Origin of the sequence: Methylomicrobium sp. Wu6, assembly GCF_035916875.1 — a bacterium.
Classification (GTDB): domain Bacteria; phylum Pseudomonadota; class Gammaproteobacteria; order Methylococcales; family Methylomonadaceae; genus Methylomicrobium.
In genome coordinates this window covers 1-53,345 of record NZ_JAXUHN010000059.1, presented here as the reverse complement: position 1 = coordinate 53,345, position 53,345 = coordinate 1, and the positions used below count along the sequence as shown (strand labels likewise).

44 protein-coding genes and 1 CRISPR repeat array are annotated in these 53,345 nt (G+C 54.1%); of the genes, 19 read left to right on the top strand and 25 right to left on the bottom strand.

The genetic code is table 11. The features are described 5' to 3' along the window. Positions 1–345: 345 nt before the first annotated feature. From U2W12_RS06520 to gshA, 3 genes are all read right to left on the bottom strand, one after another. Positions 346–963 carry a hypothetical protein gene (locus tag U2W12_RS06520; protein WP_326499860.1) on the bottom strand — a complete coding sequence of 206 codons (618 nt, stop codon included), beginning with the start codon at positions 961–963 and terminating at the stop codon, positions 346–348. A gap of 427 nt (positions 964–1,390) precedes the next feature. Further along, on the bottom strand, positions 1,391–2,116 hold the full coding sequence (locus U2W12_RS06515) for a phosphoadenylyl-sulfate reductase (RefSeq protein ID WP_326499859.1): 726 nt from the start codon (positions 2,114–2,116) through the stop codon (positions 1,391–1,393). Beyond that, positions 2,113–3,720, bottom strand: a complete 1,608-nt coding sequence (gene gshA, locus U2W12_RS06510; protein ID WP_326499858.1) for a glutamate--cysteine ligase — start codon at positions 3,718–3,720, stop codon at positions 2,113–2,115. The genes U2W12_RS06515 and gshA overlap by 4 nt, the downstream gene beginning before the upstream one ends. A gap of 96 nt (positions 3,721–3,816) precedes the next feature. Between gshA and recQ the strand changes: the two genes are divergently transcribed. After that, positions 3,817–5,937, top strand: a complete 2,121-nt coding sequence (gene recQ / locus U2W12_RS06505) for a DNA helicase RecQ (protein WP_326499857.1) — start codon at positions 3,817–3,819, stop codon at positions 5,935–5,937. Positions 5,938–6,455: 518 nt separating this feature from the next. Here recQ and U2W12_RS06500 read toward each other — a convergent pair. From U2W12_RS06500 to minC, 5 genes are all read right to left on the bottom strand, one after another. Then, complete coding sequence (locus tag U2W12_RS06500) at positions 6,456–7,052, bottom strand: metal-dependent hydrolase (protein WP_326499856.1); 597 nt, start codon at positions 7,050–7,052, stop codon at positions 6,456–6,458. A gap of 154 nt (positions 7,053–7,206) precedes the next feature. Then, on the bottom strand, positions 7,207–7,404 hold the full coding sequence (locus U2W12_RS06495; protein ID WP_326499855.1) for a winged helix-turn-helix domain-containing protein: 198 nt from the start codon (positions 7,402–7,404) through the stop codon (positions 7,207–7,209). A 31-nt stretch (positions 7,405–7,435) separates the two neighbouring features. After that, complete coding sequence (gene minE, locus U2W12_RS06490; protein WP_326499854.1) at positions 7,436–7,702, bottom strand: cell division topological specificity factor MinE; 267 nt, start codon at positions 7,700–7,702, stop codon at positions 7,436–7,438. Next, a complete protein-coding gene (gene minD, locus U2W12_RS06485; protein ID WP_326499853.1) occupies positions 7,702–8,511 on the bottom strand; it encodes a septum site-determining protein MinD in 810 nt (269 codons plus the stop codon). The genes minE and minD overlap by 1 nt, the downstream gene beginning before the upstream one ends. 32 nt (positions 8,512–8,543) lie before the next feature. Continuing rightward, complete coding sequence (gene minC / locus U2W12_RS06480) at positions 8,544–9,278, bottom strand: septum site-determining protein MinC (RefSeq protein WP_326499852.1); 735 nt, start codon at positions 9,276–9,278, stop codon at positions 8,544–8,546. Between the two features lie 263 nt (positions 9,279–9,541). Between minC and U2W12_RS06475 the strand changes: the two genes are divergently transcribed. The 5 genes from U2W12_RS06475 (at position 9,542) to dnaE (ending at position 16,756) form a co-directional block, all read left to right on the top strand. Beyond that, positions 9,542–10,057 carry an aspartate carbamoyltransferase gene (locus U2W12_RS06475; protein WP_326499851.1) on the top strand — a complete coding sequence of 172 codons (516 nt, stop codon included), beginning with the start codon at positions 9,542–9,544 and terminating at the stop codon, positions 10,055–10,057. 149 nt (positions 10,058–10,206) lie between these two features. Continuing rightward, entirely contained in the window at positions 10,207–10,989 is a 783-nt protein-coding gene (gene lgt, locus U2W12_RS06470) for a prolipoprotein diacylglyceryl transferase (RefSeq protein WP_326499850.1), read from the top strand. A gap of 230 nt (positions 10,990–11,219) precedes the next feature. Beyond that, positions 11,220–12,053, top strand: a complete 834-nt coding sequence (gene thyA, locus U2W12_RS06465; protein ID WP_326499849.1) for a thymidylate synthase — start codon at positions 11,220–11,222, stop codon at positions 12,051–12,053. A gap of 522 nt (positions 12,054–12,575) precedes the next feature. Then, positions 12,576–13,202 (top strand): inorganic pyrophosphatase, encoded by a 627-nt coding sequence (locus tag U2W12_RS06460; protein WP_326499848.1) that lies wholly within the window; start codon positions 12,576–12,578, stop codon positions 13,200–13,202. A 71-nt stretch (positions 13,203–13,273) separates the two neighbouring features. After that, the gene (dnaE, locus tag U2W12_RS06455; RefSeq protein ID WP_326499847.1) at positions 13,274–16,756 is read left to right on the top strand and encodes a DNA polymerase III subunit alpha; all 3,483 of its coding nucleotides are present in this window, start codon (positions 13,274–13,276) and stop codon (positions 16,754–16,756) included. Positions 16,757–16,894: 138 nt separating this feature from the next. Here dnaE and U2W12_RS06450 read toward each other — a convergent pair whose 3' ends face one another. From U2W12_RS06450 to U2W12_RS06440, 3 genes are all read right to left on the bottom strand, one after another. Further along, positions 16,895–17,182 (bottom strand): hypothetical protein, encoded by a 288-nt coding sequence (locus tag U2W12_RS06450; RefSeq protein ID WP_326499846.1) that lies wholly within the window; start codon positions 17,180–17,182, stop codon positions 16,895–16,897. 423 nt (positions 17,183–17,605) lie between these two features. Further along, on the bottom strand, positions 17,606–18,568 hold the full coding sequence (locus U2W12_RS06445; RefSeq protein ID WP_326499845.1) for a cytochrome D1 domain-containing protein: 963 nt from the start codon (positions 18,566–18,568) through the stop codon (positions 17,606–17,608). A 2-nt stretch (positions 18,569–18,570) separates the two neighbouring features. Continuing rightward, entirely contained in the window at positions 18,571–19,137 is a 567-nt protein-coding gene (locus U2W12_RS06440; RefSeq protein ID WP_326499844.1) for an SRPBCC family protein, read from the bottom strand. A gap of 286 nt (positions 19,138–19,423) precedes the next feature. On the opposite strand from U2W12_RS06440, the gene U2W12_RS06435 reads away from it, so the two are divergent. The 6 genes from U2W12_RS06435 (at position 19,424) to U2W12_RS06410 (ending at position 28,303) form a co-directional block, all read left to right on the top strand. After that, a complete protein-coding gene (locus U2W12_RS06435) occupies positions 19,424–20,815 on the top strand; it encodes a TolC family protein (protein ID WP_326499843.1) in 1,392 nt (463 codons plus the stop codon). 24 nt (positions 20,816–20,839) lie between these two features. After that, positions 20,840–21,892, top strand: a complete 1,053-nt coding sequence (locus tag U2W12_RS06430; RefSeq protein ID WP_326499842.1) for an efflux RND transporter periplasmic adaptor subunit — start codon at positions 20,840–20,842, stop codon at positions 21,890–21,892. Next, positions 21,889–25,128, top strand: coding sequence for an efflux RND transporter permease subunit (locus U2W12_RS06425; RefSeq protein WP_326499841.1), 3,240 nt, complete (start codon positions 21,889–21,891; stop codon positions 25,126–25,128). The genes U2W12_RS06430 and U2W12_RS06425 overlap by 4 nt, the downstream gene beginning before the upstream one ends. 254 nt (positions 25,129–25,382) lie before the next feature. Next, positions 25,383–26,693: a 30S ribosomal protein S12 methylthiotransferase RimO gene (gene rimO, locus U2W12_RS06420; protein ID WP_326499840.1), complete on the top strand. Its 1,311-nt coding sequence runs from the start codon at positions 25,383–25,385 to the stop codon at positions 26,691–26,693. A 178-nt stretch (positions 26,694–26,871) separates the two neighbouring features. Next, entirely contained in the window at positions 26,872–27,918 is a 1,047-nt protein-coding gene (locus U2W12_RS06415) for a hypothetical protein (protein WP_326499839.1), read from the top strand. Positions 27,919–27,970: 52 nt separating this feature from the next. Continuing rightward, positions 27,971–28,303: a hypothetical protein gene (locus U2W12_RS06410; RefSeq protein WP_326499838.1), complete on the top strand. Its 333-nt coding sequence runs from the start codon at positions 27,971–27,973 to the stop codon at positions 28,301–28,303. 403 nt (positions 28,304–28,706) lie between these two features. Here the strand turns inward: U2W12_RS06410 and U2W12_RS06405 are convergent, their stop codons facing one another. From U2W12_RS06405 to U2W12_RS06395, 3 genes are read right to left on the bottom strand one after another with little or no spacing between them, the layout of a single operon-like run. Continuing rightward, on the bottom strand, positions 28,707–28,916 hold the full coding sequence (locus U2W12_RS06405; RefSeq protein ID WP_326499837.1) for a dodecin: 210 nt from the start codon (positions 28,914–28,916) through the stop codon (positions 28,707–28,709). Next, complete coding sequence (gene murU, locus U2W12_RS06400; protein ID WP_326499836.1) at positions 28,913–29,593, bottom strand: N-acetylmuramate alpha-1-phosphate uridylyltransferase MurU; 681 nt, start codon at positions 29,591–29,593, stop codon at positions 28,913–28,915. Before murU ends, U2W12_RS06405 begins: the two co-directional genes overlap by 4 nt. Then, entirely contained in the window at positions 29,590–30,582 is a 993-nt protein-coding gene (locus tag U2W12_RS06395) for a phosphotransferase (protein ID WP_326499835.1), read from the bottom strand. The genes murU and U2W12_RS06395 overlap by 4 nt, the downstream gene beginning before the upstream one ends. Before the next feature lie 110 nt (positions 30,583–30,692). Here U2W12_RS06395 and lptD point away from each other — a divergent pair, with 110 nt between their 5' ends. From lptD to rnd, 4 genes are all read left to right on the top strand, one after another. Further along, positions 30,693–33,584: an LPS assembly protein LptD gene (lptD, locus tag U2W12_RS06390; RefSeq protein WP_326499834.1), complete on the top strand. Its 2,892-nt coding sequence runs from the start codon at positions 30,693–30,695 to the stop codon at positions 33,582–33,584. Between the two features lie 14 nt (positions 33,585–33,598). Further along, positions 33,599–34,885 (top strand): peptidylprolyl isomerase, encoded by a 1,287-nt coding sequence (locus U2W12_RS06385; protein WP_326499833.1) that lies wholly within the window; start codon positions 33,599–33,601, stop codon positions 34,883–34,885. An 83-nt stretch (positions 34,886–34,968) separates the two neighbouring features. Beyond that, positions 34,969–35,538 carry a DbpA RNA binding domain-containing protein gene (locus U2W12_RS06380; RefSeq protein ID WP_326499832.1) on the top strand — a complete coding sequence of 190 codons (570 nt, stop codon included), beginning with the start codon at positions 34,969–34,971 and terminating at the stop codon, positions 35,536–35,538. Between the two features lie 121 nt (positions 35,539–35,659). After that, a complete protein-coding gene (rnd, locus tag U2W12_RS06375; RefSeq protein WP_326499831.1) occupies positions 35,660–36,814 on the top strand; it encodes a ribonuclease D in 1,155 nt (384 codons plus the stop codon). A 171-nt stretch (positions 36,815–36,985) separates the two neighbouring features. Here rnd and U2W12_RS06370 read toward each other — a convergent pair whose 3' ends face one another. The 5 genes from U2W12_RS06370 to adk all read right to left on the bottom strand — a co-directional run bounded on the left by U2W12_RS06370 (position 36,986) and on the right by adk (position 43,621). Continuing rightward, positions 36,986–39,268 carry a FimV/HubP family polar landmark protein gene (locus U2W12_RS06370; protein ID WP_326499861.1) on the bottom strand — a complete coding sequence of 761 codons (2,283 nt, stop codon included), beginning with the start codon at positions 39,266–39,268 and terminating at the stop codon, positions 36,986–36,988. A 487-nt stretch (positions 39,269–39,755) separates the two neighbouring features. Next, entirely contained in the window at positions 39,756–40,778 is a 1,023-nt protein-coding gene (locus U2W12_RS06365) for an aspartate-semialdehyde dehydrogenase (protein WP_326499830.1), read from the bottom strand. 101 nt (positions 40,779–40,879) lie between these two features. After that, complete coding sequence (gene leuD, locus U2W12_RS06360; RefSeq protein WP_326499829.1) at positions 40,880–41,515, bottom strand: 3-isopropylmalate dehydratase small subunit; 636 nt, start codon at positions 41,513–41,515, stop codon at positions 40,880–40,882. After that, positions 41,512–42,927 carry a 3-isopropylmalate dehydratase large subunit gene (gene leuC, locus U2W12_RS06355; RefSeq protein ID WP_326499828.1) on the bottom strand — a complete coding sequence of 472 codons (1,416 nt, stop codon included), beginning with the start codon at positions 42,925–42,927 and terminating at the stop codon, positions 41,512–41,514. Before leuC ends, leuD begins: the two co-directional genes overlap by 4 nt. Positions 42,928–42,982: 55 nt before the next feature. Further along, a complete protein-coding gene (adk, locus tag U2W12_RS06350) occupies positions 42,983–43,621 on the bottom strand; it encodes an adenylate kinase (protein WP_326499827.1) in 639 nt (212 codons plus the stop codon). Positions 43,622–43,819: 198 nt separating this feature from the next. Here adk and U2W12_RS06345 point away from each other — a divergent pair, with 198 nt between their 5' ends. Next, positions 43,820–45,067: an HlyC/CorC family transporter gene (locus tag U2W12_RS06345; RefSeq protein ID WP_326499826.1), complete on the top strand. Its 1,248-nt coding sequence runs from the start codon at positions 43,820–43,822 to the stop codon at positions 45,065–45,067. Between the two features lie 12 nt (positions 45,068–45,079). Here the strand turns inward: U2W12_RS06345 and U2W12_RS06340 are convergent, their stop codons facing one another. Both U2W12_RS06340 and surE read right to left on the bottom strand, forming a co-directional pair. After that, positions 45,080–45,739: a protein-L-isoaspartate(D-aspartate) O-methyltransferase gene (locus U2W12_RS06340; protein WP_326499825.1), complete on the bottom strand. Its 660-nt coding sequence runs from the start codon at positions 45,737–45,739 to the stop codon at positions 45,080–45,082. Then, complete coding sequence (surE, locus tag U2W12_RS06335; RefSeq protein WP_326499824.1) at positions 45,736–46,494, bottom strand: 5'/3'-nucleotidase SurE; 759 nt, start codon at positions 46,492–46,494, stop codon at positions 45,736–45,738. The genes U2W12_RS06340 and surE overlap by 4 nt, the downstream gene beginning before the upstream one ends. Positions 46,495–46,570: 76 nt before the next feature. Between surE and U2W12_RS06330 the strand changes: the two genes are divergently transcribed. Further along, positions 46,571–47,146: a Smr/MutS family protein gene (locus tag U2W12_RS06330; RefSeq protein WP_326499823.1), complete on the top strand. Its 576-nt coding sequence runs from the start codon at positions 46,571–46,573 to the stop codon at positions 47,144–47,146. Here the strand turns inward: U2W12_RS06330 and truD are convergent. Beyond that, positions 47,143–48,168 carry a tRNA pseudouridine(13) synthase TruD gene (gene truD, locus U2W12_RS06325; RefSeq protein WP_326499822.1) on the bottom strand — a complete coding sequence of 342 codons (1,026 nt, stop codon included), beginning with the start codon at positions 48,166–48,168 and terminating at the stop codon, positions 47,143–47,145. The two genes, U2W12_RS06330 and truD, sit on opposite strands and share 4 nt — an antisense overlap. 182 nt (positions 48,169–48,350) lie before the next feature. On the opposite strand from truD, the gene U2W12_RS06320 reads away from it, so the two are divergent. Continuing rightward, on the top strand, positions 48,351–50,588 hold the full coding sequence (locus U2W12_RS06320; protein ID WP_326499821.1) for a TonB-dependent receptor: 2,238 nt from the start codon (positions 48,351–48,353) through the stop codon (positions 50,586–50,588). Position 50,589: 1 nt separating this feature from the next. Here U2W12_RS06320 and U2W12_RS06315 read toward each other — a convergent pair whose 3' ends face one another. The 3 genes from U2W12_RS06315 to U2W12_RS06305 are packed head-to-tail and all read right to left on the bottom strand — an operon-like array spanning position 50,590 to position 51,902. After that, positions 50,590–51,228 carry a response regulator transcription factor gene (locus U2W12_RS06315; protein WP_326499820.1) on the bottom strand — a complete coding sequence of 213 codons (639 nt, stop codon included), beginning with the start codon at positions 51,226–51,228 and terminating at the stop codon, positions 50,590–50,592. Further along, positions 51,228–51,362 (bottom strand): hypothetical protein, encoded by a 135-nt coding sequence (locus U2W12_RS06310; protein WP_326499819.1) that lies wholly within the window; start codon positions 51,360–51,362, stop codon positions 51,228–51,230. The genes U2W12_RS06315 and U2W12_RS06310 overlap by 1 nt, the downstream gene beginning before the upstream one ends. Positions 51,363–51,401: 39 nt before the next feature. Then, positions 51,402–51,902 (bottom strand): pyruvoyl-dependent arginine decarboxylase, encoded by a 501-nt coding sequence (locus tag U2W12_RS06305; RefSeq protein WP_326499818.1) that lies wholly within the window; start codon positions 51,900–51,902, stop codon positions 51,402–51,404. Positions 51,903–52,036: 134 nt separating this feature from the next. Next, positions 52,037–53,301: direct repeats of the CRISPR family, unit length 37 nt; unit sequence GTTTCAATCCGCTCCCGGCGGTTAGGCCGGGAGATAC. Positions 53,302–53,345 lie beyond the last annotated feature (44 nt).

Genomic DNA, 53,345 nt, shown 5'->3' with positions numbered 1-53,345 from the left:
AACTCTACGCGCTCCTGTTGGCTCAACTTAACCACCTTAGCAATACGCCCCATCGATAACTCCTCTGTAATTTTCAGAGGATTATATATCTATCGTATTTTTATACAATTAGACACTAGCTGCTGACTTCCTGGAAACCTTGGTAGGCGTAAATTCAACGCCGCAATAAACACAAGCTTTGTCTCTTTCCCTGACTTCCGTCTCTAGCCAAGCTGGAATATTCCAATTATTTGCCATTACTCGATCCGAATCGTTTTACGCATAACGTAAAGCTAACCAGGCGTGACCAGGAAGCCAATATATAAACAAAATCGCCTTGCTTCCGCGCTCCGGTTGACCGCCATGTTAGGCATTATTTTCAAAGTACAAAATAGTTCTGCTTTTTATTCTACCTACTTCAATATAATTCCACCCGCCACCTATTAGCCCGCCAATGATTGGGACTGTTTTTGTTATCACTCCTTTTTGAGTTACTTTGATGCCAAAATATTTCAACATTATCTTTTGAAATGCTTTTAGTGTTTCTTTAGACAAGTATTTTCGAATGGCAGCACGAGTTACACCCATTCCTCCTCTAATGCCAAGCTCACGTGCGAATTGACTGCCAACATTCAAACCAAACACTGGAATCAGCAATTCCCACTTTGCATCTTCGTAATCAAAAAACGATTCATCGAAGATTATGGCTGTTCGGGCGGCAGCGTAAACCTCTGTTCTTAAAGTTACAGCCACATCGGTTGTTGCGGCGGGAAGGGCTACCCAGGGATTCGCTGGTAATCCCGTTACAACGCCCGCAGAAGTTGCTTTCCAGCGAGCTTGGGAGAATGCTTTACAGGCCAGTTGTTTATTAGTTAATCCCGGATGTTTATTTCTTTCAGCAGCAACTGAAGCAACAATTGCTGGAGGGTCAATATCCACTACCCACTCCAACGCCTTCATTAGTGCTTTATTTTCATCTGCCATTTGTATTTTTCCTATCGAAGCCTTAAGTGCCCAACGTTCAGTAGACACCTAATCTAGGTGTATATAAATTTCCGCCATCGGTGTATAACGCTACTCTGACAACCTGCCAAACTAAGCGCTACGCTATTCAATCATGGATAGCGACCTTTTTATGCTAACGACAAATACACCGCCAAAACGTCTTGATCAAGTCCGCGACCGGATTCGCGTCCATCACCATTTGCGCATTTTAACATTCATGCCGAGCATGACTCAGTATAGTCTGGATCAAGTACTTTTTTGCATCTCGGAAAAAACTTCCGTGCAAACGGTAGAGAATTAGCCCTGTAGACAGAGCGCGACAGCGCTGGGTTGAGCACGAAACCCGGCATACGGGCACGGATGAGCTGGGTTCCTGCAAAGCTCCAACCCAGCGGGCTTTTACACTTTATTCTTCCTTCACATTCCCCGCATGCAGTCCGCATTCCTTCTTCGCCGCATCTTCCCACCACCAGCGCCCTGCGCGTTCGTGCTGGTTCGGCAGAACCGGTCGCGTGCAAGGCTCACAGCCGATACTGATGTAGCCCTTTTGGTGCAGTTCGTTGAAAGGCACCTGATAGGCTTCGATGTAGTCCCAAACCTGCGCGGAAGTCCAGTTCAATAATGGATTGAATTTGACCAATCGATGTTCCGGTGTCGAAAACGCGGTGTCGATCTGCACTTCGGGAATGTCTTGCCGGGTATCCAGGCTTTGATCCTTGCGCTGGCCGGTGATCCAGGCATCGAGATGCGCGAGTTTGCGTTTGAGCGGCTCGACCTTGCGAATGCCGCAGCATTCGTGGTGGCCGTCTTCGTAGAAACTGAACAGTCCCTTGGTTTTGACCAGGTTGTCCAGCAGTTCCCGGTCCGGCGTCAACACGTCGATCGCAATGCCGTAATGTTTTCTGACTTTTTCGATGAAGCGGTAGGTTTCGGGATGCAGGCGGCCGGTGTCGAGCGAAAAAACCTGAATATCTTTGCGGATGTTAACCGCCATGTCTATCAGCACGACGTCTTCCGCGCCGCTGAACGAAATCGCGATATTGTCGAACAATTCCAGCGCTTTTTTCAAAATCACGCGCGGGTTTTTGTTTTGTAATTCGGTTTGCAGAGTCTGGATATCGAAAGCAGTCATGTTGGCGAGGCTATATCATCACATTGAGCAAAGTAGTTTGCCAGGAAATCATCGAAAGACAGTTGATCGCTGCTTTCGATCTCGGTTTGTTTGTTCAGGGATCGTTCGGCAAGTTCCAGAAACTCCCGGTTGCAGGTATCATCGAGTCTGTGGTTTTTAAAATACCGCGCATGCTCGTTCGATGACTGCAACGCGAAACAGGCAAATGGCTGTTCGTTGCCCGACATCGTATTCAGCATTCTGGCCGATGGGGTCAGATCCGGATTTTGCACCACCTGGCGTTGTTCCTTCAAAGCAGCACTGTAAGGCTTGTCGGCCAGACCTTCGTCGAGAACCGTGCAAACCGGCTCCATCGTGTCGAGAATTTCGCTCGCCCAATCCTGCAACGCAATCGGCTTGCCGCTTTTGTTCAGTTCGAGGCCTGGCTTTCTACCATTGTTTGCGACCGCCAGTTGATTCGCATTGTAGATGGCATAATCTTCGGGCGTATTCGGCGGGCTGTCGTGCAACAAACAATTCAACAACAGCGCTTCGATGAAACGCCCCCGGCTCGCGTCGATCCCGACCGTTTTGAACACGTCAAGATCGAGCGAACGCATTTCGATGTAACGAAGGCCGCGCCGTTTCAGCGCCATCGTCGGCTTTTCGCCGGACATCGCGATTTGCTTCGGACGCATCGTGCTGTAAAACTCGTTTTCGATCTGCAGGAGGTTGCTGTTCAGTTGCTGGTATTCACCGTTCAACTTCACGCCAATCTTTTCATACTCAGGATACGGCGTGGTGATTGCCTTATGTAAGCTGGACACGTATCCCGGCAGGGAGTTGTAATCGATGTTCAGATTCGCCTGGTTTTTGCTTTTATAGCCGATGTCGCTCATTCTGAGCGAGGTCGCGTAAGGATGATACAGCGTGCCCTGATCGAAAGTTTCGAACTGACTCATCAAGGACGGGCGGCTCTTGAAAAAGCTTTTGCAGATGGCCGGGGATGCGCCGAACAGGTACAGAATAATCCAGCCGATGCGCTGAAAGTTGCGGATCAGGCCGAAATAGCCATCCGCAGTGAAGGCATCAAGACTGGCCTCGCTGTTTTCGAGTTGCTTGAGCGCAGGCCATAACCCGGTCGGCGCCGAATAATTGAAATGGATGCCCGCGATCGATTGCATCGTGCGCCCGTAACGATGCCACAAGCCGCGCCGGTAAACATGTTTCATCCGGCCAATATTCGATGATCCGTAGGTCGCGATCGGAATGCTTTCGTCGCCATCGATGCCGCACGGCATGCTCGCGCCGAGCAATATTTCATCGCCGAGGTGATCGTAAACGAACCGATGCAGGTCGGAGAGATAATCTATCGTATCGCCGATCTCCGCGAACGGAGGGGTGATCAGTTCGATCAACGCTTCCGAATAGTCGGTGGTAATGTAGGGATGCGTCAGCGCGGAACCCAAGGCTCTCGGATGTGCGGTCTGCGCGATCATGCCGTCCTTGCCGATACGCAAACTCTCTTTTTCAATCCCTTTCAGTCCTCCACGAAGCAGATGTTGTCGGCCGTTGTGTAAAAGCCGCTCCAGTCGCGGCGAAAGCATCGTATCGGAATGAGTCATGGAAAGGTGGCTGCGTTCTTCTGTCCTGTATAATCGGACTATTATAAATAGGTTGAGACCATTCAAGAAACTTAAATGATGATGCGGAGAACGGCGATGGAAACTCAGCCGCTTGACATTTTGAAGTCGGTATTCGGCTACGACCGCTTCCGGGAGCCGCAGTCCGAGGTAATCGGCCATCTGTTGGCCGGCGGCGATGCGCTGGTATTGATGCCGACCGGCGGCGGCAAATCGTTGTGTTATCAAATCCCTGCCTTGCTGCGCGCCGGCGTCGGCATCGTGATTTCACCGCTGATCGCGCTGATGCAGGATCAGGTGAGCGCGCTGACGCAGCTCGGCATTCGCGCCGCGTTTCTGAATTCGACACTGGCATTGCAGGATGTCCGCCGGATCGAACAGGAACTGCTGAACGGCGAACTCGATCTGCTCTACATCGCTCCTGAACGACTGACCAGCGAACGCACGCTGGATTTGTTTGCAAGGCTCCAAATCGCCCTGTTCGCGATCGACGAGGCGCACTGCGTCTCGCAATGGGGGCATGATTTCCGCGCCGATTATTTGCAGTTATCGCTGCTGCATGAACGCTTTCCGGACATTCCGCGTATCGCGCTGACCGCGACCGCGGATGCGAAAACGCGCGAGGAAATCGTCCGTCGTCTTGGGCTCGGCGAAGCCCGGATGTTTCAACGCGGTTTCGACCGGCCGAACATCCGCTACCGGATCGTGCAAAAACAGAATGCGCGCAAACAATTGCTCGATTTCATCCGCGCCGAACATGACGGCGATGCCGGTATCGTCTATTGCCTGTCGCGCAAAAAGGTAGAGGAAACCGCCGACTGGCTGCAAGCGCAGGGACTGAATGCACTACCCTATCATGCCGGAATGAACGCATCGGAACGCCAACGCCATCAGCACCGTTTTTTGATGGAAGAGGGCCTGATCATCGTCGCGACGATCGCGTTCGGGATGGGCATCGACAAACCGAACGTGCGCTTCGTCGCGCATCTGGATCTACCCAAAAGCGTCGAGGCCTATTATCAGGAAACCGGCCGCGCCGGGCGCGACGGCCTGCCCGCCGACGCCTGGATGGCGTATGGATTGCAGGACGTGCTATTGCTCCGGCGCATGCTGGCCGATTCGAATGCCGATGACGCGCACAAGCGGCTCGAACTGCATAAGCTCGACGCAATGCTGGCGCTTTGCGAACAGGTGCATTGCCGGCGGCAGGCGCTGCTCGCTTATTTCGGCGATCAACTGGACCAACCCTGCGGCAATTGCGACACCTGCCTGGAACCGGTCAAAACCTGGGACGGCACCCTGGCCGCACAGCAGGCTTTATCCTGCATCTACCGAACCGGCCAGCGCTTCGGCGTCGCGCATCTGATCGACGTGCTGCTCGGCAAAGCTACCGAGAAAGTACAGAAAAATGGGCATGACCACGTTTCGACCTTCGGCATCGGCAAGCATTTGGAGGAACAGCAGTGGCATTCGTTGTACCGGCAGTTGATCGCACGCGGTCTGGTCGCCATCGATTTCGAGAGCATGGGCACCCTGAGGCTGAACGACGCGAGCCGGCCGGTGCTGCGCGGCGAGCAAACCTTGATGCTGCGCGAGGACATCAAACCTGAAAAAACCAAACGCACGACCGCGAAAACCGGCGCTGTCGCCGGCACGCCGCTATGGGAAGCCTTACGCGCCAAACGCAAGGAAATCGCCGAGGCGCAGGACGTGCCGCCTTATGTGATTTTCCATGATGCGACATTGATGGAGATGATCGCCTCCCGTCCAAAGAATCTGAAACAAATGGCCGCGATATCGGGCATCGGCGCGCGCAAGCTCGAACTTTACGGTGAGCAGTTTTTGGAGGTGATCGCGGCGCATTCCACACAATCCGATACGGGGTCTTCGGAGACGGCCGGCGCCTCGATCGAACTGTTCCGGCTCGGCTATAACGTCGAACAGATTGCCGCGCAGCGCGAGTTGAAGACGACCACGATCTACCGCCATCTGGCCGAAGGCATCGAGCAAGGGCTGGTCACGTTGCAGGAGGTCGTCGAATTGCCGGAACGCGATATCGGACTGATCCAGGACGTGATGTTGAATCTTCCCGACGAGCAGAAGCGGGCGTTGAAGCCGGTCTATGAGCAGTTCGGCGGGATTTATTCGTATGAGATATTGCGGTGTGTAAAGGCCGGTTTGGAAAGGGTTACCGGATGACGAATTGTAGATTGGGTTGGGTTGGCTGAGCCACCCAACCTACACCGCTTTTGCCCGGCCGTTGTCAACTATCCACCATTTTAGCAAAACTATCTAACTCGGATATTTAATCAAGAATGAACCAGAACAACCTAGCCCCCCTATAAAATCCAGGGGTTAACTTAATTTTTGAAGGAAGTGCGATGATATAAGTTCTACTGTAGACTCAGTAAATTTGGCAACCTGGGACGACATGGGATCGAGACAAATTTTCAGGATGGCGCTATCAGCTCTGATGGTGGCCGAGCGTTATTACGGCAAGTTGACCACCATAGGGTTGTCCAAAACCGTCACTCATATATTACTTGATCCGCGCTGTTACTCGGACCGTAGGATATGCTGAACGCAGCGAAGCGCATCGTTAGCGATCGATGCGCCTCCTTACGTCGGCACATCCTACGCTTTATCATGAGGAATGATTTCGCCCCGACATTCCTTTTAACCCCTGGAAAGCGGAACCAGTTTACGAGGGGTGTTCATCAGGTTTTAAACTGCCGAATGAGCTGTCTGGGTGTAACTTTAGTACCCGTATCGTCCGAAAAACTCTTCAATTGACTCTGACACAAGGCGATAAGCTTCGTCGTGTTAGCACCATTAAACAGCAGACCATCAGCCAACCCGGCGCATAGCCCCCACGATAGGACAACTACCACGAACTCAAGATTTCCGCTGCGCCACATGGATAGCGAATGGCGTCGGAAAATCCATGGCACACCCATCGGGTTGGGCCAATCGGTAAGCAGGTGCATCAGTCCACCTGCCGCAAATCCGAATCCCACAGGTGCCCACCATACCGAATTGAGGCTGACATACGAATACCACAGCAGCATTACCCAGGGAATGCCCCAGTGGGTTAATGTGCGATGCGCAATCCATAAACGGCGTTTCCCGCGATATTTCTTTCGCCACCACGCTATTTCCAGCCAGTCCGGCGCCGTCCCTCCCCAGGCGCCGGCTAATAACGCCAGCATCGCCAGCAATTGGCATGGACCGCCCGCACCTTCATACACCACAATCACAGACGCAAGCATTCCTGCAGCGATGCCGGAAGCGTGGTGAGCTTTTTTCGACGCCATGATTTCCTTTATGCAAAACCGATAATTTTACAAAATATCGTCTTCGGCAGGCGTAAAAAAACGCCGAAGAACACGATGATCCTTCGGCGTTGTAAGTTTACCCGGCAGGCTCGAAATCGACCGAACCCTGCCGAGAGAAATTAGCTGCTTGCGCTTATTTCAATGACAAGGTTTCCGCGCGGCCTACCAGTTCGATATTCAGCTTATCTTCCTTCAGAAGCCAGCCGATTGCGCGCTGGATGTCATTTTTGTTTTCACCGGTTTCAACGGTGATTTTGTTCACGCTGGATGGTCCGTTATCACTTAGATAAGTCCAGATCTTGCCAGCCACTTCACCAATGCTATCAGCCATAAAAGTCTCCTGTTGTGTTGATTGAGAAAAGTTAAGATTTCTTGGGCGGTTGATCGGGCAACACGATATTCAACTCGAGCGTTTCTTGATTGCCGTCCTGTTCAAAGCTGAACGAGATCGCATCCTGACCGACGTTGACGTGCCGGCGTATGACTTCCAACAATTCTTTTTGCAATTGCGGAAGATAGGAAGGCTGGTTGCGCGACAGTCTTTCGTGCGCCACCAGAATTTGCAGCCTTTCCTTGGCGACGGATGCAGAACTCGGCCGCGAAGTTCTAAAATAATCCAGCAAACTCATTATCCTCTCCCAAAGAGTTTCCCGAAGAGTCCTTTCTTCTCATCGATGAACCGGTGGGGCTTGTCTTCCCCCAAATAACGCGCGACGATGTCCGCATAAGCCTGGCCCGCATCGCTTTTATCATCCAGAATCACCGGCACACCGGCATTCGAGGCATTCAGCACCGATTTCGAATCGGGAATCACACCGAGCAAATGCAGTGACAAAATTTCCTGTACGTCTTCAACGCTGAGCATTTCGCCAAGTTTCACGCGTTCCGGCGAATAACGGGTCAACAGCAGATATTCCTTGATCGGCTCCTGATTTTGTTCGGCGCGGCGCGACTTGCTCGCCAAAATGCCTAACATACGATCGGAGTCCCTTACCGAAGACACTTCCGGATTGGTCACCACGAATGCATCGTCGGCGTAATACATCGCCAGATGCGCACCTTTTTCGATACCCGCCGGCGAGTCGCAGACAATGTATTTGAAATCTTTCGACAACTCGTCCAGAATCTTGCCGATGCCTTCCTGAGTCAGCGAATCTTTGTCGCGCGTTTGCGAAGCCGGCAGAATATAAAGGTTGTTGCAGTGCTTATCTTTGATCAAGGCCTGATTCAGCGACGCTTCGCCGCTGATCACGTTGATCAAATCATAAACGACGCGACGCTCGCAGCCCATAATCAAATCCAGGTTGCGCAGGCCCACATCAAAATCGATCACGGCGGTTTTATGGCCTCGTTTCGCAAGTCCCATCGAAATGGCGGCGCTGGTGGTGGTTTTGCCGACTCCGCCTTTACCTGATGTAACGACAATGATTCTGGCCAATGGTGTTTCCTCCAAATAGAGAGCGGTTTAAATTAAATTTCCTTGATGATCAGCGAATGATCCTTAAGAAAAATCTGCACCGGTTTGTGCTTGAATTCTTCAGACAGATCCTCGCTGATCTTGTAAATGCCCGCGATCGAGATCAGTTCCGCCTGTAGATCGGAACAAAAAATCCGCGCTTTTTCATCGCCTTGCACGCCAGCCAGAGCTCGTCCGCGCAAAGAACCATAGACATGGATATTGCCTTCGGCCATGATCTCGGTACCGGAACTGACCGGCGCCAAGACAATCAGGTCGCCATGTGCATAAATACGCTGACCCGACCGCACCGGCTGAGTAATCATCATCGTAGAAGGTCCTTCGCTTTGTAAAGACTCTTCGGGCGCAGCCGTGATCGTTTTGATTTTTGTGATTTCCGGAGCCGTTCCGCCATGCAGTACATGCACGGGAATGCCCAATGCCAATGCTTGCCGATTTTGCGCCGCGTTACCGCCGCGTATTCCGATTGGCAATAAATTCAGTTCCCTGACCGATTTGACCAAATCCGCCACGGCGATGTCCAGACCGCGCTTATTCACTTCCTGAAAATCAAGCAGGATCGGAGAGTTTTTAAAAAACTCCGGCGCCAGGGCAATCTTTTCTTGCAGTTGTTGTTCGATGTTCCGGAGGCTATCGCTGAATAAAACTAAAACGGGCACCGAAAATGTACTGCTTTTAAATTCCAGCGCGAGGTGGCTATGAGACGTTTTGTTGGAGTCTGTCGGCATCCGTCAATCTGCTAAATTCACTTGTGGCTGTGATTTTATCATTACTATTTAAAAAATCATACATTATCAGCGCATTATCGTTGAACGAATCATGGAACCCGATATACGACAAGCCTGTCTTCAGAATATATCGGCAAGGGATATATGAGCATGGGAGGTTGCCGATAGGCAGTATCCGGCGAGCGGAAAAATCTTCCGGCATAATCAGCCACGGACAAGGTGCGCATTACACACTCAAATCAGGACTAACGAGGAGAACGATCATGAAACAGATAGCTTTAATTTCGATGGGATTTTTATTTTTTGCAACATCAACGATCGCGGAAGAACTTGCCAGCCCGCAGCGTATGGAGAACGTGGAGCATCGACGTGAGGAGTTAGTGCCTTATGCCGCCGATAAGACTCTGGAAACATTTTCGAAAACCGTGCATGGGGGAGTGATGCATGTGATCGCCAAAACCGCGGACGACAGCAAACAAGTCCAATTGATACAGAACTATCTACGGCAAATAGCCGATGCGTTTGGCAAAGGCGACTTTTCCAGCTCCGAAAAGATGCACGGCGCGAATATGCCGGGGCTTCAGCAGTTGAAAACCGCCAAAACCGACGATATCCGCTTTGAATACAAAGGATTGCCGAACGGCGCCCAGATTCACTTTTCAACCGAATACCCGCAATATGTGCAGGCGCTGCATGAATGGCTGGATGCGCAAATCAAGGATCACGGCAATGCGCCGACGCCCGGGCACATGAAACACCATTCAGGGATGGCGGAATAAAATCGCGAGATAAGGTTGTATTCGGCTACCTGACCCTTCGTATCGATAGTGGATTGGCCATTACACATGCAGCGTCGATTACAGCATGGTAGGGCTGTGTTGTACGGCAAGGTATAATGTGGCCTTTTTAGTTTTGACTCTTCCTAACCATGCTGACTTATCCATCTATCGATCCGATCGCCGTCACTATCGGCCCGCTCAAAATTCATTGGTACGGCCTAATGTATCTGGTCGGCTTTGCCGGCGTTTGGATATTGGGAAAGAAACGTGCTCAGCAGTCCTGGTCACCGGTCCAGCCCGAGGCGATTGAAGATTTGGTCACCTACGGCGCGTTGGGTGTTATTCTCGGTGGACGCATCGGCTACACGCTGTTTTACAATTTACCCGAGTTTTTACACAACCCGCTGGTGCTTTTTGAGATTTGGAAAGGCGGCATGTCGTTTCACGGCGGCATGCTCGGCGTGTTTGTCGCTATGTGGTTTTTCGGCAAGCAGCAAAACTGTACGATGATGCAGTTGACCGACATCATCTCGCCACTGGCGCCGATCGGTCTTGGCGCGGGTCGGCTGGGCAACTTCATCAATTCCGAACTCTGGGGCCGTCCAACCGATGTACCCTGGGGCATGGTGTTTCCGAATGGCGGTCCGCTGCCGCGCCATCCGTCCCAACTTTACGAAGCCTTCCTGGAAGGCTTCGTACTTTTCATTATACTGTGGATTTATACTTCCAAGCCCCGGCCGACGATGGCGCCGACCGGCATGGCATTGATGGCGTACGGTTGCTTCCGCTTCTTTGTCGAATTTTTCCGCATGCCCGACGCACAGATCGGCTATCTGGCGCTGAATTGGCTCACGATGGGGCAAATCCTGTCAACGCCGATGATCATTATCGGCGCCGCGATGATTTATATCGCTTATAAAAAGGCAGATTGATGCCATGCATAAAATTTGCGCTTTGAATATGGCACATAATTCCTATGTGCTTTACGAAACGCTGCCGGATGAAGTGCAATACGTTTTTCTATAAGAATATTAGAAAATCAATCTGATAAACTAGGGCCCCTTGTTTTATATCCGGCGTGCAAAGAAATGATAGACGGAACAAAAGTCTCCATACCCTGCTGCATTGAAGATAGACAACTGAAAACATTTTGTTAATTCGCATGCAGCACTATTTAAACTTACTGGACAAGATTCTTCACGAAGGCGTCGAAAAAGGCGACAGAACCGGCAGCGGCACGCGGTCGATCTTCGGGCATCAATTGCGTTTTCCTTTGGCCGAAGGCTTTCCTTTGGTGACCACGAAAAAAATTCATCTAAAGTCGATCATTCACGAACTGCTCTGGTTTTTGCAGGGCGATACAAACCTGGCTTATCTGCATGAGCACAAGGTCAGCATTTGGGACGAATGGGCCGACACGAACGGCGATTTGGGCCCGGTTTACGGCCGGCAATGGCGTTCCTGGCCTACGCCTGACGGCCGCACGATCGATCAATTGCAACAGGTGATGGAACAACTTAAAACCACGCCGAACAGCCGCCGGATGATCGTTTCGGCCTGGAATGTCGCCGATTTGCCCGACGAAACGATCAGCCCGCAGGCGAATGTCGCGCAGGGCAAGATGGCGCTGGCGCCCTGCCATGCGCTGTTTCAGTTTTATGTCGCGGACGGGCGCCTGTCCTGTCAGCTTTATCAGCGCAGTTGCGACACGTTTCTGGGCGTGCCGTTCAACATCGCGAGCTACGCATTGCTGACGCACATGGCCGCGCAGCAGGCCGATCTCGACGTCGGCGATTTTATCTGGACCGGCGGTGATGTACACTTGTATTTAAATCATCTGGAACAGGCCAGATTGCAGTTGAGCCGTGAACCTTATCCTTTGCCAAGATTGATATTCAAACGCAAGCCGGATTCGTTGTTCGATTATCGGTATGAGGATTTCGAAATCGAGGGTTATCAGGCCCATGAGCCGATCAAGGCGCCGATTTCGATTTGATGCAGGTAGTTCGGTTGTTTTCACAATCCAGCTACCCTGATCTTGTTTGAATAGCCTTGAGCGGCCTAAGCCCTCGATTCCGTTACATAGCATGGAGGCTACAGCTTATGTGTTCGGTTCATCGCTCCCGCACGGAGCGTCGCTGCCGTTAGATTTAAGGAACAAAGTCCATTCTCCCTCCGGGAGAAGGCTAGAATGAAGATATAAATAATGCATTTTTCCTTTATTTATGCCTCCTTGCCCCGCCCCTCGCCTTTATGCCCTTTGGGTACGAAAGGAGAAGGCATAACCTTATACATAGGCTATGTACCCATTAATAGTTGAAAACGCTTTCCGGATTCCTAACGCATCTGGTATCTGTCTGATTCGCGATGCATTGACTTTGAAGTCTGCCGCCAGGAAACTTCACGCGAATTAACTGTTTACAAATTTCAACGTTTAACGCAGACATGGCCTAACTGAATGGCAGTGGCGCGGAGCGTGTCAATGAACCAAGATCGCCTATTTAACGACCCAAAATATATGAACAACTACCATTATAAAGCCCACCCCTGGCACGGCATCAGCGCGGGCGAAAATACGCCTTCCGTGGTCAATGCGTTTATCGAAATCGTGCCGAGCGATACGGTCAAATACGAAATCGACAAGCAGAGCGGTTACCTGAAAATCGACCGCCCACAAAAGTTTTCGAACATGGTACCGACCTTGTATGGTTTTGTCCCGCGCACCTATTGCGGCAACAAGGTCGCCGAATTCGCCGCGTTGAAATCGGGCAGAATGGGTATCAAGGGCGACGGCGACCCGCTCGACATCTGCGTGTTGAGCGAACGCAGCGTGTCGCATGGCGACATCATCCTGCAGGCGATCCCGGTCGGCGGCTTCCGCCTGCTCGACAACGGAGAGGCGGACGACAAGATCATCGCGGTAATGAAAGGCGATGAATTTTACCGGCAGTGGACCGATGTGTCGGACTGTCCGAGTTCGTATATCAACCGACTGATGCACTATTTTCTGACCTATAAAAATCTGCCCGGCGAGAAGGCCACCTGCGAGATCACCGATGTTTACGGCCGTGCCGAGGCGCATGAGGTGATTGTGCGCGCAATGCAGGATTACATGAGCCTGTTCAACGGCATCGAAGATTTGTAAAGACACTGCAAATAAATCATCAGCCTTATCCGCCCTACCTTTTCTGATCCTAAGCGACAAAAATACCCCTCATGCAGCCCAAATTCATCCATCTGAGACTGCACAGCGAATTCTCGCTAGTCGACGGCATCGTCAAGATCAAGCCGTTGGTCAAGCGCCTGGCCGAATTGCAGATGCCGGCCGCGGCGGTGACCGATCACGTGAACCTATTCGCGCTGGTCAAGTTTTACAAGACCGCGATGGGCCAGGGCGTCAAGCCGATCGCCGGCGCCGACGTGCTGATCTTCAATCCGGACGAACCGGCCAATCCGTTCCGTCTGACCCTGTTGGTCAAAAATCAGCCGGGCTATATCGCGCTGACCGAACTGATCTCCAAGGCCTATCAGGAAGGCCAGCACCAGGGCGTACCGATGTTGCGATACGAATGGATCGAGGCGAATGCGAACGGTCTGATCGCCTTGTCCGGCGCGATGGCCGGCGACATCGGCCGGGCGCTGATGGCCGAACGCGAGGAGGACGCCAAACGCCTGGCGCTGTATTGGGCCGATCTGTTCCCGGACAGCTTTTATCTGGAATTGCAGCGCGTCGGCAAGCCGGGCGAAGAGCTCTATATTGCGGCCGCGCTGGAACTTGCCGCGGCAGTCGATTTGCCGGTGGTAGCGACCAATGACGTACGTTTCCTGCATCAAAAGGATTTCCCGGCGCACGAGGTCCGCGTCTGCATCAACCAGGGCCGCGTGCTCGACGACAGCCGCCGGCCGAAGGATTATACCGACCAACAGTATCTGCGCAGTGCCGAGGAAATGCTCGAATTGTTCGCGGACATTCCGGAGGCGCTCGAAAACACGGTCGAGATCGCCAAGCGCTGCAATATCACGCTGACGCTCGGCAAAAACTTCCTTCCCGACTACCCGGTCCCCGAAGGCATGACGATCGGCGACGTGATGGCCGAGGAATCCCGCAAAGGCCTCGAAGAACGCTTGCGCCAGCATCCGCCGGTCGGCAGCGGCACCGAGGAGGAAAACCGCAAGGTCTATTACGACCGGCTCGAGATCGAACTCAGCGTGATCACGCAGATGGGTTTTCCAGGCTATTTCATGATCGTCGCGGACTTCATCCAGTGGGCGAAAAACCATCAGATCCCGGTCGGGCCGGGGCGGGGCTCGGGTGCGGGCTCGCTGGTCGCGTATGTGTTGAAGATCACCGACCTCGACCCGATCGAATTCGACCTCTTGTTCGAGCGCTTCCTGAATCCCGAACGGGTGTCGATGCCCGACTTCGACGTCGATTTCTGCATGGACCGGCGCGACGAGGTGATCGACTACGTCGCCGACCATTACGGCCGCGACCAGGTCGCGCAAATCATCACCTACGGTTCGATGGCTGCTAAGGCGGTGACCCGCGACGTCGGCCGGGTGCTGGGTTTCGCTTATGGCTTTGTCGATCAGCTCGCCAAACTGATCCCGTTCGAAATCGGCATGACGCTCGACAAGGCGCTGCAAGACAGCCCCGACCTGAGACAGCGCTACGAGAACGAGGAAGAAGTCCGGTCGCTGATCGACATGGCGCTCTCGCTCGAAGGGATGGCACGGAACGCGGGCAAACACGCGGGCGGCGTGGTGATCTCGCCGACCAAACTGACCGATTTCACGCCGCTATACTGCGAACAGGGCGGCGGCAACCTGGTCACCCAGTTCGACAAGGACGACGTCGAAGCGGTCGGCCTGGTCAAGTTCGACTTTCTGGGCCTGCGCACGCTGACAATCATCGACTGGGCGCTGCAAACGATCAACCGCAAAAAACAGGCACTCGGCGAACCGTTGATCGATATTGCCGCGATTCCGCGCGACGACAAGGCCTCCTACGACCTCTTAAAGAATGCCCAAACCACCGCGGTGTTCCAGCTCGAATCGCGCGGCATGAAGGAGCTGATCAAGAAGCTGAAGCCGGACTGCTTCGACGACATCATCGCGCTGGTCGCGCTGTTCCGGCCGGGTCCGCTCGAATCGGGCATGGTCGACGACTACATCAACGTCAAGCACGGCGCCAAGGCCGAATATGCGCACCCACTTCTGGTGCCGATCCTGAAGCCGACCAACGGCGTCATCCTGTATCAGGAACAGGTGATGCAGATCGCCCGCGAAATGGGCGGCTACACGCTCGGCGGCGCGGATATGCTGCGCCGCGCGATGGGCAAGAAAAAGCCCGAGGAAATGGCCAAGCAGCGCGAGGTCTTCACCGAGGGCGCCATCGCGAACAACATCGACGAAAGCATCGCGACTTACATCTTCGACCTGATGGAGAAGTTCGCCGGTTACGGTTTCAACAAATCGCACTCGGCCGCCTATGCGCTGGTCGCCTATCAGACTGCCTGGCTGAAGGCGCATTATCCGGCAGAATTCATGGCCGCGGTACTGTCGGCCGATATGGACAACACCGACAAGGTCGTCGTGCTGATCGAGGAATGCCGGCGCATGAAACTGCCGATCGCGCCGCCGTCGATCAACGACTCGAACTTCCGCTTCACGGTCAACCAGGCAGGCAAGGTCGTGTACGGCCTCGGCGCGCTCAAGGGCGTCGGCGAGAACGCGATCGAGGACATGATCCTGGAACGGGAGAAGAACGGCGCTTACCGCGACCTGTACGATTTATGCAAACGCGTCGATCTGCGCAAGTTCAACCGGCGCGTGCTCGAAGCCTTGATCCGCGCCGGCGCCTTCGACACCTTCGATCCGAACCGGGCCGCGCATCTGGCCGAACTGCCGACCGTGCTGAAAGTCGCCGAACAGCACGGCAAGATGGCCGCGACCGGCCAAAACGATCTGTTCGGCCTGCAGGAAGCCAGCGCCGAGGAAGACGCGATCGCCGCCTATTCGACCTATGTCGAACCCTGGCCCGAACAAGAGCGCCTGAATGCCGAAAAACAAACCCTCGGCCTGTTCCTGACCGGCCATCCGATCGCCCAGTACGAGGCTGAAATCGGCCAGTTCACGCACGGCAGCCTCAACAAGCTGAAGTCGGACATGGAACGCAGCAAGGGCAAGATGGAAGCCCGCGTCGCGGGACTGGTCGTCGAAATCCGCACCCGCCAGTCCAAAAACGGCAAGACGATGGGCTTCGCGCTGTTGGATGACCGCACCGACCGGCTCGAAGTTGCGGTGTACCCGGAAATCTACGAACGGCACCGGGACATCGTCACTCGCGACGTGCTGCTGGTCGCCGAAGGTGCGCTCGCGATGGACGACTTCACCGGCACTCCGCGCCTGACCGCCGAAAAGCTCTACAGCATCGACCAGGCCCGCAATGCCTTCGCGCGCGGTTTGCAGTTGACCTGGCATGCCGGTATCAACGGCGACTCATTGGCCGAAAAACTAAGTCCGGCACTGGAACCGTTCAAAGGCGGCACGTGTCCGGTGCTGATTCAATACCGCTCGGCAGAGGCTCAGGCCACCGTGCGGCTTGGGGATGAATGGCGGGTCTTTGCGACCGACGAGTTGTTGTTGCGGTTGAAGCGGCAGCTTGGAAACGAGGCGGTTGAGGTTAAATACCGTTAATTGTGTCGGACAACAGCTTCATCATGCTGCTTGCGATTTATTGCAAAAATATCATGATTGCAACTCGCCCTTCGCCTTGAGCCAAAATCGGATGCCCTATATCAGATTAAAAACAGTGATTCGGCAAATTGAAGAACACTACTCTTCGCCCAACCAAGCTTCCAAAGTATCGATAATACTCTTCGCCTGCTCCCTGCTGGAGATATTGAATTTGGATTTCTGGCGGTATTCGCCGTTTTGTTTCTGATAGCGGCGAATCGAATATTTGTCAGGGCCGTATTCTTCCTTCGCGCGGTTCCATTCCTGATAGCGATACATCACCGTCGCCCAGGCACCCTTGCTCAGAACTTTTTTGTCGAGTTCCTTGACGGTCTCTACGCCGTCGTCTTCATAAGCGATGGTCAATTCTTCTACGTTTTCTGCCATGTTGTCCCCTAAAATATCAAGCAGGTACGCATTTATGCCCCAGAGGGTATTGTGTACCATTTCCAGATTGTTGGTGAATAAATACCCGAAGTAGGTCACTCAATGTCGTTAGGTTAAGCCATCATACCCACAGAGTATAAGTGGGTTGCCGGTACCTCACGGCAAGGTGTGTTTAAAGTTGGCTTTGTACCCGTTAATAGTTGAAAACGCATTCCGAATACCTAATGCATCTGGTATCCGTCTGATTCGCACTGCATTGGCTTTGATATCTTCCTCCAGAAAACCTAAAGAGAATCAACTGTTTACAAATTTCAACGTTTAACCCAGACATAGCCTTAAAGTTTCCATCCCTGGCACATGGATTCCGGCATTCCCTGCCGGAATGACGTGGTCTTTCTTAACTCAATGAGTGATGTGTACCTTTTAATTTCCTATAAATCGGCCAAACGCGCGGCTGCCTTCGCCGGTTTTGATCGTATCGACGACCCGCAGGGCTTTCGCATCGAGCACCGACACGGTGCCGTCGAACCAGTTGGCGACATAAACGTGGCGGTCGTCGGAATGCGTGCCGATGCCTTCCGGTTTGCCGCCGACTTCGATCACATCAAGTTCTTTCAAGGTCTCGGTGTCGATCACCGATACCGAATCATCGTCCTGATTGGTCACCAACAGCCGGCTGTCGTTCTGCGCCAAAGCCCCCGCGTAAGGGCGGGCGCGCACCTTGACGGTAGCGATCGCCTTCATTTGCAGGGCATCGACCACGGTCACATCGTTGCTTTCGACATTGGCGGTATAGAGCCGCTTGCCTTCGTTATCCAGCACCAGACCGAAGGGATGTGCGCCGACCGCGACCGAGCCGGTTACCTTAAGAGTTTCGAGATCGATCTTCGAGACCGAATCGCTGAGCCGGTTCGCGACATACAACCAGCGATTGTCGGGACTGACCGTCAAACCGGACGGCGACCGGCCGACCGTGACCGCCTTGACGGCCTGCAGATTGTCCACTTCCAGCACCGTCACGATGTTCTTGTACCAGTCGGCCACGAACAGGCGCTTCCCCGTCCCGTCGGTCGCGATGCCCAGCGCCCCGCTGCTGACTTTAGGATGCGCAATCAATTGGCGGCTTTCGGCGTCGATCACCGCGACGCTGCCGTTATCCGGGGTGCTGACATACACTCGCTTGCCGTCGGGCGCGGCAGCGACGCCCGCCGGCTTGCCTGGCACCGGAAGGGTCTCGACGACTTTGCCCGTTTGCATATCGACGATCGCAACCGTATCCGCCAACTGATTGCTGATATACGCAAAAGGCGCGGCAGCGACCGCAAACGGCAACAAAGACGCCGCGCCGAAGAGCGCCGCAAGGGAACGGAAGCGAAACCGCTGCATCTTTATTTTTCAGCCAAGGCTTTCAGATTGGTCAGACCGGTTTTCAGCACGTTATCTACGGCCTTATTAGCGACTTCTTCGTTCATTTCCGCTGGTGGATCATTGTTCATGTATGCGCGGTAATAGGCCGCCTTCCAGAAAACCCTCGCCTTGTCGGCGCCTTGCGCTTCGACGCCGATGGTGGCTGCATAGTCATGAACCGGCAATACCGGCACGTGTTCTTCCGCGCCAGCATGAGTGATTGTCTGCGCGGTGCTCATCTCGGTGATCTTATAGGAATAAGACATCTTCGCTTCGTCGTATTTTTTCAGCTCTTCGCTGATCGTGCCGCCGCTGACCAGGGTCAATACGCGAACCGCGCCTTTCTTGTTGCCTTCCTGATTGGCTACACTGCTGATGCCGGGATGCCAGGACATGTCACCGTAGTCCTTGATGATGCCCCAAACCTTTTCGGCCGGCGCATTGATCACGATTTCTTCATCGGTTTTTTGACGGACCGGGCCGTGCGCAAAGGCAAATGACGACATAAAGAACATCGCGGCCGGAATGCTGAACAACATTTTCTTCATGATAACTCCTGAGTGGGACGTTAATAAATAAACACTGCATTATATGATAATCCATCGTAGCAAGCACCCGTTTAAAATGACGGCGGATGCGCTACGCTTATCCACACCATCTCGAAATCAAGTTTCACGGTAATGACACACCCGGAGCGCAGGAACGATGAATCAGAATTATGGCAAGTTATTTTCAGCCAAATCCTGAGTAAGTCCGTAGTACAAGACTTTACCGATGGCCCTATCGCGATTATGCTTTAGCCAATTTGCATTGATAACCCCCATAGAACGGTCCATGCCGCCGCCAAAATCCAACTTAGCCTGCATCCTGCTGCCGCTTGCGCTTTGCGCGGCCGCTGCAGCAATGGCGAACACACTTCAGGCGGCAGCATCGCAAACGGCTGTCGATGCCGACGTTTCGGCGCGCCAGGGGCCGTTCACACTGGAGAGCGCAATCAATCTGGCGATCGAGCGGAATCCCGATCTGCACATCGCCAATGAGCGCATCGCCCAGGCCGAAGCCGCGATCGGCGAAAGTCTCGCCGCGTTTTATCCTCAAGTCAAGGCGCGCTTGAGTTACCGCTATTCCGATAATCCGGCGCAGGCATTCGGCATGATCGTCGCGCAGAGGCGTTTTTCTTTCACCCAGGACATCAACAATCCGGGCGGCGTGACCGATTTTCGTCCCGAAGTCGAGGCGACCTGGTCTTTATACCGAGGCGGACAGGATTATCAGCGCAGCAAAGTGGCCAATTTGAGCAAGGAAATTACCGAACTGGAGCTGTCGTCAGTCCGCAATAATTTGATTCTCGGCGTCACCGAAGGCTTTTATACTCTGCTGGTCGCCAAGGAAAATCAAACGATAGCGCATCGCGCGATCGACGCGGTGCAAAGTGAACTCACGGAAACCCGAAAGCGCCATGCCGCCGGCACGGCGTTGAAATCCGATGTGCTGTCGCTGGAGGTCCGCCTGGCCGCCGCCCGCGAAGTCGACATCCGTGCGCAAAATGCGATCGAGATGGCGCGCACGGTACTGAGGACACTGCTTGATCTTCCCGAAGACGACCCGCTCGAGCCTCGCATCGAGGCGGAACGCGAGCTGCCGGCTTTGCCGGCGTCGTTTGATGGCCTGCAAGCCCAGGCGCTGAATAACCGCCCGGAAACGCAAGTCGCGCAAAGACAACTTGAAACCCGGCAACTCGAACTCAAAATCGCCCAGGGCGAGCATTTGCCGCGCGTCGATGCCTATGTTAATTATGGTTTGAATGAGCGCTCGCCGGAGTTTTCGACCGCGCATCAAAATATCGGCTCCGGCATCATGGTCGAGATGGATTTATTTTCCGGCCTTGCAACGAATGCGCGCATCAGCAAGGCGGAAAGGCGGCTGGCCGAAGCGAATGCACAAATCCATAAAATCCAATTGCAAGTCAAACAGGATATAAAAACCGCCTACCTGGCACTGCAAGAAGCGCTACTGCAGGCCAAAGTCTCGCAAACCGCTGTCGCCGCTGCCGACGAAGCGTTTCGACTGGTCACCCTGCAACACCGGGCCGGAACCGTGACGGTAACCCGTTTCATCGAAAGCGAAGTCGCGCGCGATCAGGCGCAAACACAATGGCTAACCGCGCGCTATGACACGTTTCGCGCTGACGCGGCCTTGCAACGCGCACTCGGCGCTTGGCGTTAACCGAACCACAGGCAACCATCATTCATGCAAAAAAAATGGCTATGCTCGGCCGGCGCGCTGTTCGCCCTGCTTCTGCTAATAGTGTGGATGCTCGGCCTGATAGGCGGCGACAAAACCGAACCCGGCAACACTCCCCTGCCCGCGCAAGCCGCCACTACAAAAGAGACCGCGCGCGTCGAACGGCGAACGATCAAGGATGCGCAGCCCTGGCCCGGCACGGTCAGGGCGCTCAGCGAAGCGCGGATAGCACCGAAAATCAACGCCCGCATCCTGACCGTCGCCGTGCATGAAGGCGACCGGGTCAAACAAGGCGCCGTCCTAGCCCGACTCGATGCGGAACAGAATCGGGCGCTCGAACACGAAGCGGAGTCGCGCGCCGCCGCCGCGAGAGCCGAAGCAGCACGCGCGGCAACCGACCTGCTTCGGACACACGGCCTTTTCGAACAGGAAGCCGCAACCCGTGAAGCCTATGAGCGCGCCGAAACCAATGCACGCAAGGCGCAGGCCAGCGCCCAGGCTGCTGAGTACAGCGTGCGCGAAGCCGCGATACAACGCGGAGAAACCGTTTTACGCGCCCCCTTCGACGGCGTGATCGCCAAGCGTCTGCATGAACCGGGCGACATGGGGCTCTCGGGCGAACCGATCGTCATCTTGCAGAAAGAATCAGGGCTGCGTCTGGAAGCCTCGGTGCCGGCATCCTGCGCCAATCGTATCAAAATCGGCGATGCAGCCACCGTGCGCATCGACGCCTTGAAGACTTCGCTCAGTGCCCGGATCAACGAAATCGTGCCGGCCGCCGATCCCGACACCGGCACGGTTCTGATCAAGGCCGGCCTGCCAGAAATTCAGGGCTTACAGCCAGGCCTGTTTGGCTGGCTCGAACAGGCCTGCGGTATCGAGCATACGGCCCTGCTGATTCCGGCGGCGACACTACGGCGGATCGGCCAGATCGAGGTCGTGACCGTGCAGGACGGCGCAAAACTGAGCACTCGCCATGTGCGCTCAGGCTTTAGCCAGGGCGACCGTGTCGAAATTCTCTCCGGGGTGGATGAAGGCGAAACCGTAGTCATACAATGACAGCTCAGCAGAAACGCGGACTGAGCGCCGCGATCGTCCGAATCTTCACCGTCTCGCAGCTGTCGCCGATGCTGCTGATCGCGGCACTGATCGCGGGCGTTACCGCGCTGCAATTAACCCCGCGCGAGGAGGACCCGCAAATCGTGGTGCCAGTGATGGATGTAATGGTCGACTATCCCGGCGCTTCCGCCGAGGAAGTCGAAAAACTCGCCGCGACGCCGCTCGAAACGCTGCTGAAGCAGATCGAAGGCGTCGAGCATGTGTTCTCTGCGTCCCAGCCCGGCAAAGCGGTGGTTACGGTCGGCTATGAAGTCGGCGAGGACCCCGAGGACAGCCTGGTCAAAACCTGGAGCAAAGTGATGTCGCATCAGGACGAACTGCCGCCAGGCGTGCGAGGCTGGAGCATCAAGCCGGTCGATATCGACGACGTACCGATGCTGATGCTGACGCTATCCTCGCCGACCGGAAAGACCGACGCAATGGCGCTGCGCCGGATCGCGGACGAACTCCTGGCCAGTCTGCGCGGCGTCGATAATATAGCGAAGACCGAAGTGGTCGGCGGCGCGCGCCGGCAGGTAACCATTACTCCCGACACCGCCAAGATGACCGGCTACGATATAACGCTGCCGGACATTATCAAGGCACTCGCAGGCGCGAATATCCATATCCAGGCCGGACGCTACACAAACGGCAACCGCGAAACGATCCTCGAGGCAGGAACCTATTTCGAATCGGCAAGCGAGGTGGTCCAGACCGTGATCAAAACCGCCGGCGCCCGCCCCGTCTATCTCCGGGATATTGCCCGCATCACGGACGGAGAAGAGGACCGCGAGCACTACAGCCGGATCGGTTTCGGTCCGGCCGTCGCCAAGATGCGCACGGTCGGCCAAGCCGAAGGCCCGCGGGCAAAGCCCGGCGACGAACGCGAAATGGTCACGATCGCGCTGGCCAAGCGCAAGGGCAGCAATGCGGTACAGGTTTCTCACGACATTCTGGCGCGGGTCGCATCTCAACGGAGTCAATTGATCCTCGCCGACGTCGACATCACCGTCAGCCGCGATTACGGCGCCACCGCCGACCACAAGGTCAATGAATTGGTCAAACATCTCGGACTGGCGATTGCGATCATTTTGGTATTGCTCGCGCTGACGCTGGGCCCGAAGGAATCGATCATCGTCTGCATCGCGGTGCCGGTCACTTTCGCGATCACCCTGCTCTGCGACCTGATCTTCGGTTACACGATCAACCGCGTCACGCTGTTTGCGCTGATTCTGTCGCTGGGCCTGTTGGTCGATGATCCGATCGTCGATGTCGAAAACATCTTCCGCCATTTCAAACTGAAACGGGAAGCCCCGCTAGAAGCGTTGCTGTCTGCGGTCGATGAGGTCCGCCCGCCGACGATCGTGGCGACGTTGGCGGTAATGCTTGCGTTCATTCCGATGTTTTTTATCACCGGCATGATCGGCCCCTACCTCGCGCCGTTGGCGTTCAATATTCCGGTCGCGATGCTCATCTCATTGATCGTCGCGTTCACGATCACGCCGTGGGCGAGCTATCTGCTGCTGCGTGGCGAATACGGCAAGGACGAAGTCCCGTTCGACCTGAAAGCCTCGGCCGGCTACCGCTTTTACCGTAGCCTGCTGCAACCGTTGATCGCCTCGCCGAAGCGCAGCCGCCGGTTTCTGATCGCGGTCGGCATCGCCTTTCTGCTGGCGTCGCTACTCGCGGTCACGCGCGCGGTGCCGCTGAAACTGCTGCCTTTCGACAACAAAAACGAATTACAGATCGTGATCGACATGCCCGCCGGCAGCACGCTCGAAAACACCGATGCGGTCCTGCGCGCCCTGGGCCAATATCTCGCGACGGTCAATGAAGTAACAGATTATCAAAGCTATGCCGGCCTGGCCTCGCCGATCGATTTCAACGGCATGATCCGGCACTATTATCTGCGCGCCGGCAGCCATCAGGGCGATATCCGAATCAACCTGCTGCCGAAGGACGAGAGAGTGCAGCAGTCGCATCAGATCGCGATGCGCATCCGCGCCGACGTCGAACGCATCGGCCGGCACTATGGCGCGAAACTGAAGATCGTCGAATTGCCGCCAGGCCCACCGGTGCTATCGACCTTGGCTGCGGAAGTGTACGGTCCCGCCGATGCGAGTTACGACCAACTCGTCAAGATATCATGGGAAGTCAAACAGCGCTTTACCAAAATCGCCGGCGTCGTCGACATCGATGACCTGTCCGTGGCGCAGGGGCCAATCGCGCTGTTTCGGATCGACAAGCAAAAAGCCGAGCTGCTCGGCGTCAGTCCCGCCGCGATCGCGGAAACGCTCGGCGTGGCGTTGAGCGGCGGGGTCGCAGGCACCTTGCATGCGCCCGGCGAGCGGCTGGCGCTGGACATTCGTCTGCGTCTGCCGCGCGCCGAACGCTCGTCCTTGCCGGAACTGTTAAATACCAAGGTCAGAAGCAGCCAGGGCGCCTTGATTGCGCTGAACGAACTCGGCTCAGTCACCCCCGAATCCGGCGATCCGGTCATCCATCACAAGGATCTGCAACGCGTCGCCTATGTGATCGGAGACAGCGTCGGCCGCAGTCCGGTCGAGGCAATCATCGACCTATACGCGGGCTTCGGCGAACAGCCGTTACCTGACGGCTACCGCGCCGAATTGAGCGGCGAAGGCGAATGGAAGATTACGGCCCTTATCTTCCGCGATCTCGGCATTTCGTTCGGCGCCTCGCTGATCATGATCTATGTGCTGCTGGTCGTGCAGACCGGCTCGTTGAGTCTTCCCGCCATCATGATGATCGCGATCCCGCTGACGATTATCGGCATCATGCCGGGCTTCTGGCTGTTGAATATCCTATTCGCCGAAAATATCGCCGGCTTCACTGATTCGATCTATTTCACCGCGACCGCGATGGTCGGCATGATCGCGCTGGCCGGCATCGTGGTCAGAAACGGCATCATCCTGATCGATTTCATCGAACGGACGCGCGCGGGTAGCGACTCACCCAGCCTCGAAGACGCCCTGATCGAAGCTGGCGCCACCCGTATGCGGCCGATTTTCCTGACCGCCGGCGCCGCGATGTTCGGTTCGGTCGTGATCATCCTCGACCCGATTTTCTCAGGATTGGCATGGAGTTTCATCTTCGGCATCTTCGCCTCGACCGGATTTTCTCTATTCGTGATCCCGGTCGTTTACTTTCTACTTTACCGGCCCAAACCATTATAGGGTACGCATTAATGTCCTTCAGGGTACCACGTATCATTCTCACGCCGGACGGGGCATGTTGCCCCGTCCGTAACGTTTACCGAGCGTTTCCAAGTTTCAACATCGGCAAAACTTTGGGGACGGGGTTGAAAACCCCGTCCCGCTCAGGTACGCGATGCGTACTCTACAAAAACTTTGAACAAAACAAGCATTTAAATTTTTCATCGCGCCCGCTCTCATATAAACTAGGCAGGTTTTACACTCATGAGAAAAGAATGACCGCTCCAAATATTGGATTTATCAGTTTGGGTTGCCCGAAAGCGCTGGTCGACAGCGAGCGGATTTTAACCAAGCTGCGATCCGAAGGCTATACGATTTCGCCCACTTATAAAGACGCCGACCTGGTGGTCGTGAATACCTGCGGTTTTATCGACGCCGCGGTCGAAGAATCGCTGGACAGTATCGGCGAGGCACTCGCCGAAAACGGCCGGGTAATCGTGACCGGCTGCCTTGGTGCCCGCGAAGGCGAAATCCGCGCGAGACACCCCGAAGTCTTGAAAGTGACCGGCGCGCATGCGCTGGAAGAAGTGATCGCCTCGGTGCACGAATATCTGCCGCCGCCGCACGACCCCTTCACCAGCCTGGTGCCTCCGCAAGGCATCAAACTGACGCCGCGGCATTATGCCTATCTGAAGATCTCGGAAGGCTGCAATCACCGCTGCACCTTCTGCATCATCCCATCAATGCGCGGCGATCTGGTCAGCCGGCCGGTCGATGACGTGCTGCGCGAAGCCGAACGCCTGGCGCTGGCCGGTGTGAAGGAATTGCTGATCGTCTCGCAGGATACCAGTGCCTACGGCCTGGATTTGAAATATCAGGAATTCGACTGGAAAGGCCGCCAAGTGCGCACCCGCTTCTACGAGTTGGCTGAGGCGCTCAGCGAACTCGGCATATGGATACGGATGCACTATGTCTATCCTTATCCGCATGTCGATGAAGTAATTCCGTTGATGGCCGAAGGCAAAATCCTGCCTTACCTGGACATTCCGTTCCAGCATGCGAACAGCCGGATTCTGAAACTGATGAAACGCCCGGCGGCCACCCAGAACAATTTGGAACGCATCAAGGCCTGGCGCGCGATCTGCCCGGACATCACCTTGCGCAGCACCTTCATCGTCGGCTTTCCGGGCGAAACCGAGGAAGAGTTCGAGGAACTTCTGCAATTTTTGACCGAAGCGCAACTCGACCGCGTCGGCTGTTTCGCTTACTCGCCGGTCAAGGGCGCGGCCGCGAACGACTTGCCGAATGCGGTGCCGGAAGCGGTCAAGGAAGATCGTCTGGCCCGTTTCATGTCGCATCAGGCCGGGATTAGCGCCGCCCGCCTACAGCAACGGATCGGCAGGATCGAAACCGTCTTGATTGACGAAGTGGTCGAGGAAGGCGCGGTCGCGCGCAGCAAGGCCGATGCGCCGGAGATCGACGGCCAGGTCTTTATCGACGGCGCCACACACCTGAAGGTCGGCGATTGGGTGCAAGTCGAGCTGGAAGAAGCCGATGAATACGATTTATGGGGCCGTTTGGTATAACATACGCTGCGGAATCAGCGTTTGATCATGAGTTGAGGCTGCGATCGGCGGAGCCCTCCGATTCCGATCGGATCCAAACCGAGCCGCTCGCACCCTACTTTACATTTGCGTGAATTTACACGCTTCATGCCCAAGGAATTCATACACCATCATGTAAATCAATGCGGGATCGTTTTTTATGTCTGCTCAAATCATTTCATCACAAGATTTTTCAACGCCAGCCCGGATGGCCGTTTCCTTCCGCCTGATCCTGGCGCTGTATCTGATCATTCCGGTCTGCATCCTGCTCCAGTTGTTCGACGGCTGGTTCTGGCAGTATTTTCTGAAAGAAAATATGCCCAGCAACACCGGGCATTTCTTGCTATATCAAATTTTGTTCGGCACCCCGCACATCGTCGCCAGCGCGATTTTGTTATGCAGCAACGGCGATTATTTGAAGCTTTATAAACCCCGCATCTTCCGGATGACGCTCGCCCTCGCGGCCGTCTTCGGCATCGGCAGTCTGTTTCTGCCTTATTATGTGTTTTACGTCGCGGTCGCCGCCTGGACCGTCCTGCATGTGCTGAAACAGCAGCACGGCCTGGCGCGCGGGCTGTGCAAACTGCCGTCTCCGCATTTCTATGGCTTGCTTGGACTCAGCGTCGGTGCGGGATTGCTCATTTATCTCGGCATCTTTCTGCAAGCGAAACTGACGCCGGAACAAGTTGAATGGATCAAGCTCATTGCCGGCAATTTGTGCGTGCTGCTCGCGCTCGGCACCGTGTATTGCCAACGCCTGGTAGCGACCGCATTCGGCAAATGGTTTTTGTGGTCCAATACCCTGCTGGTATTGAGCAGTTATTATCTGTTCATTCAGCAATACTATTTTTTGGCGATCCTCGGCCCCCGGCTGGTGCATGATGCGACCGCCTATTTCTTTTACGTGACGCACGATTACAACCGCCACCATCAGCAGCCACAAAACTGGCTCTACCGTCAGGCCAAAAGCTGGCATGTGCACTGTTTCATCGTGCTGCCGGTGCTGTCTTTCGGCCTCGCTTTCATATTGCAAGCCTATGGCGACCAAGTGGTCAACTTTATTACCAACTACTGGTTCGGCATCGAGATTCGCAAGGCGGTCACCCTGGGCCTGTTGGGCTATCTGGGCCTGATGCACTACTACACCGAATCTTTCACCTGGAAACAGGACTCGCCGTACCGGCGTTACATTACATTCAGCAAATAAACGCTAAGCGAATACAATTTCTCCATGATAATAATCGACAATAAGGAATGAAATGAATAAGAAAATTTTAGTGTTTATAGCGGCATTATGTGTCGATTTGTCAGCATGCAGCGGAGAGAATAGTGATACCTACAAGGTTAAGCCTGTTTTCGTTAATAGTTGCATAAAACAGGAGAGCGCCACACGCTCTACAGAACAGGCGAGCGCTTACTGTAATTGCGTCGCCGATGCGGTTTTTGGCAATGGCGATATTTCCGATGAAACCAAAAATCTTATGCCTACCATGAACGATAAGGACAGTAAGCTCTACAAACAAAATGATGCCCCAGCTGTTAGGGGCGCGCTGATGTCTTGTTACACCACGAATTTTTATAAAAAGAAATAAGAGTGTTGAAGCGAGCTTACGACTACGAAAAAGCGGTGATTTTAAACATCTTGAAACAATTGCGGCGCAGTCGAGCGGCGTTTTTCAAGATAGTTACCGCAAGAATTACGCGGCTGTCTTCAAATTTTCTCGCATTGCCTTGTCGGAGTTGAGGGCAACAGCGCCGACCGGATTCCAGTTGCGTATGTCTTTTGACCAGCACTCCGGGTATTTGGCTTTGGCGGCAGCATAGATCCCGGCCCGTATAGCCAGGATGGACTTGTCCTGGCCACGGTGGCGGTGTGCCGGGCGCGATACGAAGCCTTCAGTTCTGCGGGCACGCCAGCAAAATCAAAGCCGCTTAATTGCGCGAAATGGCAACGCGTTATCGGAGGCCGTTGATTCCGGCAACGCATCTCCGACTTTATTCGTTCAGCGCAAAGCCGACCTTGATCGTGACCTGCCAGTGCGCGATCTTGCCGTTTTCGATTTGGCCGCGCGTTTCGACCACTTCGAACCAGCGCATGTTCTGAATCGTTTTCGAGGCGCGCGCAACCGCGTTCTCGATCGCGTCCTGCAAGCCGACGGTCGAAGAGCCGGTCAGCTCGATTTTCTTGTAGATATGATCGCTCATGAGGTTGCTCCTGTTTGTGAGTAATAAAGATCAAGAGTCGCTAAACGCTCGGGAGTTCCAATATCCATCCAGAACCCGTCATATTTCTGACCCGACACCCGCTGAAGGCCGATAGCCCGGCGCAGCAACGGACCGAGCTTGCTGACGCCCGCCGGCGTATCGGCGAATAGGGCCGGATCGTATATCCCGATGCCGCTGAAGGTAAAGGTCTCCTTGCCGTTTTCGATCACCCCGCCCTCGTCGTCCAGCCCGAAATCGCCCTGGGTATGATGCTCCGGATTATCGACCAGGATCAGATGCGCCAGATCGACCGGCACTCGATGCAAGGTTTCAAACGGAAAATCGGTCGCAATATCGCCGTTCACGACCAGGAACGGATCATCGCCCAATAACGGCAATGCATTGATGATGCCGCCGGCGGTTTCGAGCGCCTGTGCGCCTTCGGATGAATACTGGATGCGCGCGCCGTAGCGCTCGCCTACGCCGAGCGCGGCTTCGATCTGCGCGCCGAGGTGCGCGTGATTGATCACGATCTCGGTAAAGCCCGCGCCGACCAACTGGGCGATCGTATGTTCGATCAGCGCCTTGCCGGCCACCTTTAACAGCGGCTTTGGCGTGTGATCGGTCAACGGGCGCATTCTTTCGCCGCGACCCGCCGCGAGGATCATCGCTTTCATGCGGCGACCTCTTGCAACGGCAATACCTTCTCACGCAAAAACTCGCCGAATTCGGCAAATTCGGGGTAGGCATTGACCTGCGCGAGCACGTAGTTCAAGGTGCGTGGAATGTCTTTCAGATAGCCGGGCTTGCCGTCGCGCAGGTTCAAGCGCGCAAAGATGCCGATCGCTTTCAGATGGCGCTGCATGCCCATCCAGTCGAACCAGCGCCGGAACTGCTCCAGACTGCAATCGATCATTTGCGCGGCGAGCAGACGCCGGTAATAGCCGCTCATCCAGCCTTCGATCTGCTGCTCGGGCCAGGCGATGTAACAGTCCCTAAGCAGCGACACCAGATCATAGGTGACCGGGCCGATCACCGCGTCCTGAAAATCGAGCACGCCGGGCGAATTTGCCTCCAGCGCCATCAGATTGCGCGAATGATAATCCCGATGCACGCAGAACCGCGGCTGTTCCAGCGCGGAAGCGATCAGGCGCTCGTGCAGCGCAGCGCGAATGTCGGACGGCATCTCGATATCGAGCCGCTGCCCCAGGAACCACTCATCGAAAATGCCCAGTTCCCGGGTCAACAGCGCGTGATCGTAACTTGGCAAACCGCAGCTTGCGATCGATGTCCGGGTCTGTAAGCGGAACAGGCTATCCAGCGCGTCTCGGTACATCGCTCCGGCATTATCCGCCGTCACCCGGTCCAGAAAATCCACACTGCCGAAGTCTTCGAGCAGCAAATAGCCCTCCTCAAGATTTTGTGCAAAAATCTCGGGCACATGCACGGTGGCCGCCTTCAGAAAGTGGTTGACCTTAATGAAGGCCGCCACATTTTCTTTCTCGGGCGGCGCGTCCATCACGACAAACCGGCCTCCCGGTCCCTCGACCCTGAAATAGCGCCGGAAACTGGCGTCGCTGGAGGCCGGTTCGCAACGCGTTATCGTCATCAACAAGTCATGCCGAAGCCAGTCGAGCAGGCCCATGATGCGCAAATCTTCAATCATGATGATCCAGTTTAGATTAGTTTAATATGGTCAGAAAAATTAAGGTAAAATGTGAATCTGGCATTTTAGTCTATTTACGAAACGTTTCGCCACTGATACCCCAAAACTGCATGCATTTTTGCTTCTTCCTGTTTTTTTTCGCATTCCTGCTGACTCCGGGTTTTGCGGATGACACCGTCTGGAACTGCCATCAAGACAAAAACAGCAAGGAATGGGTTTGCACCGGCGAAAAAGCTTCTCCCGCCGACACCGGCGGCGAGCCGTTAGCGCAGCAACCCAAATCCATACCCCCCGCGCCGGCCGAGGTAAAGGAAACCGCAGTCAGCGAATCGGCGCCGGCGCCGATTCCGGAAATTAGAGCCGAAACCAAGGCTCAACCCAAGCCGGTTGCCGAAAAGCAAATCGTGGTCAAGCCGACCGTGCGCAAAGCCATCGCCGTCAAAGAAAATCTGCGCCAGGAAGACAACCGGCAAGCCGGCTGGCGCTGTAAAGCTGCGGAAGGCGGCGAGGACTGGAATTGCAACCTAACCGGCCCCGATCCGAAAGGGCGAACGCGCGTCGTCGCTGCCGAGGAAAACGGCTTCAGCCTACTTGAGCCGGCATTCGACTCGAATCAGGAACAAATCTTTGCCAATTTGGCGTCAAATCTTAAATACGATCCATGGTATCGCTGCAGCATCGAACCGACTGCAGCCCCCGCCTTTACGCCCGGCCGGTATCTGCGCGACGTATCGCCACTGGATGTAAATGCCGATTACGGCGAAGTCTTCGAAAATGAAATCAGCAGTTATAAAGGCAATGTCGAAATTACCCGCGCCGACCAGCACTCGATTTCAAACACCGCACAGTATGACAGCGTTTCGCAAACACTGGATCTGCAAGGCGAGGTGTATTATAACGAGGACAATTTGTCTATATACAGTAATTCCGCAAATCTGAAACTGGCGCAGGACCAGGCGGTTTTGAGAAACGTGCAGTTCATCAATCCGTCCGCCCCCCTCAGAGGCAGCGCCACCGCCGCTTACCGCGAAAGTCAAACGCTATTGCGCTACAAGGGCGTCGCCTACACCACTTGCCCTCCGGGCAACACGGATTGGGTCGTGCATGCGTCCGACCTAAAAGTGAATGACGCCACCGGCAAAGGCTCCGCCAAAAACGCCTGGGTCGAATTCAAAGGCGCACCGGTCTTTTACTCGCCATATTTGTCTTTTCCTACCGATGCCAGGCGCTTATCGGGCTTCCTGTCGCCTAATTACGGTAACACGCAACGCGGTGGCTTCAACATTTCGGTACCTTATTACTGGAACATTGCGCCGAACTATGATGCCCTCTTTAAACCTCGCTATTTGACCAAGCGCGGCTTACTATTGGGCAGCGAACTCAGGCTACTAACCCCCTACTCGAATAGCAAAGTCGACTTCGAGGTTATGCCTAACGACCAGCTTCTCAATAAAGCGCGTTTTTTGGGGTCGATCAAAAACACCAGCCAATTCGGTTCGTATATCCACTCAAATGTGGATCTGAATTATGTGTCGGACAAGCAATATTTCGGAGATCTCGGCAACGCGCTGAGCTTTCCGAATTTCAGTTTCGTCAAAAGCTCGGCCGATCTAGGCTACACCGATAAAAGCAAAGGCATCTCGTTGACAGGTCTTGTCGAGAACTATCAAACAATCGATCAAACCTTGACTAGCAATAGCCAACCTTATCGACGCCTGCCTCAAATCAAGCTCGATCTGGATCATGCTTTCAATTTTATGCCCCTTAATGCGGCTCTGGATGGCGAATACACCTATTTTCAACATCAAAGTCTTGTCAACGGCCAGCGTGTAAATATCAAACCTTCAATCAGCTCGCCTCTGCATTCGGAATGGGGTTTTTTAACACCCAAGGCTTCCCTCCAGTACACCGGTTATCAGCTCTCTGAAAAATCCACGACTGATCCATCGCAAAGCTGGCCTAGCACGGTTAGCCGAACCTTGCCGATTCTTTCTTTAGACAGCGGCATGACTTTCGAAAGAGATCTGGGCAATGCGGACTCGTCCCTGAAGCATACGATCGAACCACGCTTGTTTTATTTATACATACCTAGAAAGGACCAAACAGATATTCCCTTATTCGATACCTCTCGCTACGATTTATGGTTCAGCAATCTGTTCCGAGAAAACAGCTTCAGCGGTACCGACCGGCTCCAGGACGCCAATCAAATCACCGCAGCGCTGACGACCCGACTGATCGATCCTGCAAGCGGCCGTGAAAAATTGAAATTCAATATCGGGGAGATTATTTATTTCCAAAACCGCGAAGTAACCGCGCCAATCAGGATTCACTATCTGCCTAATTTCGTAACGGAACCCGCGGAAGGATTTCAAACTCCTGCCGAAACAGGCAGTTTTTCACCGCTGGTTGCCGAACTCAGCAGCGAATTTACCGACCACTGGTCCGGAGAAAGCGGCGTCCAATGGAACCCGCAGACCAATGAAATCGTCAGAAGCAAGGCAGTGCTGCATTTCGTAAATGAAACCGAGAAGATTCTGAACGTTGGCTTCAATTACCGGAAAGATAATCTGGTTGAACAAACCCTGATAAAAAACCGAGATATTTGGTTCGAATCCGCAAGGCAAAATAACTATAATCCGCTGACCGATCAGGCGGTAATCCACGGAAGAGACTTGGTGCAAAGCGATTTGAGTTTTCGCTGGCCGCTCCTCAAAAGCTGGTATGCGATCGGCCGCTGGCAATATTCCTGGCTTTATAATAATTCGCAGGAAACCTTTCTCGGTTTGGAAAAAGAAAATTGCTGCTGGCGTTTCCGGGTGATTGGACGCCGCTGGATTAATGGCGCCAATACGATTAATAGCCCGAATCAGCAGCTTGCCGAAGGCGTCAGCCAAACAGGCGTTTTCTTCCAGGTAGAACTCAAAGGTCTGACCGGGCTGGGTGAAAACCTTGACAAATTCTTTGAACAAAGCATTTACGGTTACCAAAGACCGGAAAAATGATCCACCGAACACTAATGAAACAATTCTTTATTGCTTTTTTTCTGCTGCATTTTCTGACGGGTACCACTGCCGCCCATGCCGAGATGCTCGATAATATCGTTGCCATAGTCGAGGATGACGTAGTATTGGAGCATGAACTGGAACAAGAGACTCACATGATCGCGCAGCGAATGCAGTCATCCAATGTCGTGATGCCGCCGGCCTCAACACTGCGCCATCAGGTGCTAGAAAAATTGATTGTCGACAAACTGCAAAAGCAGCTGGCCGAAAAAGCCGGCATCACGGTCAGCGATGAAATGCTGAACAGTTCGGTCGCCGAAATCGCTCATAATAACAATATGAGCCCTGATGAATTCAGAAACGAATTGATCAGCCAGGGCATGGCCTATAAAAGCTTTCTGGATAATCTGCGCAATGAAATCATGATCAATCAGTTGCGCGCACGCGAGATTGGCGCCCGCATCAAAGTGACCGACCGGGAAGTCGAACACTATCTCGAAACCCAGGGAAAAATCGGCGCCGATTCGGTACAATATCATTTGGGCCATATTCTGATCGCTCTCAAGGAGGGCGCTTCCGCCCCACAAATTCAAGCCGCCAAAAGCAAAGCCGACGACATCGTCGCCAAGCTGCGCAAAGGCCAGGATTTTACGCATACTGCGGTCAGCAATTCGGATGACGACAACGCACTGTCGGGAGGCGATTTGGGCTGGCGCAAACTTAACGACATCCCGACCATTTTTGTCGACGTCGCCGGCAAAATGAGTGCGGGTGAAGTGTCCGATCCGATACGCAGTCCCAGCGGCTTTCACATCATCAAAATGCTTGAGACGAAAGGCGCTGACAATCACATGGTCACCAAAACCGAAGTCCGGCACATTTTGATCAAGACCAACGAATTGATCGACGATAACGAAGCCAAAAAACGCTTGCTGGCGCTGAAGGAGCGCATAGCTGACGGCGACGACTTTGCCGCCCTCGCGCGCGCTCACTCGGATGATAAAGGTTCTGCCTTGAAAGGCGGTTCCTTGGGCAAGGTGAATCCCGGCGATCTCGTCAAAGAGTTTGAAGTCGCGATGAATGGGCTTGCAATCAAACAAATCAGCGACCCGGTGCAGACTCAATTCGGTTGGCACTTGATTCAGGTGCTGGATCGCGAAACCAAGGACAATAGCAGCGAGCACCAAAAAAATATGGCCCGGGAGGCGATACGCAAACGGAAAATCGAAGAAGAAACCGAGCTCTGGCTGCGTCGAATTCGCGATGAGGCCTATGTCGAAATCTTTGACAAGAGACTCTGATCGAGAACAGATGCATGAGCCCGATGCCGCTGATTTTTTGCCGTTGTTGACATAAACACTCCACGCGACCACTATTTTCCAGGATGAATAATACCGACAAACCCAGCCTGCCGACCGGATTGGATAACCGAATACAACAGATCGTCAATATCGAGGATCTCGGCAGTCAGAGAGCCTATCTGAAGAACTTAAGCGAAAAATCGGGCTTCGATTTCCTGGATTGCGCCGCTGCCCTGCTGTTTTTACTGCAAAACCCAGCGAACGTTCAGGTCGCAGCAATCGCTCCGCCCCATACACAGCGCTCCAGCGTCTTACGGCAAGCCATACCTCAAACCATAAAACTGGTGCGCTATCGACTCGATGTCGGCCGCCAACATCAAGTCACCGTTGAAGAACTCAAAAAAGTTTTGATTGAAGAATCAGGCGTCGATCAAAAAAATATCGCCAATATCGATATTCAGGAACTATACACGCTGATAGAATTACCCGATGAAATGCCGCCGGATATTTTCCAACATTTGAAATCGGTCGAGATCAACCGTCAAAAGCTGGACATTCGCAGGGTCAAAAACCGGCGCGCCAAAAAACACGGCAATCCTCGCTACGGGCGCCATCGTCAACAACTCGCCAAAGCGCAGCCCGAAACGGCCTGATTTTCCGGTAAAGATTGAATCCGTTTCTGTTGATTCTAGTGCATTTCCTCGGCGCTCCTCTGCTAGAACGAATTATGACAAAAACGACTGTCCCCTATTTAAGGTTCGAAACGTAAGTACAATGGCGATTGAATATATCGACACACCCGCAAAACTATCCGAAATTTGCGCGCGCATCAAAGCTGCGCCGTGGATCGCATTGGACACCGAATTTTTACGTGAAAAAACCTATTACCCAAAATTCTGCTTATTGCAGATCGCCACTCCTGACTGGGTGGCTTGCGTCGATCCGATTACTCTCGCCCAACTCGATGAGCTTTTTGATGTCTTATATGACGGCAGCATCATCAAAGTGCTGCATTCCAGCCGCCAGGATTTGGAAATATTTTATCAATTGACCGGGAAACTGCCCTCGCCGATCTTTGACACGCAGGTGGCCGCCCCTTTACTCGGTTATCAGGACAATCCGGGGTATGCGATGCTGGTTTCGCATCTCTTGAATGTAAACCTGAACAAGGCCCACACGCGCGCGGACTGGAGCAAACGCCCGCTCAGCGAAGCGGAAATTCAGTATGCCGCGGACGATGTGATCTATCTTTGCAAAATCTATCAACTCATGCGCGACAAGTTGAGCGCCTTGGGCCGTCTCGATTGGCTGCACCCCGATTTTTCTGAACTCTCCAATCCGGCACTTTATGAAGTCTTGCCGGAACACGCCTGGCGAAAAATCAAGGGTAAAAACAAGCTGACCGGCAAGCAGCTTTCGATTATTCAGGCACTCGCCGAATGGCGAGAAAGCGCCGCACAAAGCGAAAACCGGCCTAAAGGTTGGCTTATCCGCGATGAACTGCTGTTTGACATTGCAAAACTTCAGCCGGAAACGGTAGCCGATCTGTCACAAATCCGAGGGATTAATGAACGCACCGTTAGCCGTTATGGCTCCACCTTGTGCAAGATCATCAACGCGGCCAAAAACCGCCCGCCGATTCCCTTGCATGAAGATGGACGCCCCTCTAAGAAAACTCAACAACAGGAAGCGATCGTTGATCTCTTAACCGCGATCGTCAGGATCAGGGCCGAAGAAAACGCCTTGAATCCAAATATTCTTGCCACTCGAAAGGACTTGGAATCCTTACTGTTCAATAATGATGAAGGCGACTGCGCTTTGCTGCACGGATGGCGTTACAGCATGGCCGGCAAGGAACTGCTAGGAATTTTGCGGGGCGAATTGTTGCTCGGGATCAAAGAAGACAATCTTCAGATCATTGCCAGATAATGTTGGCAGTGCCGCTTGTTATAGCGAGACAAGGGATATAAAAAGTTTTGCGCTTATAAACCTCGCTTCGATTGCATTGTCGGATTACGGTAAATAAGTGCTTGGAAACATCAATCCGGAAGCAAGCTGATTTTTTGTTACTTCCAGATTGATTCAACAGTAAGGGAGTTGCTAGATCAGTTCCCCGAGCAGAACTTGGGCCATCTTTTTTTGTTCGGTGCTGCCTTTTTCAAGCACTTCAGCGACGATATCCTTGGCCGACTCATTATCTCCCATATCGCGATATGCCTTTGCCAGATCCAGTTTGGTCTCCAGTTCATCCATATCTGTCAGATCGGAAACTCCGGAGATTTCAGCCTGATCATCCTCTGACTCGTCAGCTCCTAGCGAAGAAAAGTCAAAGTCAAAGTTAAACTCGTCGGAAAAAGCATTTTCCTGCTGATCATCCGCAGATTCTGCCTTCAAATCGAATTGATCGATTGCGAATGCTCCGGCATCTTCCTTGCTTTCCGCAGCCTCGGAAATGCCTGGCTTGAAATCAAAAGACTCAAGGTCAAAGTCATTTTTATCCGCCGAGTGATTATCCTTTAACAGGGCATCAGCACCCGCTTCATCGGTGGAGAACTGACCGAGATCGAAATCGATACTCTGGTTGTTCTGTTGTTCGCCTTCATCGGCCGCAGCGTCCAACGTAAAGCCGGCCAGATCGAAATCGGCAAAGCTGTTATCGGCATTCGCCGGTTCCGGCTCGACATCATCCTTAAAAGAAGTATTGAATGCAGCCGGATCAAAATCAGCGTCGAACTGCGCATCGTAATCATCTTGCCGAGACAGATCCTGCTTGGCCAAATTGATCGATCCAGGCTCGCCGGCAATGAGATTGCCCTCACTTGGCGCCAGTTGTGATTCTGATGAAAACAATGACGAATCAGGGCAAATTTCTTGCCCCATTTCACTCACCTTTTCCCAGAAAACTGTGTCCTTGCTTTTACCGCCAGCAGCTAATTCTTTTGCAAACGCTTCGAAACCAGCCTTGTCTTCACCTGCATAGTAGATTTCAAGCAACTTCAGCTTGCACTCGTCACGATCGGGGTGGCTCTCGATCGCGTTACGCATCAGTTCTTCGGCCTGTTGGTAGCGGCCATAAGCCAGATAAACATCCGCTTCGGAGATTGGATCGATCTCGCCCTGATCATTATCAAAAGCGTCAAAATCGCTAGGCGTGAACTCGCTCAGAAAAGAACTCTCGCCAACCGGATTGGTATCGTAGGCGGTATTTTCATTCAACACAGGAATCGAAAAACCTGAGTCGGTTTCCGGGGCCTTATAAATGATAGACGGCGAAAACATGCTCTCGGTATTCAGCGAGGCTTCGCTTATACTTTTGCGTTTCCGCCACCAGAAAAATCCCAATATCGAAAAAATAGCCGCGCCGGCCCCGCCGATCAGTCCCAAAGGCAACGGCTCCTCTATCGGTTCGGGCGCAGGCGCAGGGCGGCTGACCGGTTTTTTAACAGAGGCAGGTTTTCCCGCTTGTGCAGGCGCAGGGTTGGCCGTTTGCTCAGACACCGCCGATTGAGGTGCTTGCTCAGGCGCGGGCTGCGGCACTGATTGCGTTTGCGCAGACGGCTGCTGCACCACCGGAGCAGGCTGGGCTTGTGGCAAGGCCTCAGTTGGCTGAACTGGGGTTACGGCAGAATCAGTCGCCGATTTAGGCACCTGTTCAGCCTGAGTTTGTACTGCGGCCAATTGCTGCTCTTTTATCGTCAACAAAGCCTGCATTTTCGCCAACTGCTGCTCCAGCGCCGCCACTCTTGCCAGCATTTCTTCATTTGCTTTGGCGCCAGCTGCTGCCGCTTCCGACTCCGCGTTGCCGGAATCGGATTTAGCCGCATTCTGTTCCTGTCCAGGAGTAATGACCGCTTTTTCGGCAACCGTCGCTTCGGCAGGCGCAGCCAATGTCAACTGATTCTCGATCGGTTTTTCAGTCGGCGCCGCTTCTTTCTGAACTGCCTTGGCCACTTCCTCAGTGGAAACAGGTTGCGAATGGCTTTTCCAGGCTTCGTTCTGACGATTGAACTCAGCCAAAGCATCCTGATGCGATAATTTGACGACGGTTTCGCGATCAGGAATCTTGATTTTAACTCTCGCCAGCAAGGCATTCACATTGTCTTTGTAGAATGCACCCGGATTGGCCTGATAAATCGCGACCATCATTTGCTCGACCGAAACCTTATACGGCTTGCTCGCCTTCTCGGCTATGCCCCACAGCGTATCATTCTTCCGGGTCGGTCCGTAAATCCCTTTTACGATGTCATCTTTGCGGGCTTGGCGCACAGTTCTTGGCTCTGAAGCGGAAACTGGAGCCTCCGGACGCGGCTCTGGCGTATAGTACGTGGATGCAGGCGGCGCGGAGACAGCCGGCGTACTGGCAATCGTCTCGGGAACTCGCATGATGGGGACAGTCGGCTGTGCATAGGCGGCCGGCGGATCAACAAGCAAAGAAAACTTGCGGTAGGACGTGCCTTTCGGCCAGGTAACTTGTAGCAACAGGTCTAAAACCGGTTCTTTTAACGCTTCTCGCGATCTGACCTTGATCACTGCCGAGCCGTCGGCGCGCACCGCCGGCTCGAAGCTGATGTTTGACAGGAAATAGGACCATGGCACGCCGCGTTCATCAAATTTATCGGGAGGCGCAAGACCGACCTTTACGTCGGAAATTCGCTCGCCCGCCGACAACATCAAGGAAATCTCGGCATCCAAATTTTGATTGAGGGCCGAATGCAATTTAATTTCTCCTATCCCTAACGGATAGGCGCCCGTCGGAGCCAACAACGACAATACCGCTAAAGTCCTGGTCAAATTGCTCACGTTACTCTCTTTCACAATAATTACCTCGGTCTATCGCCGCGAACAGTTGAAATACACAGTAAAGCTTAGACTAGATGTAATTTTTTACTAGCACCTCGGCGATTTGTACGCTGTTCAGCGCGGCACCCTTGCGCACGTTATCGCCGACCACCCACAGGTCGAGTCCCAACGGATGCGAAATGTCTTCCCGAATACGGCCGACGAACACTTCGTCATGGCCTGACGACTCGGTCACCGCGGTCGGCCAGCCGCCGTTTTTGCGTTCGTCAACGACCTTTACCCCCGGCGCATGCGCGAGCAGTTCCCTGACTTTCTCGACGCTGATTTTGTGACGGGTTTCAATATGCACCGCTTCGGAATGGCCGTAGAAAACCGGCACGCGAACCGCGGTTGCATTGACCTTGACAGATGTGTCGCCGAGAATTTTCTGAGTTTCCCAGACCATCTTCATTTCTTCTTTCGTGTAGCCATTGTCCATAAACACATCGATCTGCGGCAGCACATTAAAGGCGATCTGCTTCGGATAAACCTTGCTCTCGATCGGCTGGCCGTTCAACAGTCTCGCCGTTTGGCCCGCGACTTCATCGATGCCTTTTTTACCAGTGCCGGAAACGGCCTGATAAGTACAGATGTTAATCCGGTCGATGCCGGCCGCATCGTAAATCGGCTTTAAGGCAACTAACATCTGAATTGTAGAGCAATTCGGATTCGCGATGATGCCACGGTTTTTATAGTCGGCAATTTTTTCCGGATTGACTTCCGGCACGACCAACGGGATATCGTCGTCATAGCGAAAATGCGAGGTATTGTCGACAACGATGCAACCGGCCGCTGCCGCCTTTGGCGCGTATTCGGCGGACACCGAGCCACCGGCCGAAAACAGGCCGATCTGCGCCTTTGAAAAATCGAAGGTCGCCAGATCCTCGACCTTTAACGAGCCGCCCTTGAACGGAATGCGTTTGCCGACCGACTTGCTGCTGGCCAGCGCATACACTTCGCCGACCGGAAAATTGCGCTCTTCAAGTATCGACAGCATCGCTTCGCCGACGGCACCGGTCGCGCCAACCACTGCAACGTTATAAACTTTTGACATTAAACAACCCTTGGAAAACAGCCGACGCGCGGCTCATTCTGAAATGAAACGAAAGCGGATGAAGCCGTCTCGGTTCCATCCGCGATTGACAAGGCCCGGAATCAGCCCGCGAACAACCAAGGCGCGCGCTTGGCGCGTTTGGCTTCATAGTCTCTGATCTTGTCCGCATGTTGCAAAGACAAGGCAATATCGTCAAGCCCATTCAACAAACGGTATTTCCGCGCTTGATCAACATCGAACCGAATCACCCGGCCGGCCGGCGTGGTGATCGTTTGCGCGGCCAGATCGATCGCCAATCGGTAGCCGGGAACCAGTTCCTGGAACAGGCTATCGACTTCAGCGGCCGGTAACGCGATCGGCAACAGTCCGTTCTTGAAGCAGTTGTTATAAAAAATGTCCGCGAAGCTGGGCGCGATAATTGCGCGGAAGCCATAGTCTTCCAAAGCCCAAGGCGCATGTTCGCGCGACGAACCACAGCCGAAATTTTCGCGGGTCAGCAGGATTTCCGAACCTTGGTAGTCCGGCTGATTCAAAATGAAATGCTCGTTCAACGGCCGCTCGGAGCAATCCATGTCCGGCTCGCCGCGATCCAGGTAACGCCACTCGTCGAACAAGTAAGGACCGAAACCGGAACGGCGAATCGATTTTAAAAACTGTTTCGGAATGATCGCATCGGTGTCGATATTGGCGCGATCAATCGGCGCAACCAGCCCTGTTATTTGCGTAAACGCTCTCATTGACGTACCTCCCAAGTACTCACATCGACAAAATGACCCGCAATCGCGGCCGCTGCAGCCATCTCCGGACTAACCAGATGCGTACGTCCGCCATAACCTTGCCTGCCCTCGAAATTGCGGTTCGAGGTTGACGCGCAACGTTCGCCCGGCTCCAGTCGATCCGCGTTCATCGCCAGACACATCGAACAGCCGGGATCGCGCCATTCAAAGCCCGCATCGGTAAAGATTTTGTCCAGACCTTCCGCTTCGGCCTGATGCTTGACCAGACCGGAACCCGGAACGACCAGCGCCAGCTTGATGTTCGACGCCAGTTTCTTGCCTTTCGCCACCGCAGCCGCCGCGCGCAAATCCTCAATACGGGAGTTGGTGCAGGAGCCGATGAAAATCTTGTCGAGCTTGATGTCGGTAATCGCCTGGCCGGGCTTCAGATCCATATATTTCAAGGCCTGAATCATGCTTTGCTTCTTGGTCGCATCCGCTTCGAGCGCAGGATCGGGCACCTTGTCATCGACCGCCACCACCAGTTCCGGCGAAGTACCCCAGGTCACCTGCGGCCTGATCGAGGCTGCGTCGATGTCGATTGTCTTATCGAACACCGCATCCGGATCCGAATGCAGGTTCTGCCACACCCGTTCGGCCATGAACCAGTCGTTGCCTTTCGGCGAATAAGGACGGTCGCGGTAATAGTCGATCGTCACATCGTCGACACCTATCAGACCCGCGCGTGCGCCGGCTTCGATCGCCATGTTGCAGATCGTCATGCGGCCTTCCATCGACAAGGCGCGGATCGCCTCGCCGGCAAATTCGATCGTATAACCGTTGCCGCCGGCGGTACCGATCTTGCCGATGATCGCTAGCACGATGTCTTTCGCAGTCACGCCGGGCCCGGTCTTGCCGTTGACCCGGATCAGCATGTTTTTGGCTTTTTTCTGCACCAGGCATTGCGTCGCCAACACGTGTTCGACTTCGGAAGTGCCGATGCCGAACGCCAGCGCCCCGGAGGCGCCGTGCGTGGAGGTATGCGAATCGCCGCAAACAATGGTCATACCCGGCAAGGTCGCGCCCTGTTCAGGACCGATCACATGCACGATGCCTTGACGCACGTCGGCCATGTCGAATTCGGTGATGCCGAATTCGGCGCAGTTCTTTTCGAGGGTTTCGACCTGCAACCGGGAAACCGGATCGGCGATGCCTTTGTCGCGGTCGGTGGTCGGCACGTTATGATCGGCCACCGCCAGGTTTCTATCGGTGCACCACGGTTTGCGCCCGCTCAGGCGCAGTCCTTCGAAAGCCTGCGGCGACGTGACCTCATGCACCAATTGGCGGTCGATATAAATCAATGAAGAGCCGTCGTCCTCGGTATGGACGACATGATCTTCCCATAATTTGTCATATAATGTTTTACCCGGCATAGCTCTTAATTTATGGTTAAGCCGATCGTTCGGCAAGATTGAATGTTATGTGAATCTATTCCAATACAGCAAACAGTTTGGCGGTGATTTGCCCGACATCGCCGACGCCGGCAATCGTCGCGAATTTAGCGGTTTGACCCTCGGCGGAATAATAGCCGACCAACGGCTTGGTCTGATCATGGTAAACCTGCAAACGCTTGCGGACCGTTTCTTCCTTGTCGTCATCGCGCTGAATCAGCGCTTCACCGGTCACATCATCGACGCCCTCGACTTTCGGCGGATTGAATATGACATGGTAACTGCGCCCCGAACCAGGATGCACTCGCCGTCCGGCCATGCGCTTGACGATTTCCTCATCGTCAACAGCAATTTCAACGACATGGCTAATATCAATGCCCATCGCCTTCAAACCTTCCGCCTGCGCAATCGTGCGTGGAAAACCGTCGAGCAAAAAACCGTTCGCGCAATCGTCCTGGGCGATGCGCTCCTTGATCAATCCCAAAATGATGTCGTCAGACACCAAACCGCCCGCATCCATCACTTTTTTGGCTTCAATCCCCAAAGGCGTACCCGCTCTCACCGCAGCGCGCAGCATGTCGCCGGTCGAAATCTGGGGAATACCGTATTTTTGAGTAATGAATTGTGCCTGAGTTCCCTTACCGGAACCCGGACTCCCTAACAGGATGATGCGCATGAAATAACTCCCGGTTTTTGCGTCGTTAAAAAGGCTTCCCAATAAGAAGCTTGACCGCATATTCTATAACAGTTCAGTCTTAAACTGTTGTAAAATTTGAGGACTTTACATTTCAGCAACCCGATCGCCACAAGAAACTTGACAAAAATCTCTCAGCGTAGAGACTAAACACTTCCTCAATAAAAGAGACCCCCTTCCTTGAACGAATTACCCCTCGGCATACTATGGGGCTTGCTTGCCCTGATGCTCGTTTTATCCTCGTTTTTTTCCGGCTCCGAAACCGCATTGATGATGCTGAACCGGTACCGGCTAAAGCATCTGGTCAAATTGCATCATAAAGGCGCCACCAAGGCACATAATTTGCTGCAACGTCCCGACCGCCTGATCAGCCTGATTCTGCTCGGCAACGTGTTTGTGAACATTGCGGCCTCCTCGATCACAACAGTTCTCGCTATCCGGCTCTATGGCGAAGACGAATCGATCATTACGATTGCGGCCGTGCTGTTGACGATCGTGGTTTTGATTTTTTCCGAAGTCACGCCGAAAACCCTGGCCGCAGTCAAGCCGGAAATGCTGGCGTTTCCAGCAGCCTGGATTTATGTCCCGCTCTTGAAAGCGGCCTATCCCATGGTGTTGAGCATCAACCTGACCGCCAACCTGCTGCTCAGGATGGTCGGCGTCCGGGTGAGTAAAAACAACCATGAAACGTTGAACAAGGAAGAACTCCGCAGCATTGTGACGGAAGCGGAAAGCCTGATTCCCTCGCGCTATCAAAAAATGCTGCTCGGCATTCTCGATCTCGAATCGGCGACGGTCGAAGACATCATGACGCCGCGCAATGAAATTTACGGCATCGATCTGGAACTACCGATCGAAGAGATCATCCTCCAAATCAAAAACAGTCCTCACACCCGTTTGCCGGTCTATAAAAAAAGCATCGACCGGGTGGTCGGCTTTTTGCATCTGCGAAATGTGCTGCTAAAGATCAATCAGGACAACTTCGATAAATCCATGCTGTTGAATGCACTAACCAAACCGGCATTCATTCCGGACAGCACGCCCATTCATGAGCAAATTCAGCATTTCAAGATCGAAAAACTGCGGATCGGGCTGGTCGTGGATGAATACGGCGATGTGCAGGGACTCGTGACGCTCGATGATTTGTTGCAGGAAATCGTCGGTGGGCTAGTCACTGATGAAGTCACCTTCAGAAAACAGGCTGACGGCAGTTATTTGGTCGATGCCGGCATCACCGTCCGGGAATTGAACCGGCTGATGCAATGGGAACTCCCGACGGAAGGCCCCAAAACGCTGAACGGCTTGATCATCGAATTCATGGAAACCATCCCCGAGGCAGGCACCGGCATCAAGCTGCACGGTTACCCGCTGGAGATCATCAAACGCGACCAGAGTTCGGTCAAATTGGTCAAATTTTTGCCCGGCTGATAAAACCCCGGATTACTCTCTGCCGGCCAAAAACGGCACGAAAGTGACCGGCTCCAGTTCTTCGACTTCATAGCCGTCCACGGTTCTGAACACCCGCTGCAATTCCTGTCGCCCGCCGCGGCCGATCGGAATGATCATCACACCGCCGACCGCCATTTGTTCGAGCAGCATTTCGGGGATTTCGGACGGTGCCGCAGCGACCAGAATCCCGTCATAAGGCGCATGTTCGGGCCAGCCCCAGCCGCCATCGCTATGCTGATAGCTGATATTTTTCAGTTTCAGGCTCCACAGATGATCCTTCGCCTTCTTCTGCAACGGCATGATGCGTTCGACCGTGTACACATGCCCGACCAACTGCGCCAGAATCGCGGTCTGGTAGCCGCAGCCGGTGCCGATTTCGAGTACCTTGCCGAGACCGCCGAATTCGAGCAGCAACTCGGTCATCTTGGCGACGATATAAGGCTGCGAAATGGTCTGATTGAACCCGATCGGCAGCGCGGTATCTTCATAGGCGCGACTGGACAACGCTTCATCGACGAAAATATGCCGCGGCGTACGGCCCATCACATCGAGAACTTTATTACTGGTGATGCCCTGAGCGAGCAACCGGCGAGTCATCCGCTCCCTCGTTCGCCGAGAGGTCATGCCGATACCTTGTAGGGTTGGATTCATGCGCTGGTTTCCTCCGAAAGCCAAGTCCTGATCGTATTGACCCTATCATACCAGGTCAAATCCAGTTGCAACGGCGTAATCGAAACATAGCCCGTGCTCACCGCATCGAAATCGGTGCCGGGCCCCGCATCTTGTTCCGCACCCGGCGGCCCGATCCAATAGATCTTGCGCCCGCGCGGATCACTCTGTTTGATCACCGGTTCCGACTTGTGCCGCAGGCCCAGACGGGTCGCCCGATAGCCCTTCAGATCCGCGAGTGCGACATCCGGCACGTTCACATTCAGCAAGGTATCCTGCGATAAGGGTTTCGCGAGCAAACGTTTCAACAACACGACCGCGACCTCTGCCGCAGTCTCGAAATGTTTCGGCTCTTCGTTACAGACCAACGAAATCGCCACCGCCGGCAAGCCCAAAAACCGGCCTTCGGTCGCCGCGGCAACCGTACCCGAATACAGCACATCATCGCCCAAATTCGCTCCATGGTTGATCCCAGCAAACACCATGTCAGGCTCCGGCTCCAACAGGCCTGTAATCGCCAGATGCACGCAATCGGTCGGTGTGCCGTCGACCTTGATGAAACCGTTGTCGGCCGCGTGGACCCGGAGCGGCATGTCCAGGGTCAACGAATTACTGGCTGCGCTACGATTCCGATCGGGCGCCACGACCGAAATATCGGCGTAGGGACGCAAGGCCTCGGCCAGCGCGGCAAGGCCTTCGGCCAGATAGCCATCGTCATTACTCAACAAAATATGCATTTATCGTTCGCTCTAAAGAGGAATTCGCTATAAAATCCTGAAATATTAGCAACAATGCCCCACAAAATCAGCTTTCGTGACAAAAAAAATCCAGGATTCCGCGGACAGTGAGCTGTTTCGTCTTGCCATCGGCACAGTACGCGCGATAAAAGACGACAAAATAGCCCTAGCGAAAGCAGAAAAACCGAAACCCTACCCGAAAAACAAGCCGGTCGAGATCGAAAATCGGCTTGTCGAACATCACGTTTACGACCTGGACACGGTCAGCATCGAAGACCGGCTCAGCTATATCGCGCCGGGCCTTCAAAAAAACGTGCTCGTCAAGATGCGCAAGGGCCAGTTCGGCCTGGATGCCGAAATCGACCTGCACGGACTGACCAGCGCCGAAGCGAAGCGGCAACTCCTGGTTTTTTTGCATCATGCGGTGATCGACGGCTGCCGCTGCGTATTGCTGGTTCACGGTAAAGGCTATCGCTCGCAAGACAACCTGCCGGTCCTGAAAAACAGCCTGAATCTCTGGCTGCGCCAGCATCAGGACGTATTGGCGTTTTGCTCGGCCAAGCCCAGAGACGGCGGCGCCGGCGCGGTGTTGGTGCTGTTGCGGCTGGCGGAAAAATTCGCTAAAAAAGACGAAGCCGATTGGGACTATTAATCATCCCAATCGATCACCTCCCTGAGCAGCGCGGTCGCATAACTCCCGGCGGGCAGAGAAAAGCTCAGGTGTAATTGGTCATCTGCAAACCGCCATGCCAGATCCGGCACATTGACGCGCAACGGCCGCCGCTCGATTTCGACGCCGCTGTTTTGTAGCCCCCGGACCAACTCGGAAAAGCGCTCGATCGCCTCCATTTCCAACGCCAACGCCTCGCCAGACACGCCACTATCGCCCTGCCCCCATAACACGCCGGTCGGATGAATCGCGCCGGCTGAAACGCGTCCGGCAATGTCCTGATCCTGTGCATCGGCCTTAAAGCGGCTGTGCGATTTATCAAACATATATACATCGCCCGGCAATGGCCGATTCCAATTTTGTGCCGCGACTCTGGCCGCCAGCAGTTGATTGAATAAAAACGAGCGGGCCGCCGACAGATAGATACCGCGCAACTCACGGCTGACCTTCTTCCCCTGAAACAGCCTCAACGCCTGCTCGACATTGCGCCCCTGATGTCCGAAACGCTGCGCGCCGAAATAATTGGCGATGCCTTGGGCCTTGATCGCGGCTAACCGGGCATCCGCTTTATCCCGATCTCCCCGCCAATCTCTGACCAGCAACTGGAATCGATTACCGGCCAAAACGCCCCGCTGCAATTTGCGCGCATGACGGACAACCTGAAGCACTTCGATCGAAGCCGATGCGAACACCGCCCAATCCGGGTCCGGCTTGCCCGGCAGCCAGACGCTGAACCATTGCGTGGTGACCGCATGGCGGTCCTTTAGCCCCGCAAAACCGATATCGCGCTGCCTGATCTCCGCAAAACGAGCCAGTTGCCGCGCCACATACTCGGTATTCTCGCCGGTCTTACGAATCTGTAAAAAAGCATGCTCGCCCGCGCCGGATGGCTCGAACCCCAGGGTTTCCTCGACGATGAAGTCTTCGGGCAGAACGCGGATCTTGCCGCCCCCCGAGGGACCGCCGTAAACATAAGGCCAAACAGGAAGCGAAAATGACGTCATTTCAAATCAATGATCAAGTGAATAAGCGTTTCTCTAAGAGCGCCAAGATAGCAACATTGATGCGAATTGTCGATTCGACGGAGACTTGGCGAGAACCGAAAAAGGAAATTTTCCTACTTCTATAAATACCCCGCCATGGAATAATACGCGCTCTTTTAGCCTTATCCCGATTTTTTTGATTGATGAAAAAGCACAATATCTTCCTGGCCTTAACGATCTTGTTCCCTTTGGCGCAAGCCGCCGATAATAAGCCCGAAGACGCGCCCGCGAAACTCGACGCTTTCGAACTTCCCGAAGTCGAAGTAGTCAGTGATACGCCTCTTGGCGCTACCGGTTTGGCGCGCGAGAAAGTGTCCGGCAATGTGCAATCGGCCGAAGACGAAGACATCCATCGCCACGAAGCGCTCGATTTATCCGACTTCATGCGGCGGAATCTGGCCGGCGTCAATATCAACGACAATCAGAACAACCCTTTCCAACCCGACATCACCTACCGCGGCTACAATGTGTCGCCTTTGCTCGGCACCCCGATTGGGCTTTCGGTTTATCAGGATGGCGTGCGCGTCAACGAAGCGTTCGGCGATACGGTCAATTGGGATTTGATTCCCCAGAACGCGATCGCCAATATCGACTTGATCCCAGGCTCCAATCCGCTGTTCGGGCTGAATACTTTGGGCGGCGCCTTGTCGGTACGCACCAAGAGCGGTTTCAGCCATGCCGGCAGCCGGGCTCAAGCCTACGGCGGCTCGTTCGGGCGCAAGGCGTTCGAGGCGGAACACGGCGGTTATAAAGACAATTTCGACTGGTTTTTTGCCGGCAATATTTTCGAAGACGACGGCTGGCGGCCGTTTACGCATAGCGCATTGCATCAGGCTTTCGGCAAAGTCGGCTGGGAAAACGAGAATACCGACCTCGACCTGAGCTTCACATTTGCCAATAATAAATTGAATGGCGTCGGGCCGGTGCCGACGAGTGAACTCGATCAGAACCGCCGGGCAATCTATACCGCACCCGACACCACCGAAAATACCCTGTATTTTTTCAACCTGAAAGGCGAGCACCAGTTTAGCAAGACTCTGATTCTGGCTGGAAATGCCTATTATCGGGGTAACACCACGAATTCGGTGAACAGCAACACCGGCAATCTGGATGAAACCTGCGACACCTTTAACGAATGTATTGCGAGCGGTACCGCACCGGCTTCGAATATCGCGAACCGTATCGTGCAGGACGGCGCGGGCATCAATGTCCAGGTCACCTCGACGCAGCCGATTTTTACTCACGAAAATCAATTCACGCTCGGCAGCGGCTACAACGCCAGTCGAACCCATTTTACCCAGGCGGGCCAGGATGCGATTTTCAGCCCGAGCCATGCGACGATAGGCACGACGCCGTTCGGCACCGAAGTGAATATCAACGGCGAAAACGAATATATCAACGCGTTTGCAACCGATACGTTCTCGGTTTTCCCCTGGCTGCATCTGAACGCATCGGCGGGCTGGAACCAAGCCAACGTCGTACTGCGCGACAATATCGGCACCGCATTGAACGGCGACCATACTTTCGACCGGCTCAATCCGTCGGCGGGCTTCACCGTGAATCCGTTAAAAGCGCTCGACCTCAAAACACCATTACAAGAGCTGACCTTTTACGGCAATTACAACGAAGGCTTCCGCGCGCCGACGCCGATTGAACTGAGTTGCGCCGACCCGAATGCCCCCTGTTCGCTGCCCAACAGTTTTACCGCCGATCCGCCGCTCAAGCCGGTCGTGTCCAAAACGTTCGAAGCCGGCGTGCGCGGCAAATTCAACAACGCCTTGCAGTGGCGCATGGCGTTGTACCGCTCACGGCTGAATGACGACATTTTGTTCATCAACGCGCCCGGCAGCGTGGTCGCCGGTTATTTTCAGAATGTCGGCGTGACCCAACGGCAAGGCGGCGAACTCGGTCTGAATGGCGTCTGGAAAAAACTGAATTGGTTTCTGAATTACAGTTTCGTCGATGCCACCTACCGTACCGCAGAAACTCTCAACAATGCGGTAGGGCCGATCAACGTCAAACCCGGCGATCGTATTCCGAGCATTCCGCAGCAGACCGTCAAGCTCGGCGCCGAATATGAAATTCTTAACGGCTGGTTTTTCGGCGGCGACCTGCAATACGTCTCTAGCCAATATCTGCGCGGCGACGACAATAATCAGTATTCCAAAGTCAACGAATACGCGATCGTGAATTTGAACACCCGCTATGCGGTGACCCAAAACGTCGAACTGTTCGCGATGGCACGCAACGTGTTTGATGCGAACTACGCAAGTTACGGTGTCGTAAACCGGAATTTTTTCAAGAACGGCAACCCCGAAGCCTTTTTGGGGCCGGGCGCGCCAATCTCCGGTTGGGCCGGCATCCGCGTCAAATTCGAATGAATTAGATCACCCTCAATTCGATCGCAATACGCGCCAGTTCGGCAACGGTATTCACGTTTAATTTTGTCTTGATCTGCGTGCTGTAATTGGCCACGGTCTTGACGCCGAGACATAATTCGCCGGCCGCTTCGTGCGTAGTCATACCTTTCGCGAGCAGCCGGAATACATCGAATTCTTTTGGAGTCAGCGCAGCAAGCAGGGTCTGATGGCAGTTTTCTTGGACTTTCGGCGAACGCGCCGCGATTAAACCGGCCTCGATATAAGTCTTGCCGTCGGCGATTTCCCGCACCGCCGTGATCAGAATCCCCGGCGCACTGTTTTTGGTGATGTAACCCTTCGCCCCTGCCGCCATCGCCCGGTCGACATAGACTTTCTCGTCATGGATACTGAATACCAGAATCTTCGCCTCCGGATCTCGCGCCACAATCCTGCGGATGCCTTCGAGGCCGCCGATACCGGGCATCGACAAGTCCATCACCACCACGTCCGGCCTGCAATCCTCATACAGCTTGCAGGCCTCCTCGCAGCGCGCGGCCTCGGCCACAACCTCGATCGCATCGACCGAAGCCAGCAGCAGGCGAAAACCGGCTCGCACCACCGCATGATCATCGACCAGCAAAACCCTGATTTTCGTATCCATCACACTCCAAACGCATCGAACAGTTGCCAATATAGTAACCACAAAGCATGATGGCCGCCTACGTCCTCGCCAATCAGGACATAATGCAACACTTGCCGCCGCACGGACGGATCGGCTTTACGAACTTCAGTCATTCTTTCTCCTGAGACCGCGAGATCGAAACGCCCTGTAACTTACCCTTTATCGACAATAAACACGACCGCCACCAATGCGCACACATACAGTCCCTCTCTGGGAAGGACATCGATAGCGATCTTTTCGAGGCGATCAATCGCCCAATTTCGAGCGTTGAAAGCGTCCTGTACATTGATTTCCGATATCCGCAACGATGTGTCCCGAGTCATCGCAATTCCCGCATGCTCCATGATAATCGAGGCCTGTTGCGGGTCCCTGTTTACTCCTATCGCAAAGGAAGCCGCCACCGGGCTGTCATTGGAGACGCTATAGACATAAGCGATCGGCAGAAACACGCCCTTGCCTGTCAATGGCTTCAAGGCATCTTTGTCCCCCGAAATTTGCCAGCCAGGCGGGATGAAAGAAGAAACCTGGACCGCGTTGGCCGCCATGATATTCGCATCCAGTTCGGCCGCGTCGAATGCCGAAAGCTTTTCCCGTCCATAACCGATGCCGGAAGTCAGATAGGCGGTTCCCTTCGTCAGATGCCAGTTATGCATTATTAAATGAAGGATTATTTAAAAGAGCGTCATTAATAACCCAACGAATAACATTCTGTCAAAGAAAAGACCAGCCGTATAAAGCCGAATGCGCCTTTTAAACGATTGCCGTAAAACCGAAACTAAATCCCAAAAGGGCAATCACCTCCCGGCTGTTAGGTCGGGAGATACGCATAGCTGGAGATATTGAATGGAAGTCCAAGGAAGTTTCAATCCGCTCCCGGCGGTTAGGCCGGGAGATACATTTCTTCGAAAACCATCGCGGGCGTCCAATCGAGTTTCAATCCGCTCCCGGCGGTTAGGCCGAGAGATACCTCTGGATGGTTTGTATTTCGATATTTCTCGAACTGGTTTCAATCCGCTCCCGGCGGTTAGGCCGGGAGATATCAATACAGCATCGGCGCGAATGTGATGTATATGCCGGTTTCAATCCGCTCCCGGCGGTTAGGCCGGGAGATACTTTGGTAAGCGCTGAAATCGCCCAACGCCAACGACGTTTCAATCCGCTCCCGGCGGTTAGGCCGGGAGATACGCTTTTGATTTGCTGCCAAAAATCCCGAATACATCCAGTTTCAATCCGCTCCCGGCGGTTAGGCCGGGAGATACTGCTTACCCATCTTTGCGAGTCGGTATGTATTTCTGTTTCAATCCGCTCCCGGCGGTTAGGCCGGGAGATACATTGAGCGGCTTACTGTTCGGCTGGATACGGCAATGTTTCAATCCGCTCCCGGCGGTTAGGCCGGGAGATACCGTGCCAATACGCAACTCCCGTGCCAACTACTCTGTTTCAATCCGCTCCCGGCGGTTAGGCCGGGAGATACGCACGTCGTCGTGGAAAGGCACGCACGGCAGCACGTTTCAATCCGCTCCCGGCGGTTAGGCCGGGAGATACGAAAGGCGACAAAAAGACTCGGTATCGGGGGATTGTTTCAATCCGCTCCCGGCGGTTAGGCCGGGAGATACATGCCTCGTCTTTGATAGTGCTACGCTCCTTGCGCGTTTCAATCCGCTCCCGGCGGTTAGGCCGGGAGATACCTTGAATGCGTAGCGCAGAGCGTTGCTGATTTCGAGGTTTCAATCCGCTCCCGGCGGTTAGGCCGGGAGATACTGACGTTGATGAATGTGGTCCCCGCATTGTCATAGTTTCAATCCGCTCCCGGCGGTTAGGCCGGGAGATACGAACTTGCATTCAGCGAACAATGGCCGGACGGACTGTTTCAATCCGCTCCCGGCGGTTAGGCCGGGAGATACCATCTGGCCGAAATGGACCTGCCGCTGCTGGAAGGCAAAGTTTCAATCCGCTCCCGGCGGTTAGGCCGGGAGATACTCGGTGTTCGCGCCTTTTTTTTGCCTGTTGAAACGGTTTCAATCCGCTCCCGGCGGTTAGGCCGGGAGATACATCGTTGCTGACTGCTATGCCGGCGGCGGCGAAATGTTTCAATC

Coding starts and splice junctions, on each gene's coding strand:
- surE (WP_326499824.1), bottom strand. CDS start 46,494: ATGCATATTTTGTTGAGTAATGACGATGGCTATCTGGCCGAAGGCCTT.
- U2W12_RS06410 (WP_326499838.1), top strand. CDS start 27,971: ATGAATAAGAAAATTTTAGTGTTTATAGCGGCATTATGTGTCGATTTG.
- truD (WP_326499822.1), bottom strand. CDS start 48,168: ATGACGTCATTTTCGCTTCCTGTTTGGCCTTATGTTTACGGCGGTCCC.
- U2W12_RS06475 (WP_326499851.1), top strand. CDS start 9,542: ATGAAACAGATAGCTTTAATTTCGATGGGATTTTTATTTTTTGCAACA.
- U2W12_RS06450 (WP_326499846.1), bottom strand. CDS start 17,182: ATGGCAGAAAACGTAGAAGAATTGACCATCGCTTATGAAGACGACGGC.
- U2W12_RS06440 (WP_326499844.1), bottom strand. CDS start 19,137: ATGAAGAAAATGTTGTTCAGCATTCCGGCCGCGATGTTCTTTATGTCG.
- U2W12_RS06515 (WP_326499859.1), bottom strand. CDS start 2,116: ATGACTGCTTTCGATATCCAGACTCTGCAAACCGAATTACAAAACAAA.
- minE (WP_326499854.1), bottom strand. CDS start 7,702: ATGAGTTTGCTGGATTATTTTAGAACTTCGCGGCCGAGTTCTGCATCC.
- murU (WP_326499836.1), bottom strand. CDS start 29,593: ATGAAAGCGATGATCCTCGCGGCGGGTCGCGGCGAAAGAATGCGCCCG.
- U2W12_RS06315 (WP_326499820.1), bottom strand. CDS start 51,228: ATGGATACGAAAATCAGGGTTTTGCTGGTCGATGATCATGCGGTGGTG.
- U2W12_RS06520 (WP_326499860.1), bottom strand. CDS start 963: ATGGCAGATGAAAATAAAGCACTAATGAAGGCGTTGGAGTGGGTAGTG.
- U2W12_RS06495 (WP_326499855.1), bottom strand. CDS start 7,404: ATGGCTGATAGCATTGGTGAAGTGGCTGGCAAGATCTGGACTTATCTA.
- U2W12_RS06460 (WP_326499848.1), top strand. CDS start 12,576: ATGAACAACTACCATTATAAAGCCCACCCCTGGCACGGCATCAGCGCG.
- U2W12_RS06445 (WP_326499845.1), bottom strand. CDS start 18,568: ATGCAGCGGTTTCGCTTCCGTTCCCTTGCGGCGCTCTTCGGCGCGGCG.
- thyA (WP_326499849.1), top strand. CDS start 11,220: ATGCAGCACTATTTAAACTTACTGGACAAGATTCTTCACGAAGGCGTC.
- U2W12_RS06430 (WP_326499842.1), top strand. CDS start 20,840: ATGCAAAAAAAATGGCTATGCTCGGCCGGCGCGCTGTTCGCCCTGCTT.
- U2W12_RS06340 (WP_326499825.1), bottom strand. CDS start 45,739: ATGAATCCAACCCTACAAGGTATCGGCATGACCTCTCGGCGAACGAGG.
- minC (WP_326499852.1), bottom strand. CDS start 9,278: ATGCCGACAGACTCCAACAAAACGTCTCATAGCCACCTCGCGCTGGAA.
- dnaE (WP_326499847.1), top strand. CDS start 13,274: ATGCAGCCCAAATTCATCCATCTGAGACTGCACAGCGAATTCTCGCTA.
- U2W12_RS06405 (WP_326499837.1), bottom strand. CDS start 28,916: ATGAGCGATCATATCTACAAGAAAATCGAGCTGACCGGCTCTTCGACC.
- U2W12_RS06365 (WP_326499830.1), bottom strand. CDS start 40,778: ATGTCAAAAGTTTATAACGTTGCAGTGGTTGGCGCGACCGGTGCCGTC.
- U2W12_RS06310 (WP_326499819.1), bottom strand. CDS start 51,362: ATGACTGAAGTTCGTAAAGCCGATCCGTCCGTGCGGCGGCAAGTGTTG.
- U2W12_RS06395 (WP_326499835.1), bottom strand. CDS start 30,582: ATGATTGAAGATTTGCGCATCATGGGCCTGCTCGACTGGCTTCGGCAT.
- U2W12_RS06500 (WP_326499856.1), bottom strand. CDS start 7,052: ATGGCGTCGAAAAAAGCTCACCACGCTTCCGGCATCGCTGCAGGAATG.
- leuC (WP_326499828.1), bottom strand. CDS start 42,927: ATGCCGGGTAAAACATTATATGACAAATTATGGGAAGATCATGTCGTC.
- recQ (WP_326499857.1), top strand. CDS start 3,817: ATGGAAACTCAGCCGCTTGACATTTTGAAGTCGGTATTCGGCTACGAC.
- U2W12_RS06435 (WP_326499843.1), top strand. CDS start 19,424: ATGCCGCCGCCAAAATCCAACTTAGCCTGCATCCTGCTGCCGCTTGCG.
- adk (WP_326499827.1), bottom strand. CDS start 43,621: ATGCGCATCATCCTGTTAGGGAGTCCGGGTTCCGGTAAGGGAACTCAG.
- U2W12_RS06380 (WP_326499832.1), top strand. CDS start 34,969: ATGAATAATACCGACAAACCCAGCCTGCCGACCGGATTGGATAACCGA.
- lgt (WP_326499850.1), top strand. CDS start 10,207: ATGCTGACTTATCCATCTATCGATCCGATCGCCGTCACTATCGGCCCG.
- leuD (WP_326499829.1), bottom strand. CDS start 41,515: ATGAGAGCGTTTACGCAAATAACAGGGCTGGTTGCGCCGATTGATCGC.
- U2W12_RS06425 (WP_326499841.1), top strand. CDS start 21,889: ATGACAGCTCAGCAGAAACGCGGACTGAGCGCCGCGATCGTCCGAATC.
- U2W12_RS06415 (WP_326499839.1), top strand. CDS start 26,872: ATGTCTGCTCAAATCATTTCATCACAAGATTTTTCAACGCCAGCCCGG.
- U2W12_RS06320 (WP_326499821.1), top strand. CDS start 48,351: ATGAAAAAGCACAATATCTTCCTGGCCTTAACGATCTTGTTCCCTTTG.
- rnd (WP_326499831.1), top strand. CDS start 35,660: ATGGCGATTGAATATATCGACACACCCGCAAAACTATCCGAAATTTGC.
- gshA (WP_326499858.1), bottom strand. CDS start 3,720: ATGACTCATTCCGATACGATGCTTTCGCCGCGACTGGAGCGGCTTTTA.
- U2W12_RS06370 (WP_326499861.1), bottom strand. CDS start 39,268: ATGCGAGTTCCCGAGACGATTGCCAGTACGCCGGCTGTCTCCGCGCCG.
- U2W12_RS06385 (WP_326499833.1), top strand. CDS start 33,599: ATGAAACAATTCTTTATTGCTTTTTTTCTGCTGCATTTTCTGACGGGT.
- U2W12_RS06305 (WP_326499818.1), bottom strand. CDS start 51,902: ATGCATAACTGGCATCTGACGAAGGGAACCGCCTATCTGACTTCCGGC.
- lptD (WP_326499834.1), top strand. CDS start 30,693: ATGCATTTTTGCTTCTTCCTGTTTTTTTTCGCATTCCTGCTGACTCCG.
- rimO (WP_326499840.1), top strand. CDS start 25,383: ATGACCGCTCCAAATATTGGATTTATCAGTTTGGGTTGCCCGAAAGCG.